Genomic DNA, 55825 nt, shown 5'->3' with positions numbered 1-55825 from the left:
CCAACCTGACGGCCGACCCGGACCGGCCGATCGCCGAGGCGCTGCTGGACCAGCGGGTGCTGGCCGGGGTCGGCAACGTCTACAGCAACGAATTGTGTTTCCTTTCCGGGCATTTGCCCACCGCGCCCGTGCGCGACATCGCCGACCCTCATCGGCTGGTCTCGCGCGCGCGGGACATGTTGTGGCTCAATCGCTTCCGTTGGAATCGGTGCACCACCGGCGACACCCGGACCGGTCGGCAGCTGTGGGTCTACGGGAGATCCGGGCAGGCCTGTCGCCGGTGCGGCACCCGGATCGCCTTCGACGACTCCGGGGAACGGGTGACCTACTGGTGCCCGTCCTGCCAGCGCTGAGGCTAGTCGCGGGCGTGCGCCAGGAAGAACTGGGCGATGGCCTCGGACCCGTCGAGCGCGCGGGTGGTGGGGCCGATGACGGCCGCGGGCAGATATTGCTTGCCGCCCGGCCAGGTGTGGCCGCCGCTGTCGATCTTGTAGAACACCACCTCGGTGTTCGCCGCACATCCGGTGGACTCATAGCGGTGCACGACGGTGCCGTCGCGGACGTCGGGCAGCGCCTCCATGGCGGGCTCGCCGGGGCACCCATCGGCCGAGCGCCACTTGGCGACCATGCTGTCGGCCGAGATGGAGTGGCTGACCCCGCCGCGCCCGCGCACCACCCCACCCTTGAAGGGCACGAGCGGGTCCGCGGTCCCGTGGGCTTCCCAGACCGACACCGGTTGCGACGGATTGCAGGCCACCCCCACGCCCAGGGTGCCGGCCACCGGGGCGACCGCGGCGAACAGGTCGGCGCGGTCGCATGCCAGCCGGTTGGTCATGAAGCCGCCGTTGGACATGCCGGTGACGAACACGTGCCCGGGCGCGACGCCGTAGTCGTTCTGCAGCTTGTGCACCAGCCCGACCAGAAAGGTCACATCGTCGATGTGGCGGCGATCGGCGGGCGAGGCGCCGCGCCCGTCTGCCCAGCTCTTGTCGTAGCCGTCGGGGTAGGCCACCAACAGGTTGTGGGCGTCAGCAACGGTGTCGAAGCCCGTCAGGCTCCGCTGCGAGATCCCGGTGCCGCCGCCGCCATGCAAACTGAGCACCAGCCCGACGGGGTCGCCCGCCGGCACGTGCAACATGTAGGTTCGGTCCATGCCGCCGGATCGAAAAGTGCCCGAAATGTCTCGAGCGCTGGCCGCCGACACGTGCCGCACACCGCAGCCGACCACGCATATCGCCACCACAGCGAGCCACAGCCACCGCGCGTATGCCATCTCGTCAGATCACCGACGGCGCGTCGGCGAGGGCTCGCCGGTAACGCGTGTCCGACGGCGGAGCAAACCCTTGTGTGGCACACCCCGCATTATCGGCGATCCGGCGCCGGGCGCCGCCCCGGCATGCAAACATTCGAACTAGCCCCGCCTCCAGCAAGCAACGGCACTTCTGTTCCACGGGAGTATCAGAAATGACGACCACCCAGATACGCAAGCCCATCCGGCCGCTGTCGCTGCTGGCGATCGGCGTGGCGCCGGTGGCCGGGCTGCTCGGCTTGCTGGCCCTATCCGCCACCGCGCACGCCACCTCTCCCGATGACGCCTTCCTGGCCGCGCTGAAAGCCAAGGGCATCAATTACGAGTCACCTGACGCCGCGGTCAACTCCGGGCACACTGTGTGTCACGAGCTCGATATGGGCCAGACACCGGAACAGGTCGCCAACAACGTGCTGTCCAGCAGCACCCTGGACAGCTATCACGCCGGCTATTTCGTCGGGGTCAGCATCAAGGCGTACTGCCCGAAGTACGCGGATGCGGCGGCATCGTCCGGGTCCTGAAATTTACAGCCGCTTGACAGGCTCGTGATGTAAACGCAGATAAAATTTGAGGTATCCGAACCGAAGAATTTCAGGGCCGCAAATGATTCCGAAACTTTTGGTCGGCGTTGTGGGTATGGCGCTCGCACTGGGCGTTTCCAGCGTGGCCACGGCGTCGGCCAGCACCGACCCCAATCCCTTCAGTCATCTCAGCTGCGCCTGTAAGGATTCCGATCCACCAGGCAGCCCCGCCCTGCCGGACAAGATCAATCAGGGCATCCAGCAAGGCGTTTCGGCCTCGCCCGCCGCGCGGTAACCCGCCGCGGCCTACAGCCAGTCACGACGCCTGAACAACACGTAGAGCACCACCATCAACACGAGTATCACGCCGGTACTGGCCGCGAATCCGGCGTGCGTGCCGAAGCCCGGGTAGGGCACGTTCTGCCCGTAGAAGCCCGTGATCGCCGTCGGCACGGCGATGATGGCGGCCCATCCCGTCAGCTTCTTCATGACAATGTTCAACCGGGCGTCCTGAAGCGACAGGTTGGTCTCGAAAATGGTTGTGATCATGTCGCGCAACGATTCCGTCCATTCGGACACCCGCAGCACGTGGTCGTACAGGTCGGCGTACAGGGGGTCCAACCGCCGATCCGAGACGTCCGAAACACGATGATGCGCAATCGCATTGACGACCTCGCGCATGGGCAGGGCGACCCGGCGCAGGTTCACCAGATCCCTGCGCAGCCGGAAGGTACGGCGCTGAAAGATTCCCTTGCGGGGCCTGCCGTCGAACAGTTCGTCCTCGATGGCTTCGATGCAGTCATCGAGGGCCTCCACGGCGGTGAAATGGCTGTCGACCACCACGTCGAGCAGGCCGTGCACCAGCGCGCCGACGCCGTAGCTCTGACCGCCGATCTCCTGCCACCGCCGGGTCACCTGCGTCGTGTCGAAGTCGGGCGTCAGGCGCACGGTGATCAGCCCCTGCGGCAGCACGAATCCCGAAATGCGTTGCATCGACAGCATCCGCTCGCCGGTGTCGGCGGTACCCGTTGCGACGTCGACGGCATAGACGGTGAAGAAGGTGTGGCTCTCGTATGCGGTGGCCTTGACCCGCTCGGCGGCCGCCACGGCGTCTTCGACCGCCCAGCGGTTCAGGCCGAGTTCGTCGGCCAGGCCGCACAGCGTGTCGTGGTCCGGTTCGCACAGGTCGGCCCACACCAGGGTGTCGGGTTCGGTGAGGTAGTCCGAGATCTTGTCGAACTCGAAGTCGTCCTGCGCCTTGCCGCCGCGCCACACCCGGCCCTGGATACTCGAAGCGATCTGCATCACGACATCTTCTCAATCGTTGTTCACGATCGGTAAACCCGCCAGCCACCCGCTGGCGCCGCGGCCGCCGACTACCCGTGATGATCTTGATGTCGCGGGGGGCCGGCAGGCCGATCCGGGAGATTCGGTGAGCAGGTGGGTGACATGGAGCAATCAAACCGGTTGCAGCTCAAGACATATCGGGCTGTGTCCGAGCACATCGACGGCGCCTGGTGGCCGCAGTCGACGAACCTGGCCGACGAGCTGCCCGGCCTGGTGGCGTCGCTGTCCGACCGGCTGGGGCAGATCGTCATGGTGGGCTATCGCCGCAACGCCTGGCACGAGACACCGCCGCTGGTTGAAATCGACGGGCACCCAATCGAATTGCTGGGCTTTATCAACGACGAGGAGGCCAGCGTCATCGTGATGGGCGAGAACGGCCGCCACATCACCCTGCACGTCATCCGGCCCGACACCGACGAGGACGTCGCCCGCCGGGCACTCGACGCGGTGCGGGCACCCGCCGACGCTGTGGTGTCCCCGGCCGTCCGGGTCACCGTGGGCCGATCGGTGGCGGACGTGGCCGACAAGCTGGCCCGCCACGAGGGGCTCGGCGACGAACGGCGGACCGCTCAGATCAGGCGCTGGTGCGAAGAGACGGCGCAACGATTCATCGACGCGCCGGTGCAGACCTTCGTCCCCATCCTCGTCGAACACATCGTCCGCAACCGCATGATGGAGTCGCCCAACCAGCGCTATCCCGCCGACGGAGGCCTGTTCATCACGGTGCCCGGCAGCTCCGCACCGTATTCAATATCGTCGTAGTCGCGTCCGCCCTTGCGCCGGCGACCGTTCGCCGAGCCGCTTCCCGGGCGCATCGGGACCATCGGCAGCATGGGGGTCTGGCCGGTGCCGGGGGGCAGCGCGGAGACCGCTGACGCCAGCTGCACCGGCGCCGACGATCCCAGCATTCCCACCGTCGCGGGCGGCATCGTCAGGTTGCCGAGCGAGATACCGATGCCCAGCGTCGCGCGGGGCGCCAAGGAGCCGGCGGCGTTGACCGCGCCGATCAGCTGCGTCTCGGCCGACGACAGCGCGGCCGTGCCTTCGGCCAGGCCTCCGAAGATGTCGCCGGCCACGCCGCCCTGCAGGGCCTGCGCGGTATTGACCTGGGCGAGGTAGCTGAGCAGGTTGACCGGCATGCCGCCCGCGAGCTCCTGCCAGCCCCAGACGCTCCAATACCGGAACCAGCCCGAGTCGGGATCCAGGCCGAAGGCGCTGGAGGTGGCGAGATCCTGGCTCGCCCCCAGGTTGGCGGCCGTCATCATCCCCGAATTGACGGTGTTCGAGGCGGGCACCGTGGCGGCCTGTGTCGTCACCCCAGACGGATTGGCGACCTGCGGCGGCGGCGCGAACGAGGGCGGTCGGACCGTGCTCGCCGAGGTCGCGGCGTAGCGGACCAACGCCGCCGAGTTGTTCACCCACATGGTGGTGTACTCGGCTTCGGTCTCGGCGATCGCCGGGTAGTTGATCCCGAAGAAGTTGGTGGCCAACAACAACGCCAGGCGCGCGCGGTTGGCCGCCACCAGCGAAGGATGCACCACCGTCCAGTGCGTCAACTCGAATGCCGCGGTCATCACCTGCACCGAGGTCGCGACCTCCTGGCACTGCTGCGCGGTGACGCGCAGCCAGTCCAGATAGGGTTCCAGCGCTTGGGCCATCGCCGAGGCGGACGGGCCGTGCCACGTCGTCATCAGCCACGACAGCTCCGCGCTGTAGCCGGCGGCGGATTGCTCGAGCTCCATACTGAGCTCCTGCCAGGCGGCGGCGGCCGCGATCCATGACCAAGCGCCGGGCCCACCGTGGATCAGCGCCGAAGTGACCTCCGGCGGCAGCATCCCGAAATCCATGAACCTTTACCTTGGGGAAGAACGTGGCTGGGGCGAACGCCGTGCGTTGGCCCGTCCGGCAATTCGCGACCCGGTGGCGAGCAGACATCGCCGTGTCCCGCTGCCGGTCGCCGTTGAACGCGGGGGTCGGTGTCCGCAGTCATGGGGCACCATCGACGTCATCCCGCGGATGGATTACGAGGCATCACTTTGCCCTTGACCTCCCGGCCCACGGCGACGTCCTCGTACTTCTGCTGTTTGCGCTTGCGCCAGCCGGTGCCCGCCGAGCCCGTCGTCGGCGGCACCATCATCGGCATCAGGGGCAGCCCCGATTCCCCCGCCGGCAGCGGCGAGGCCGCCGACGCCAGCTGCACCCCGGTCTGCGTGCCCGGCAGCAGCCCCACCACGGCGGGGGGCGCGGTCAGCTTGCCCAGCGACACCCCGACGCCCATCGCGCCCGACGGGGCCATGCCCGCGCCGACGTCTTTGACCGCGTTGGACAGGCTCGCCGAGGCTGCCCCGAGACCCTCCGACAGGCCACTGCCGATGTCGCCGCCCACGCTCTGCAGCGCGCTGGCCGACGAGTTCTGCGCCAGGTAGCTGAGCATGTTGATCGGGAACCCGGACGAGATGAACTGGTTGCCCCAGGTGCTCCAGTAGCCGAACCAGCCGCTGTTGGGATCGCCGTCGGCGCCGAAAATGCCGGCCGAAGAGAGCAACGAGGAAAGTGAATCGCCGGCGTTGCCGGAGCCCAAAGCATCGGCCTGCATCACGGCCGCCTGCTGCCTGGTCGTTCCGCTCGGGTCGGTGGTGGACAGCGGCGAATTGAACTGCGACAGCTGCGTGGTCGCCTGCGACGAGGTCGCCTGGTAGCGGGTCATCGCCGCCGAGTTGTTCGCCCACATGGTCTGGTATTCCTCTTCGGCCTGGGCGATGGCCGCCGTGTTGGTGCCGAACCGGTTGGTGGCCAGCAACTGCGCCAGGCGCGTCCGGTTGGCGGTGACCACCGCCGGCGGGACGATCGACGAGCGGGCGGCCGTGAATGCCGACGCGGCGGCCTCGGCCGACGTGGCCATCTGGGCGGACTGCTGCGCGGTCTCACGCAGCCACAGCAGGTAGGGCTGGACCGACTGCAGCATCGCCATCGCCGACGGACCGTCCCACGACTCGATGAGCGACGACAACGTCGAGGCATAGGTGGAGACCGAATTCTCCAGCTCGACGGCAAGTCGTTGCCACGCGCCGGCGGCCTCGATCAGCGAGCCCGCTCCCGGTCCGGTGTGGATGAGCGTCGAGGTGACCTCGGGGGGTGCAAAAAGATCCATCACATCTCACAATGCCCACGCTGAGAACAACCTCAGCAAATTTGCGTTGACCAGGCCGCGAAGAACCTCGAAACTCTGCACGTCGAAGCCTGTCACCTGCCGTCGGTACCTCCCAGTTCGACCGCCAGGCGTTAGGACACCCTATACCCAAAGCTGAGACCGATTTGACATTTGCTGGCCGGGGGCACTACTCGAAAAAGGCCGCCTTCTTACACGGTCACCGACGCGCCGCGGTTTACCATAATGATTCGGTCCTCGATGCCGCGCCGCCGCATCTCCCGGGTGAAGTCGGACAGGGGCGACGCGAAGGCCGCGTAGTCGTCGAAGTGCACGGGGATGGCCTTCGGCAGAGCCAGCATCGCGACCAGTTCTGCGCCCTGGCGGCCGTCCATCGTCACCGTCAGTCCGAACGGAAGCCGGTTTCCGGCCGGCAGCCGGGTGCCGCCGAGGTGCAGCATGCCCGCGTCGATCGGGTCGAACCGCGCCGGAATCTCCTTGAGCTCCTCGATCAGCAGGGTGTCACCGGAGATGTAGAGCCGGCGCCTGGGCGAGCCGTCGTCGGCGGCGACCTCCAGCATGGTGCCCATCACCGGCGGGAGCAGGCGCTGACTCCACCCGGGCGCGTGGCGCCCCGGCAGCGACGTGAGGGTGAGCGTCGTGCCGCCCTTGGTGATCGCGTGCTGCTGCCACGTCTGCAGGCCCCGCGCCCGCGCGAAGCCGCGCCGGTGCAGCCGTTTGGCGGCGTGCGGGGTGGTGACGACGGGCAGTTCGTGGTCGAGGCCCCGCTGCGCCACCCTGTCCCAGTGATCGCCGTGCATGTGCGACAGCACGATCGCGTCGAGCGGCGGCAGTTCGCTGAGTTGCAACGCCGGCTCCTCGAGCCGCTTGGAGACCAGCCCGTGGCCGAGGTAGGCGCGTTGCCCGCGGTGCAGAAAGTTGGGGTCGGTCAGCAGCGTCAGCCCGGCCGCCGAAATCAGCGTGGTGGCGTTGCCGACGAACGTGACGGTGATATCCATAGCCGCGGGCTACCCGGTCCGGCGTCGTCCACGCGGGGATCGGTGTTGCGACCGGCAGGGTTATGGTGTCGAGCTCGCTTTCGTCTCGGCCGCCGGTTCGATGATCTTCGCAGTGGCGGCGTAAGCGGCAGGCCACCATTTCGCCAGCATCGTCAGTTCGGCCGCTTCCTGTCGAAGCGTCGCCGCTCGGGACGCGACGATCGATGTTGAGTCGACGTCGGCGGCTTCCGGCGCGACGCCGGCAGTTTTGGCTCTGGCGGCGTAAGCCAGGCGCAGGGCTGAGATGGCCGCGTTGCGGTCGCACGCCGGCACCTTATGAGGCTCGGCGAGAAAGTGCATCAGATCATCACCAGATATTGCACGGAAATATGGGCGCAGTCCCAAGATGGCGTCGCGGATTTCGACCACCGTCTGGTGCAGTTGCAACTCCGTCTTCGGGCGCCCCGGCTCGTCATCGTCGGGTTCGAAGACACATTCTGGGACAACAACTCTCATCGCCTGTCGCAGCGGCTGCAATTCGCGCCAGCTGCGGCTGATGTGATCGAGTCCGAGGGAATGGCGCAGCTTCATCGCAAGAGGGACAGGGGCGATCACGAACAGGCTGAATATCATGTAGAAAAAGGTGGACGCGTGGAATTGGTGCCTGAAGGCGTCGGTCTGAGTCCAGCCGAGTTGGTCGGATATCTGCAGGGCGGCTTCGTGGAGCGCTGTCACAACGGCCGTCAGACCCATCGCCAGGGTGCTGATCGCGATCAGGTGCTCCCGCCGCCTGTCGGCAATCCGCAGCTCGCGCAACGAATTCCAGATTATGCGCGTAACCAGGGCCATCGGCATGGCAATGAAGCACGTCAGGGTCGTCACGGAGTCCCAGCCAGCTGCGAACTCCAGGGACTGCCCCGCCATGCGGGCACGAGTACCGAAGACGAGCAACCCGACAGCGAGCAGCACACCCGCCAGGCGATAATACTTGTGCCTACGGCGGGTTTCGGCTTCTGACAGCCCCGACCACAACAGGGTGAATCCGATGAATTCGCTGTAGCTGTAGCTCAACACCGCGGTGCCCAATTGCCACGTGCCGGGCAGTGTCATGAAAGCCGTTCGGACGAGCGAGTTTTGCACAAGGTGCTCACGCAACAACTGAGCAAGCAACATGAGCGCCAATGTGCTGTTGAAGTATTTCTCATAGAGGTTGCTGTTGCACCATCGGTAGCGTCCGAGCAGCACCAGCATCATGAAGGCGATCAAAGGCCAGGCGATGATGCCCGGCACAGTGGAGGCGCTCACCGGCGGAAGAACACGCTGTTCATCATCGACTGTCGCGTACCGGCTTCGGCGGCGGCGAGCATCAACAACGACGCGAACATCTCGGCATCGCGTTCGCGGTTGTCATCGAAGCTGCTGCGGCCCAATATCACCCCGATGCCGGGGTCGAAACCGGCCAGTGCGCTCGCGAAGATCATCTTGGGCAAGTACTCCGCGCTCGCGTCCCCTCGCGACCCGCCATCGTGTTCCAGCACCATGTGCCCGATTTCGTGGCACACGATCTGGTCGATGTGATATTCCGAGGTACCCGCCTCGTGGACGATGATGTCGTCTTCGTCGCGCTTCAACCACACCCCGCAGGGGCCCAGGGCGAGCTCGTCTACCGTCGGCACCAAGCGGATCGGCCGGCCCCGCAAGCGGGCGACACCGTCGATGAACGCGGCCCGATCCCAGGGCACGGGAACGGGCAGGGTGCGAACCAACGCGAGCATGTCAACTTTGGATGCCATCTACGCCTCACCGCCTTCGCGAGGTATTACCGGCAGGTCTTGGAGCTTACGAACCTCGTCGACCATGGCCGCCAAACTCGTTATGGCCTGCGGGGTCAGTCCGGACGTGCGCACCGCCAGATCCCGTACCCCGACGTCGCGCAGCGCTTGCATCAAGCTCAGCTGCGCATCGATCTTCTGATCTGGGTCGCGATCGATGAGGTACGACGCCGGCACCCCGAAAAAGTCTGCGATCGCCCGTAAATGCGCGACCGTGGGGTTTCTTTTGACGCCGCTTCTCAGCTGCCACAGATAGGCCGGACTGATCGATACGCCGGTTTTCTTGGTGATGGCGGCCGCGGCGGCGGCGTTGGACAACGGGGCCGTGCCGGCCTTCCGCATGACCTCGAAAAGTTTGGTCAACCTGAGCGCGAGATCAGAGTCGTTGTCAGCGCCGCCACCGGCTGGCACTTCGTCTGGCCCGCTGCCGCGATCCAATGCACTCTCATTTCATTCCAACGCAATCATCGTGTACTCACGTTACCAGCCGCCTAGCGTTGAATCCACCGAATACCCGGCCTGACCTTGGTCGTTGCGACCACGAAGGGGCGGCGCCCAGGATCGCCCGGCCCGCCACGCACATCATGTGTAAGTACTTCCTTCTGCGCGAAAGGGTTTCGGCTCGGACACGCAAATGCGGACGGATGCGGATATCGGCTCCCAGGTAGCGCGTCCTCGCGCTGCGCTAACCGTCCGGGCGACGATTCGGGAGGCCGTCCGGAAACGGCCAGGTTGTAACATGGGCAAACACTGGTTGGCGTGCGCACGAAACGGAAGTCCATTGGGAGTCGACGATGTCCAGGCCGAAGGGCCGGATAACGGCGAGTTGGCATCGCGTTTGTCGAAGCTTTTCGAGGTGATGCGCAAGGCTGGTACGGCCCCGTTGTCCAACGCCGCCGCCGCGGCCGCAATCACCGAGAAAACCGGCGTATCGATCAGCCCGGCCTACCTGTGGCAGCTGAGAAGCGGCGTCAAAAGAAACCCCACCGTCGCGCATTTACGTGCGATCGCAGACTTTTTCGGCGTACCGGCGTCCTATCTGATCGATCGAGACACGGACCCGGCGATCGAGGCGCAACTCAACCTCCTGCAGGCATTACGCGACAACGGCGTGCGCGACCTGGCGGCGCGTGCCTCTGGGCTGACCCCACAGGCCCTCAAGAGCCTGGCGGCGATCATCGATCACCTCCGCGAACTCGAGCGGCTGCCCCCTATCGCCTCTCCCAGAGCGGACCAATCCGACTAGCGGCATCGAACGTGCTTGCGCCGCGACGGATTTAGGGGCCAACCCGGCGGCTGACGAATTCACGCCGATCGCCGGTCAGCGGATCGGTGAACTCGATGCGCTGCGCCAACAGCCGCAGCGGGACGCTGAAGTCGTCGGGCGCGACGTCAATGACATTGGGATACAACGGATCACCCTCGATCGGTACCCCCAGCGAGGCCATGTGCAGGCGCAGCTGATGGGTGCGCCCGGTGCGGGGAGTGAGCCGGTATAGCCCGTCCGCCGATACCAGCTCCACGCGGGTCTCGGCATTGGGAGCGCCGGGCTCGCACACCGCCTGTAAATGTCCCCGGCGCTTGACGATTCGGCTCTTCACCACGCGGGGCAGCTCCAGCTCCGGGTCGACGCCGGCCCGGGCCAGATACGTCTTGGCGACCAATCCGCGGGAGAACAGCGTCTGGTAGGCGCCGCGCACGTCGCGCCGCGCGGTGAACAGCAGCACCCCGGCGGTCAGCCGGTCGAGCCGGTGCGCCGGGCTCAGCTCGGGCAACTCCAGCTCCCGCCGCAGCCGCACCAGTGCGGTCTGCGCGACGTGGCGTCCGCGCGGCATGGTCGCCAGGAAGTGCGGTTTGTCGACGACCACGATGTCGTCGTCACGATGCAGCACCGGGATGCCGAACGGGACGGGCACCTCGTCCGGCAGCTCGCGATACAGGTAGACACTTGCGCCGGCGGGAAGCACTGTGGTGGCGTCGATTACCGCGCCGTCGGCGCCCACGACCTCACCCGCCAACACCTTGGCGCGGGCCTGCGCGCCGAACCGGGCGGTGAGTTCGGCCAGCACCGCCCCGCCGCGCAGCCGCACCCGCGCCGGGCCGAGTCCGTCCCGCACGGGCAGCGGCGCCGGCCTCGCGGCCATCTCAGGGCCTGCTCAACTGAGCGGGACCGGCTCGAGGATCTCGGCGCGCGCCTCGGGCGCGCTGGCCCGCAACTCGTCGGCGGACACGTCGTCGGGCTGGGCCTGGGACAGGATCTCGGCCTCTACCCGGGCGGTGTAGTTCGCGACCTCACGCTCGACGTCCTCGGCCGTCCAGCCCAGCACCGGCGCGACCACGTCGGCGACCTCGCGCGCGCAGTCGACGCCGCGATGCGAGTATTCGATGGAGATGCGCATCCGGCGGGCCAGGATGTCCTCCAAATGCAAAGCGCCCTCGGCGGTTACTGCGTACAGCGCCTCCACCCGCAGGTAGCCCGGCGCTTCCTTGATCGGGTTGAGCAGGTCGGGGCTTTGCGCCGCAAGCGCCAGCACGTCACCGATCAGCGAGCCGTAGCGGTCCAGCAGATGACGCACCCGGTAGGGATGCAGCCCCTGCAGCTCGGCGACATGCTCGGCCTGGTTGATCAGCGCGAAATAGCCGTCGGCCCCCAGCAGGCTGACCTTCTCGGTGATCGACGGCGCCACCCGGGCCGGAATGAATTGGGCCGCAGCATCAATCGCGTCGGCGGCCATCACCCTATAGGTGGTGTACTTGCCGCCGGCGATGGCCACCAGGCCCGGAGCGGGCACCGCCACCGCGTGCTCCCGGGACAGCTTGGAGGTCTCCTCGCTCTCGCCGGCCAGCAGCGGCCGCAGGCCCGCGTACACGCCGTCGATGTCGGCGTGGGTCAGCGGGATTGCCAGCACCGTGTTGACGGTTTCCAGGATGTAGTCGATGTCGGCCTTGGTGGCCGCGGGGTGGGCCAGGTCGAGATTCCAGTCGGTGTCGGTGGTGCCGATGATCCAGTGGCTCCCCCACGGGATGACGAACATCACCGACTTCTCGGTCCGCAGGATGATCGCGACGTCGCTGACGATGCGGTCGCGCGGCACCACCACGTGCACGCCCTTGGACGCACGGACCTGGAATCGCCCGCGCTGCTTGGACAATGCCTGGATCTCGTCGGTCCACACCCCGGTCGCGTTCACCACCACGTGCCCGCGGACTTCGGTGATCGCGCCGTCCTCGGAGTCGCGGACGCGCACGCCGGTGACCCGATCGCCTTCGCGGAGCATGGCGACCACCTGCGTGGAGGTGCGCACCACCACGCCGTAATGCGCGGCGGTGCGCGCGACGGTCATGGTGTGCCGGGCGTCGTCGACAACCGTGTCGTAGTACCGGATTCCACCGATCAGCGAGCTGCGCTTGAGGCCCGGACTCAGCCGCAAGGCGCCGGCGCGCGTCAAATGCTTCTGCGCCGGAACCGATTTCGCACCGCCCAGCCGGTCGTAGAGAAAGATGCCGGCGGCGGTGTAGGGACGCTCCCATATGCGATTGGTCAACGGGAACAGAAACGGCATCGGCTTGACCAGATGCGGCGCCAGCGTGGTCAGCGACAACTCACGCTCGTAAAGCGCCTCGCGCACCAGCCCGAACTCCAGCTGTTCGAGGTAGCGCAGGCCGCCGTGGAACATCTTCGACGAGCGGCTTGAGGTGCCGGAGGCGAAATCGCGCGCCTCCACCAGCGCCACCTTGAGCCCGCGGGTCGCGGCATCCAGCGCGCAGCCCGAGCCCACCACGCCGCCGCCGATCACCACCACGTCGAACTGCTCGCTGCCCAGTCGTTCCCAGGCCAACGCGCGTTGCTTAGGTCCCAGAGAGGAAGCCGTCCAGGTTTGTGTGCTACCGGGTGCCTGAATCGGGTTACTCACGGCAGAGGACTCCGCACTGGGGAAACTCCTGTCGGTTACTCGTCAGTAGGACGTGCTTTACCAAGGCTAACCGCTAGTCCAGATCGTCGTGCGCCATCAGCCGCCGGGCCGCCTCGGTGATCGAGCCGGACAGCGACGGGTAAACCGCCAGCGTCTGCGCCAGCTCGTTGACGGTGATCCGGTTCGTCACCGCCACGGCGATCGGCAGGATCAGCTCGGAGGCGATCGGGGCCACCACCACGCCGCCGATCACCACCCCGGTGGCCTGCCGACAGAACAGCTTCACGAAGCCCTGGCGCAGCCCCGACATCTTGGCCCGCGCGTTGGTCCGCAGCGGCAGCATGACGGTGCGCGCCGGCACCGAACCGTCGTCGATCATCGTCTGCGGGACCCCGACGGCGGCGATCTCGGGCCTGGTGAACACCGTCGCCGCCACCGTGCGCAGCCGGATCGGGCTGACACCCTCGCCCAGCGCGTGATACATCGCGATCCGGCCCTGCATGGCCGCGACCGAGGCCAGCGGCAGCAGCCCGGTGCAGTCGCCGGCGGCGTAGATGCCGGCGACCGAGGTCCGCGACACCCGGTCCACGGTCAGGTAGCCGCCGCGGCCCAGCTCGATGCCGACCCGGTCCAGGCCCAGGCCGCTGGTATTGGGAACCGACCCGATGGTCATCAGCGCGTGGCTGCCCTCGACCGTGCTCCCGTCGCCCAGGGTCACCAGCACGCCCTTCTCGGTGCGGGTCACCGATCGCGCGCGGGCGTTCTTGACCAGCTCGACGCCGCGCTCGGAGAACGCCTCCTCCAGCACCAGGGCGGCGTCGGCATCCTCGTAGGGCAGCACCCGGTCCCGGCTGGCGACCACGGTCACCGGCACGCCCAATTCTGTGTAGGCGTGCACGAATTCGGCGCCGGTGACCCCAGACCCGACCACGATCAGGTGCTCGGGCAGCGCCTCCAGGTTGTAGAGCTGGCGCCAGGTCAGGATCCGCTCGCCGTCAGGCGGCGCCGACGGCAGTACCCGCGGGCTGGCGCCGGTCGCGATCAGTACGACGTCGGCCTCGTACTCGCTGGTGGTGCCGTCGGGACGGGTCGCCTTGATGCGGTGACAGGCCAGGCCCGGCGCCGGGTCGATCAACTCGCCGTGGCCGGCCACCACGTGCACGCCCACGCTGAGCAGCTGATCGGTGATGTCGGCCGACTGCTCGGTGGCGAGCTGCTTGACCCGGGCATGGATCTGCGGCAGCGAGATCTTGGCGTCGTCGATGTCGATCTCGAAGCCTAGCCGCGGCGCCCGGCGCAATTCGGTGCGCAGCCAGGTCGAGGCGATGAACGTTTTGGACGGCACGCAATCGTCCAGGACGGCCGCCCCGCCGATCCCTTCGGAGTCGATCACCGTGACGCGGGTCGTGTCGGGGTGCGAGGTCGCGGCCACCAGCGCGGCTTCGTAACCGGCCGGGCCTCCGCCGAGGATCACGATGCGGGTCACCACAGCCCCTAACCTAACGAAGCGGCGGGGCCCCGGCGAATGCTCGGGGGAAGACCCACCAGCATCGGACGTCTAAGATTTCCCCGTGCCGCTCTACGCCGCGTACGGATCGAACATGGATCCCGAGCAGATGCAGAAACGCGCGCCCCATTCGCCGATGGCCGGAACCGGCTGGCTGCACGGCTGGCGATTGACCTTCGGCGGCGAGGACATCGGCTGGGAGGGCGCGCTGGCCAGCGTCGTCGAGGACCCGGATTCGAAGGTGTTCGTCGTCCTCTACGACATGACACCCGCGGATGAGCGCAACCTGGACCGCTGGGAGGGCTCGGAATTCGGCGTCCACAAGAAGATCCGGTGCCGAGTCGAGCGCATCTCCTCGGACACCGACACCGACCCGGTGCTGGCGTGGCTGTACGTCCTGGACGCCTGGGAGGGCGGGATGCCGTCGGCGCGGTACCTGGGCGTGATGGCCGACGCCGCCGAAATCGCCGGGGCGCCAAGCGAATACGTGCACTGGCTGCGGACCCGCCCGGCAAGCAACATCGGTCCGGGAACCGGCGCCTGACCGGGCTCCCCACGACGCCGGTGAAAAATCGTTCGCCCCGCGGCGATCGGCAGGGTAGACAGACAGACCGATGATGCGCCCCGAACCAGGGGTGCAGCCCAGGGAAGGAAAATCGGCTGTCCATTCTGTCCATACCGCTGGTCGCCGACGCGGCGGCGCGCGCCTTCGCCGCCACCGTCAACCCCGCCCCCAAACCCGCCGTGCGCTTCCCGGAATTCGCCGGCCGCACCTCTGAGGCCACCATCGATACCCGGCACGGCCCGGTATCCGCGACCGTCTACCACCCACCGGCGGTGACGAACCCGCCCGTCTACGTCAACGTGCACGGCGGCGGGTTCGTGGTCGGACACCCCGAACAGGACGATCCGTGGTGCCGATACCTGGCCGCCAACGCGGGCGTAATGGTGATCAATCCCGACTATGTCCAGGCGCCCCGGCACCGGTTTCCGGCCGCGGTGCATCAGATCTACGACGTCGTCTGCTGGGCGGCCGGCCCCGGCCGCGACTGGGACGGCACCCGGCTGTGCGTCGGCGGTCAAAGCGCGGGCGGCAACCTCAGCGCCGCGGCGGCGCGGCTCGCGCTGGAAAACGGCGGCCCCGACATAGCGCTGCAGGTGCTGCACTACGCGCCGCTGGATTTGGTCACGCCCAGCCGAGACAAGCCATCCACCCTGGGCCGCCGCGCCATCATGAAGCCGTGGATGAGCGAGGTCTTCGACACCGCCTACATCCCCGAGCGGGCGCGGCGGCGCGACCGGTTGGCCTCGCCCGCCTGGGGTGACAACGCCGACGACATCGCAGGTATCGCGCCCGCGCTGGTCGTGACGGCCGAGCACGATCGGCTGCGCGACGAATCCCGCAGGTACGCAGGGAAACTCGGCGCCATCGGAGCGCTAGTGGAGTACCACGAAGTGGCCGGCGTAGACCACGGCTACAACATCATGAGCGACGCCGGCGACATCACGCGGCGCACCTACGCCCGCATCGCCGAACACGTCGTCCGCGCCACCGGCGGCTAGGAGCGCTCGAACGCCGCCGACTGCTCGACGATGTTCGTCATCACGCGCACCCCGATCGGCAGGGCCCGCTCGTCGAGATTGAACGTCGGCTGGTGCAGGTCCAGCTGCGGTCCCACCCCGGGCCACACCCCTAAGCGGGCCATCGCACCGGGAACCTCCTCCAGGTACCAGGAGAAGTCCTCGCCACCGCCGGACTGGCGGGTGTCGGCCAGCGCGTCGGGGCCGATCGACTCGATCGCGTGGGTGAGGATGCGGGTCGAGATGTCCTCGTTGACCACCGGCGGCACGCCGCGCCGGTATTGCAGCGTGTGCTCGATGGCCAGCGGCGCCAGCAGCCCGGACACCGTCTCGCGAATGATCTCCTCCAAGCCCACCCAGGTCTGCCGGCTCGCGGTGCGCACGGTGCCGGCCAGCACGCCCGTCTGCGGGATGGCGTTGGCGGCCACGCCGGCGTTGACCGCGCCCCAGACCAGCACGGTGCCGTTGCGCGGGTCGATGCGCCGCGACAACACCCCGGGCAGCCCGGTGATCAGCGTGCCCAGCCCGTACACCAGGTCGGCGGTCAGGTGCGGCCGCGACGTGTGCCCGCCGGGTGAATACAGCGTGATCTCGATCTGGTCGGCCGCCGAGGTGATGGGGCCGTGCCGGACCGCGACCTTGCCGACCTCCAGCCGGGGGTCGCAGTGCAGGGCGAAAATCCGCGACACCCCGGTGATGGCGCCGGCCGCGATGGCGTCGATCGCCCCGCCCGGCATCAGCTCCTCGGCCGCCTGAAAGATCAGCCGCACCCCGACCGGCAGCTCGGGCACCGACGCCAGCACCAGCGCGGTGGCCAGCAGGATCGCGGTGTGCGCGTCGTGACCGCACGCATGCGCCACATTCGGCATGTTGGAGGCGTACGGGGCGCCGGTGAGCTCGGCCATCGGCAGGGCGTCCATGTCGGCGCGCAGCGCGATCCTGGGCTCGTGCTCGGGGCCCATGTCGCAGACCAGCCCCGTTCCGCCGGGCAACACCTTCGGGTTGAGCCCGGCTTCGGCCAGCCGCTCGGCGACGAACTGGGTGGTGGCGTACTCCTGGCGGCCCAGCTCGGGATAGCGGTGAATGTGCCGGCGCCATTCGACCAGGTCGTCGTGGTGGGTGGCCAGCCAGGCATCGGCGGCGTCGACCAGGCTCATGATTGCGCCCCGCCGCGCCTGCGTTCCCGCGCGTCCAGCACCCGATCGCGTTGGGCGGGCGTCTGGGCCAGCTGAACCACCGTGCGCGCCAACATGATTGCGCCCTCGACCACGGCGCGGTCGGCGCTGGGGCCGGCGGCGGCCTCGGCGAAGGCGCGCTGGTGAACCATCGCACCGCCGGCGTCGACCCCGACCACCGGGTGGATCCCCGGCAGCAACTGCGTCACGTTGCCCATGTCGGTGCTGCCCATCGGCAGCGCCGCCTCGTACTCGCGGGCCACCGGCTCGCGGCCGAGCCGGCACATCTCGTCGCGGAAGGTGTCGGCCAGCCATTGGTCGGGCTTCAGCTCGTCATACGGCGGTGCGGGGTTGTCGATCTCGTATTCGCAGCCGGTGGCCAGCGCGCCCGCGGCGAAGCAGGCGTACATCCGGCCCTCCAGCTCGCGCAGCGAATCCGCCTCGACCGCGCGCATCGCGTACTCGAGCGTCGCGTGCCCGGGGATGACGTTGACCGCCTGGCCGCCATTGGTGACGATCCCGTGCACCAGCTGCCCGGGCGCCAGCTGCTGGCGCAGCAACCCGATGGCCACCTGGGCGACGGTGACCGCGTCGACGGCGTTGATGCCCTGGTGGGGCGCGACGGCCGCGTGGGATTCCTTGCCGCGGTAGTTCACCGTCGCCTCGGACAGGGCCAGCGAGCGGGCCGCGGCGATGTCGGCCGGCCCGGGGTGGAGCATGACCGCCGCGGCGATGTCGTCGAACACCCCGGCCTTCAGCAGCAGCGCCTTGCCGCCGCCGGCCTCCTCGGCCGGCGTGCCCAGCAGCGACACCCGCAGCCCCAGGTCGTCGGCCACCTCGGCCAGCGCCAGCGCGGTGCCCACCGCCGACGCCGCGATGATGTTGTGGCCGCAGGCGTGGCCGATCTCGGGCAGGGCGTCGTACTCGGCGCAGATCCCGATGGTCAGCGGCCCGCTGCCGAAGTCGGCGCGAAAGGCGGTGTCCAGCCCGCCGGCGGCCGCGGTGATCTCGAAGCCGCGCTCGGCGACCAGTGCCTGCGCCTTGGCGCAGCTGCGATGCTCGGCGAAGGCCAGCTCAGGCTCGCCATGGATGTCATGAGACAACTCGACAAGGTCGGCACCACGCCGCCGCACGACATCTTCAACGCTGTCTAACGGGGTTAGGGGCACTCTCGCAGTATGTCGCAGTGTGTGATCAGGGCCCAACCCCGCCGGGCTACACCAGCCCGGCGATGAATCCCGCCGCCTGGCCGGGGTACGGCGGTACGGAGTAGTCGTGGTGCGCATCGCGGTCGCGGCCACCGACGACGCAGACGGGATCGCCCTCGCTGCACAGGTCGATGGCGCGGCCGGCGAACGCACCCGTCGACGACAGCGGCGTGTTGAAGCGGTTGCCGGGGTTGCCGAACACCGCGACCGCCCGGATCTTGCTGGCCAGTCCGGGATCCAGCGCCGGAGCCGAGCCGAAGTTGCCGATGCGCTGGCCCACCGGCGGCACCCCCGCGAGCATCGAGACCGCGGCGGCGCCCTGCGAAAAGCCGCCCAGCACCAGCCGCGTCGACGGGCACTGGTCGACCATCTGCGCGATGTGGTCGCGCGCGTCGTTCGCGCCGTCGGCGGTGGTCAGGAAGTTGTAGCTGGCCGGGTAGTTCACCGCGTAGGAGTCGACGTTGCGCGATCCCAGCGCGGGCTGCAGCGCGCCGAACAGCGCGTCGCCCACGACGCCCAGGCCGGGCGGCTCGGCGGTACCGCGGACGAAGATGAGTTGCACGTCCGGGCAGTCCGCCTTCGCCGACGGCGCCGGGCCGAATGTGATCGAAACCACCGACAGCACAACGGCGACGGCTACTCCCATGACCGGGCCAACCACCGGCCACCTACGAAGATTCATACGGCAGATCCTGACATATACCGGGGACACCTCCCCACCGATAGGCTCCCGCTGTGACCCAAACCCCATCCGACCCAGGCGACCTCGCGCGCCGGGCGGCCGAGGTCATCGCCGAACGCACCGGAATCGCCGAGCACGACGTCGCCATCGTGCTCGGATCGGGCTGGCCCCCGGCCGTCGCCGCGCTCGGCACCCCCACCGCCGTGCTGCCGCAGGCCGAGATCCCCGGGTTCAGGCCGCCCACCGCTGTCGGGCACACCGGCGAGCTGTTGTCGATGCGCATCGGTGCGCACCGGGTGCTGGTGCTGGTCGGGCGCATCCACGCCTACGAGGGCCACGACCTGTCTCACGTCGTGCACTCGGTGCGGGCGGCCTGCGCGGCTGGCGTGCGCGCGGTTGTGCTCACCAACGCGGCGGGCGGCCTGCGCCCGGACATGGCCGTCGGCGAACCCGTGCTGATCAGCGACCACCTGAACCTGACCGCCCGTTCCCCGTTGGTCGGCCCCCAGTTCGTGGACCTCACCGACGCCTACTCCCCGCGGCTGCGCGCACAAGCCCGTCAGGCCGACCCGACGCTGACCGAGGGCGTCTACGCCGGGCTGCCCGGCCCGCACTACGAGACGCCCGCGGAGATCCGGATGCTGCGCACGCTGGGCGCCGACCTGGTCGGCATGTCCACGGTGCACGAGACCATCGCGGCCCGCGCCGCGGGCGCCGAGGTGCTTGGGGTGTCGCTGGTGACCAACCTGGCCGCCGGGATCAGCGGCGAGCCGCTGAGCCACACAGAGGTGCTGGCCGCCGGCGCCGCGGCGGCCACCCGGATGGGGGCGCTGCTGGTCATGATTCTCGAGCAGCTCCCCCGATTCTGAGCCCATGACGCCCGAGGAGTGGATCGCCCACGATCCCGACCCGGCGACGGCAGCCGAGCTCGCCGCGTGCGATCCGGACGAACTCGCCGCGCGGTTCGCCCGCCCCCTGCGGTTCGGCACGGCGGGCCTGCGCGGCCCGGTGCGCGGCGGACCCGACGCCATGAACGTCGCGGTGGTGTCGCGGGCCAGCTGGGCCGTGGCGCAGGTGCTGATCGGCCGCGGCCTGCACGGCTCGTCGGTGATCGTGGGACGCGATGCCCGGCACGGCTCGGCGGTGTTCGCCACGGTGACGGCCGAAGTTCTTGCTGCCCACGGGTTTTCCGTGCTACTCCTGCCCGGTCCGGTGCCCACCCCGGTGGTGGCGTTCGGGGTGCGACACACCGGCGCAGCCGCCGGGATCCAGATCACCGCCTCGCATAACCCGCCCGCCGACAACGGCTACAAGGTGTACCTGGACGGCGGCATCCAGATCGTCTCCCCCACCGACCGCGAGATCGAAGCCGCGATGGCCGCCGCCCCGCTTGCCGACCAGATCGGCAGGGCCCCGGTCGAACCCGCCCGCACCGATCTCGTCGAGCGCTACATCGAGCGGGCGGCCGGGTTGCGGCGCGGTACCGGTTCGGTGCGGGTGGCGTTGACCGCGCTGCACGGGGTGGGCGGCGCGGTCGCCGTCGAGACGTTGCACCGCGCGAAGATCACCGAAGTGCACTCCGTCGCAAGCCAATTCGCGCCGGACCCAAACTTCCCGACGGTCGCGTTCCCCAACCCCGAGGAACCCGGCGCCGCCGACGCGCTGCTGGCCATGGCCGACGACGTCGGCGCCGACGTGGCGATCGCGCTGGACCCCGACGCCGACCGGTGCGCCGTAGGCATTTCGGACGCAGGCCGGTGGCGGATGCTGTCGGGCGACGAAACCGGTTGGCTGCTAGGCGATTACCTGCTGTCCACGACCCGGCCGGACACTCCGGTGGTGGCCAGCACGCTGGTGTCGTCGCGGATGCTGTCGGCCATCGCCGCGCGCCACGGCGCCGTCCACGTCGAAACCCTCACCGGCTTCAAATGGCTGGCCCGCGCCGACGCGAAAGTGCCGGGCGGCACGCTGATCTACGCCTACGAGGAGGCGATCGGGCACTGCGTCGACCCGGCGGCCGTCCGCGACAAGGACGGCATCAGCGCCGCGGTGCTGGTGTGCGACCTGGTGGCCGCGTTGAAGGCGCGCAACCACACCGTGCCCGATGCCCTCGACGAGCTGGCCCGGCGATACGGGGTGCACGACGTCGCCGCGGTGTCGCGCCGGGTCGCCGATGCGGGCGAGGCCGTCGAACTCATGCGGCGGTGGCGGGCAGACCCGCCGAACGCTCTGGCGGGCTACACCGCGAGCCTCACCGATATCACCGACGCGCTGATCTTCACCGGCGGCGACGACGACACGTCGATCAGGCTGGTGGTGCGGACTTCCGGGACCGAGCCGAAGTTGAAGTGCTACTTGGAGATTCGCTGCGCCGTGTACGACGACCTGGACTCTTCGCGGCGGCGCGCCCACGCCCTGCGCGACGAGCTGGTCGCTGCGGTGCAGAGCTGGTGAACAGGTTGGGCCCGAATTGGCGGTCACCGGCGTCGCCGAGGCCCGGCACGATAAAGGCCGCCTTGTTCAGACCCTTGTCGACCGCGGCGGTGAACACCCGCGCGCCCGGCGCCGCTTTGCTCACCGCCGCAATGCCTTCCGGGGCCGCCACCACACAGAGCACGGTGATATCCGTTGCGCCGCGGCGCGCCAACAGGTCGATCGCGTGCACCATCGACCCGCCGGTGGCCAGCATGGGATCCAGGACGATCACCGGCCTGCGCGCGAGCTTGTCGGGCAGCGCCTCCAGATACGGCACCGGCAAATGGGTTTCCTCGTTGCGGGCGACACCGACGAAGCCCACCTCCGCGTCCGGTATCGCCGCTTGCGCCGCCTCGACCATGCCCAGCCCCGCCCGCAGCACCGGCACCAGCAGCGGGGGCCTGACCAGGCGCGTCCCGACGGCCGGGGCCACCGGGGTGCGGATCTTCACCGACTTTCGCGGCGCATCCCGGCTGGCTTCGTAGACCAGCATCAGCGTCAGCTCGTGCAGCGCGGCGCGAAATCCGGCGGTATCGGTGCGTTCGTCGCGCAGCACCGTCAGCCGGGCGGCGACCAACGGGTGGTCGACGACGACGCACATTTCCATGGGGTCGAGGGTATATAACGATCGAGCAAAGCCCTTCTGACACGCTCGCGTCCGTCCCGAAAGGCACCCACGCCCGTTCCTATACTCCGGGCGTGTTGCGCGAAATTCGAAGTCCGAGAAGGCTGATCGGCGGGACGTACCGGAGCCTGCGGATACTGGGCGCCTTGGCGCTGGTGGCACTGGCGGCCAGCCCGTTGACCCCGCGCATAGGCCTTGCGGCAGCGGCCATTCCGCAACCGGCACACGTCGTGATCGTGGTCGAGGAGAACCGCTCCGAGAACAGCATCATCGGCAACAAGTCGTCGCCCTTCATCACCACGCTGGCCGCGAACGGCGCCAACATGACCCAGTCGTTCGCCGAAACCCATCCCAGCGAACCGAATTACCTGGCGCTGTTCGCCGGCAACACATTCGGCGTAACCAAGGACCTGTGCCCGGTCAACGGCGGCGCCGCGCCGAACCTCGGCTCCGAATTGCTCGCCGCGGGCTACACATTCGTCGGTTTCGCCGAGGGCCTGCCGGCGGCCGGATCACCGGTCTGCAGCGCGGGCAAGTACGCGCGCAAGCATGTGCCCTGGGCCAACTTCACCAATGTGCCGGCGGCGAACTCGCTGCCGTTCTCCGCGTTCCCGAGGGGCAACTACTCCAGCCTGCCGACCGTCTCCTTCGTCATCCCCGACAACGACGACAACATGCACGACGGCTCGATCGCGCAGGCCGACTCCTGGCTGAACCGCGAGCTGTCCGGGTATGCGAACTGGGCGGTGGCCAACAACAGCCTGCTGATCGTGACGTTCGACGAGGACGACAACGGCAGCCGCAACCAAATCCCCACCGTGTTCTACGGCGCCCACGTCCGTCCCGGCAACTACAGCGAACAGATCAACCACTACAACGTGCTCTCCACCGTGGAGCAGATGTACGGATTGCCCAAGACGGGCTACGCCGCCAACGCCGCACCCATCACCGATATCTGGGGCTAGTCCCGATGGTGGCGACCCGCTTCGCCCGGCTCCGCCGCGCTCGCGATCGCCACTAGTCCCGATGGTGGCGACCCGCTTCGCCCGGCTCCGCCGCGCTCGCGATCGCCACTAGTCCCGATAGCCCGACGACGGGCACGTTCGGAAGTCGTCGCTATTCTGTGCCGCATGGTTGCTGACCTCGTGCCCATCCGCCTGAGCCTGTCCGAAGGTGACCGCTACACCGTGTGGGCACCCCGCTGGCGCGACTCCGGCGACGAGTGGGAGGCGTTCCTGGGCAAGGACGAGGACCTGTTCGGGTTCTCCACCGTCGCCGACCTGGTCGCGTTCGTGCGTTCGGATGACGACAACGACCTGACCGACCACCCGGCGTGGAAGGAGCTGCGGGCGGCGCACGCGCACACGTTCGAGCCGGCCGCCGACAAGCAGTTCGACCTGGTCGCCGTCGAGGAGCTGGTGGCGGAGAAGCCCACCGCGGAGTCGGTGTCCGCGCTGGCCGGCACGCTGTCGATCGTGTCGTCCATCGGATCGGTGTGCGAGCTGGCGGCGGTGTCAAAGTTCTTCAACGGAAACCCCAGCCTGGGCACCGTGTCCGGCGGAATCGAGCACTTCACCGGCAAGGCCGGCGCCAAGCGCTGGAACGCGATCGCCGAGGTGATCGGGCGCAGCTGGGACGACGTGCTCGCCGCGATCGACGACATCGTCAGCACCCCCGACGTGGACTCCAAGCTTTCCGACAAGGCCGCCGACGAACTGGCCGAGGAGCGCGAGGAGGAAGAGCCGGAGGAGGACACCGGCACCGCCGAGGACGCCGTCGAGGAAGAGGCCCCCGAGGAAGCCGCGGAGGACGAGGACGAGGCGCAGGACGACGACACCGACGACGAGCCCGACCGCGCGACCGGCGACACCGTCGTGCTGGGCAGCGACAAGGACTTCTGGCTGCAGGTGGGCATCGATCCGATTCGGATCATGACGAGTTCTGGCACCTTCTACACGCTGCGCTGCTACCTGGACGACCAGCCGATCTTCCTGGGTCGCAACGGGCGCATCAGCGTCTTCACGTCCGAGCGTGCGCTGGCCCGCTACCTGGCCGACGAGCACGACCACGACCTGGCCGACCTGAGCACCTACGACGACATCCGCACCGCCGCGACCGACGGCTCGCTGGCGGTCGAGATCACCGACGACAACATCTACGTGCTCAGCGGGCTGGCCGACGACCTGGCCGACGGACCGGACGCCGTGGATCGCGAGCAGCTGGAACTGGCCGTCGAGGTGCTCCGCGACATCGGCGACTACTCCGAGGAGAGCACCGTCGATAAGGCCCTCGACACGAGCAAGCAGCTGGGCAAGCTGGTGGCCGCCGTGCTCGAGCCCGACTCGGTCACCAAGCCGTCGCCGCCGTACGCCGCGGCGGTGCGCGAGTGGGAGAAACTCGAGCAGTTCGTCGACGGACGGCTGCGCCGCGAGTAGCACCGTCGTTGACGCGATAGGTTGGGTGACGTGTCGCTTCCCGGTATCGGCCCGCTACCTCTGTACGGGTTCCAGCGTCCGGGCTTGTTGCTGTTCGGCTTGGTGCCCCTTGCCCTGCTGGCCGTCTACGTCCTGGTCCAGGCGCGGCGCCGCCAGCGGCTGCACCGCTACACCGACACCCCCGTGGCGCAATCGCCGTGGCGGCACCTTCCGATCGCCGTGTCGCTGCTGTGCCTGGCGCTGTTGACCATCGCCCTGGCCACCCCCACCCACGACATGCGCATCCCGCGCAACCGCGCCGTCATCATGCTGGTGATCGACATGTCGCAGTCCATGCGGGCGACCGACGTCCAACCCAACCGGCTCAAGGCCGCCGAACAGGCCGCCACCCAGTTCGCCGGCCAGCTCACGCCGGGCATCAACCTCGGGCTGGTCGGATTCGCCGGCACGCCGTATTTGCTGGTGCCGCCGACCCCGCAGCACCAGGCCACCATCGACGCGCTGAAGAAGCTGGATTTCGCCGACAGCACCGCCACCGGCGAAGCGATCTTCACCGCCCTGCACGCGATCAGCGCCACCGCGGTCGCCGGCGGTGACAAACCGCCGCCGGCCCGCATCGTGCTGCTCTCCGACGGCGGCGAGAACAAGCCCTCCAATCCCAGCGATCCGCACGACGGCGTCTACACCGCGGCGCGGCTGGCCAAGGACGAGGGCGTGCCCATCTCGACGATCTCCTTCGGGACCAAGGGCGGCGAAATCGAGATGGACGGGCGGCGCATCGCCGTCCCGGTCTCGACCGACCAGATGAAGACGGTCGCCAAGCTGTCCGGCGGACAGTCCTACACCGCCACCACCCTCGGCGAGCTGGAAAAGAGCTACAACGCCATCGAGAACGAGATCGGCTACCGGACCGTGCCGGGGCCGGGCAGCGCCGGCTGGCTGCGGCTCGCCGTGCTGACCGCCCTGATCGCGACGGCGCTGGCGCTGCTGATCAACCGGCGCCTGCCCAGCTGACCACTCAGGCGGGCAGCCTGCGGTTCAGCAGCAGACCGGCCAACATCGCGCCGGCCATGACGAAGGCGCCGAGCAGCATCCAGGCCATGCTCGCGTCGCCCTTCACGGTTTCGTAGCCGATCTGGCGCTGCAGCGTCGAGTACACGTTCTTCAGCGAGTCCAGGCTGTCGGCGTGGAAGGACTGGCCATCGGTGATCTCGCAGATCTTCTGCAGGGTCTGGTCGTCCACCGGAACCGGGATGGTGGCGCCCTCGTAGTCGACGGTGCCGTACGGGGTGCCGAACGAGATCGTCGAGATCTGCACGCCCCCGGTCTTGGCGGCCCGGGCCGCGGTGAACGCCCCCTGCGGGGCGTTGGGGTCCAGCGGCACGTTCTCGGCGCCGTCGGACTCCAGCACGATCCGCGCCGGCGGCGGGCCGTCGCCGCCGCCCATCACCGAACCCACCGTCGCGATCGCCTGCAAAGCGGTGAAAATGCCTTCGCCCGTAGCGGTTTTGGGCATCGGCTTGAGGCTGTCGATGCCCGCCTTCACCGCGCCGCGGTTGGTCGTCGGCGGCACCAGCAGCGTGGAGTTGGCCGCGAACTCCACCAGCCCCAGGTTGATCGCCGGGGTCAGCTGATCGGCGAATTGCTTGCCGGCCTCCTTGGCCGCGTCCAATCGGTTGGGCGGCACATCGGTGGAGGCCATCGACTCCGACACGTCGATCACCAGCATCACGACCGCCCGGTTGAGCGGGATCCGGACATCCGACGTCGGCCCGGCCATCGCGGTGGTGAGCAACACCAGCGAGACGGCCAGCAGGATGGTCGGCACGTGCCGCCACTTGCTGGGCCGCGGCGGCGCCACCCGCTCCAGCACCTCCATGTTCGCGAAGCGCAGCACCCGGCGACGACGGGCGAACTGCTGCACGACGTAGAGGCCGATCACCAGCAGCACGATCAGCAGGACCAGGAAGAACCAGGCGTTCTGGAAGCCCGTGAGCGACACCGGTCCCAGCAAGGGCACCTTCATGTCCAGCCACACTATGCGTCGATCGTGAGCGGTGCATGGACCGCCGCCGGGGACTACCCGGCGACGAGATCGCGGCGCTGGGTGAACTTGATGTCCAGGCTGCGCAGGTGGGTCTGCAGCCCGGCGTCCTGGACCGGAATCAGGTGGGCCGCCTCATCGGTCTCGTTGTAGTGGGCGTGCCACATGCCGGGCGGGGTGGTGAAGGCGCACCCGGCCCGCCAGTCGACCCGGGTGGGGTTGACGATGTCGCCGTGCTCGTCGAGGCGGGTGCCCAGCAGCGTGTAGCAGCCGGACTCCGGGGCATCGAGGATGAGGTCCAGCGCGACCGACTGGTGCCGGTGCGGGCGCTGCACCTGGTTGGGGGGCAGCACGCCGAACATGGCCCACAGCACGTGGGTGATGGTCAGCGTCTGCTCCTGGTTGGCGTTGGCCAGCAGCACGCTGACCCGGCTCTTGTCGTTGGCGCCCGGGCGCGAGGCGATCTCCTCCAGCTTGGCCACCGCGTCGGCGCGGCGGAACTTGGTCGCCGCAAACCGCGGCCGGGTGGCCTCGGCGCCCAGGTAGCGCATCAGCGGCTCGTCGTGCACCCAGTACATGGCGGTGTCGGTGGCGGCGTAGAACACCGAGTGGCTGCCGGCGGGCAGCGTCACGAAGTCGCCCTTCTCCCACTCGATCAGCCGGCCGTTGACCGCCGCGAAGCCCCGGCCGTAGAGCACGTAGTACAGCTGCGAGGTGGCGTTGGGACTGGTGTCGACCTGCTCCTGGGCGCGGATGCTGATGAAGTTGGCCAGCAGCGCCGGGCTGGTCGCCGCGCCGGTGTCGATACCCAGTTCGTCGGACAGATCCAGCGGGATCACGCCGGTCGGCGCGTCGAGGTAGATCTCGGGATCGAACCGCCGCAGCGGAACCGGCGGGACGTGCCCGGATCCGATCGGGTTGGCCGCCTTGGAGTACTCGAAGTATTCGGCCTGCTGCGCCCACTCCTCGAAACGGCCCTCGAACCCGAACTCGGCCACGTTGATCATCGGTGCCGGGATCGTCGGGTCCAGGTTCGGCGTCACCAACTGCTGGGGCATTTGCGCCTCCTCAACTCAGGGACTTTTTCGTATCTGAATAGTATTTATCTTGTATCTCAGTGTCAATCGCCGCAGGTAGCGGCCGGTGGTGTACGGTCGTGACCACCCTTGAGATACGACTTAGCTACCAGAAGAGGGCTCGCGTGGCAGCAAAGGACCCCCGGCCGGGCACGGCCAAGGACCGCGCGCTGGACTACGTCAAGGCGCGGGTCCTCACCGGCGAGTTTCCCGGCGGCGAGCTGATCAGCGAGGGCGACGTCGCCACCGCGCTCGGGATGTCGCGCACCCCGGTGCGCGAGGCGTTCCTGCGGCTGGAGGCCGAGGGGCTGTTGCGGCTCTATCCGCAGCGCGGCGCGCTGGTGGTCCCGGTCTCGCCCGACGAGGTGCGGGCGGTCATGGAGGCCCGGCTGGTACTGGAGCAGTTCGCGGCCGGCAAGGTGATCGGACGCGGCCCGGCCGTCTGCGCCGTGGTCTTCGAACGGCAATCGGGCGAGCTGCGCCGGCAGCGCGGCGCCGTGGCGGCGGCCGACTGGCGGGAGTTCCTGGAGTCCGACCGCGCCTTCCACGCCATCACCCTGGAAGAGTCGGGCAACGCCATCCTGTCGGCTTTCTACTCGACCCTGCGCGACCGCCAGATGCGGATGATCGGGGAATCGGCCCTGCGCGAACCCGATCGGGTGGCCACGATCATGGCCGAGCATCAAGGCATCGCGGAAGCGTTGCGCGACGGCGACTTACCGCGCGCACTGCGGGCGGTGCAGACCCACTTGGCCAGCACGGTGCGGGCCATGGGACTCTCGGTCCAGCCGGACCCGTTATGGACTACCGGATTTGGCGCGCGTGCCGCAGACTGATCGATAGCCCGGGGAAGCCGTGCCGGGCCCAAACGTGAGGGGGCACGATGACTTGGGCGATCTGCGCAGGAGTCCGCGATGCGATGACGAAAGCGGCCGTGGCCGCGGCGCTGTTCGGCATCGCCGCGACGGGTGTGGCCGTCCCGGCGAACGCGGCACCCACGCGCACACCCGTTGCGCCGCAAGATGATCCGGATCCCGGCCTTCCGACCAATCCGTCCGACCCCCGGTGTGCGGGGTTGCCGGGGCTGGCCCAGTGCCAGGGCGGCCCGTATGCGGGTCCGCCCACCGGCCCCGCGGACCTGAGCTGCATCAGCCAGCCCGCCGACCCGGTGTGCGCCGGCGGCCCGTACTCCCTGCCGCCGGCACAACCGCCGATGGCCCCGCCACCCCCTCCGCCGCCCATGCCGCTCGCTCCGCCGCCCATGCCGGTCGCACCCGAACCGCCGTCGGACCCCTCCATCGGGATGCCCGGGCACATCTAGCGAGGGACCGCCCCCGGCCTAACCGATCAACACGGCATAGCGCGGCTTGATCACCTCGTCGATGATCGCCAGGCGCTCGTCGAACGGGATGAACGCGGATTTCATCGCGTTGATGGTGAACCGCTCGAGGTCGCTCCAGCCGTAGCCGAAAGCCTCCACCAGCCGGTGCATTTCGCGGCTCATGAAGGTGTCGCTCATCAGCCGGTTGTCGGTGTTGACGGTCACCCGGAAGCGGGCGCGGGCCAGCAGGTCGAACGGATGCTCGGCGATGCTCTTGACGGCGCCGGTCTGCACGTTGGAGCTGGGGCACAGTTCCAGCGGAATTCGCTTGTCCCGCAGGATGGATGCCTGTTGACCCAGCCGGACTTGCCCGTCGTCGGACACCTCGATGTCGTCGACGATGCGCACCCCGTGGCCCAGCCGGTCCGCACCGCAGAAGGCGATCGCCTCGTGGATGGACGGCAGCCCGAACGCCTCACCGGCATGAATGGTGAAGCGGGCGTTGTGGTCTCGCAGGTAATCGAAGGCGTCCAGGTGCCGGGTGGGCGGGTTGCCGGCCTCGGCGCCGGCGATGTCGAATCCGACGACTCCCTTTTCCCGGAACCGGATCGCCAGCTCGGCGATCTCCCGGGACACCGCCGCGTGCCGCATCGCGGTCACCAACAGCCGCACCACGATCGGGCGATTCGAAGCCGCACTTGCCTTCTCGCCGTCGGCGAAGCCGGCCAGCACGGCGTCGACGATCGCATCGAAGGACAGCCCGCGGTCGATGTGCAGCTCGGGGGCGAACCTGACCTCGGCGTACACCACCGAATCCGCGGCCAGATCCTCCACGCACTCGTAGGCGACCCGATGCAGCGCCTCCGGTGTCTGCATCACGGCCACGGTGTGCGAGAACGGCTCCAGGTAGCGCTCCAGCGAGCCGCTGTGCGAACGGGTGCGAAACCACGTCGCCAGCTCGTCGACGTCGGTGGCGGGCAGCCCGTCGTAGCCGACCTGCCCGGCGATCTCCAGCACGGTCGACGGGCGTAGCCCGCCGTCCAGGTGATCGTGCAGCAAGGCCTTGGGGGCCTTTCTGATCTGCTCCAGCCCTAGCGGTGCGGTCATGTGACGATCCGATCGATGATCAGCGGTCGGGAGGCCGGTGGTGTGCGGTCGACGCTCCATCCGCCGTCCAGCTCGGCGAGCGCGGCACCGAAGCGCTCCGGCGTGTCGGTGTAAAGGGTGAACAGCGGCTCACCGGCGGTGACCGGCTCGCCGGGGCGGCGGTGGATCCGGATACCCGCGCCCAACTGCACGCGTTCGCCCGGACGGGACCTGCCCGCGCCGAGCCGCCATGCCGCCAGCCCCACTGCCATCGCGTCGATATCGCCCATTGTGCCGCCCCGTGGGGCGATCACGGCCTCGGCATGCCCGGCTACGGGCAACGGCGCCGACAAATCGCCGCCCTGGGCCGCGATGAGCCGGCGGAACCGGTCCATCGCGGTGCCGTCGCGCAGCGTGTCGGCCGGATCGCGTTCGTCGATCCCGGCCAGTTCGAGCATCTCCGAGGCCAGCCGCAGCGTCAGCTCCACGACGTCGGGCGGGCCGCCGCCGGCCAGCACCTCGAGCGACTCGGCGACCTCCAGGGCATTGCCGACGGTCGCGCCCAGCGGGCGGTTCATGTCGGTCAGCAGCGCGCGGGTGGGCACGCCGTGCGCCGCGCCCAGCTCGACCATCGTGTGCGCGAGCTCGCGGCACTGCCGCTCGGAGTCCAGCAACGCCCCGGAGCCGACCTTCACGTCGAGCACCAGCGCGCCGGCCCCCTCGGCCAGCTTCTTGCTCATCACCGAGCTGGCGATCAGCGGCAGCGATTCGACCGTGGCGGTGATGTCGCGCAGCGCGTACAGCTTGGCGTCGGCCGGGGCCAGGTCACCGGCGGCGAAGATGGCCGCGCCGACCTCGCGCAGCTGATCGCGCACGCGCCGGTTGGACAGCTCGGCGCTGAACCCGGCGATGGATTCCAGTTTGTCCAGGGTGCCGCCGGTGTGGCCGAGCCCCCGACCGGACGCCTGCGGGACGGCGGCCCCACAGGCGGCGACGACGGGCACCAGCGGCAGGGTGATCTTGTCCCCCACCCCGCCGGTGGAATGCTTGTCGACCGTGGCCAGGCCCAGGTCGCCGAAGTCGAGCGTGTCGCCCGAGGCCAGCATCGCCGCCGTCCACCGGGCGGTCTCGGCGGGATCCATGCCGCGCAGCAGGATCGCCATCAGCAGCGCCGCCATCTGCTCCTCGGCCACCCGGCCGTCGGTGTAGGCGCCGATGACCCAGTCGATGGCGGCGTCGGACAACCGGCCGCCGTCGCGCTTGGTCCTGATCACCGTGGGCGCGTCGAACGCGGGGTGCATCAGCCGCGCCCCGCCGCCAGGTCGTCGGGGCCGAAGGCTTCGACCGGCAGGTCGCCGAGCCGACGCGGGCCGCCCGGGTGGTCGATCAGCAGCTCCGGGCCGCCGTGTTCGAGCAGCACCTGACGGCACCGCCCGCACGGCATCAGCACCGATCCGCGCCCGTCCACGCACGCCAGCGCCACCAGGCGGCCGCCGCCGGTGGAATGCAGGGCGCACACCACCGCGCATTCGGCACAGAGACCAAGGCCATATGAGATGTTCTCCACATTGCAACCGGTGACCACCCGGCCGTCGTCGACCAGCGCGGCCGCCCCGACCCGGAACCGCGAATAGGGTGCGTAGGCCCCCGCAGAGACATCGATTGCCTTGTCCCGCAACGTTTTCCAGTCGATCTCAGGCATAACGAAACCCCGCTCACCCATTGTCGATTCCGACGATCACCCTAGCCGCAAAACGGCATTTCGCTTGGCGGACATTGGCGCAAGTCACACCGTGTCCGAGCTAAGCTCAAGTGCCCGGAGTGGCTGACGTTGAAGTCGGAAGAAGGCGGTGAGGACTGGGGTGACTACGCAACCGACGACCGCGGATCCGGCGGCACCGGTATCGGCTCCCTCGCGCAAACGCAGGCCACCACGGACGCTGTACCGCGGCGACCCCGGCATGTGGTCGTGGGTGCTGCACCGGATCAGCGGCGCGACGATCTTCTTTTTCCTGTTCGTCCACGTGCTGGACGCCGCGATGCTGCGGGTGAGCCCGCAGACGTACAACGCGGTGATCCACGACTATCAGATGCCCATCGTCGGCCTGATGGAATACGGCCTGGTCGCCGCGGTGCTCTTCCACGGCCTGAACGGAATCCGGGTGATCCTGATCGACTTCTGGTCCGAGGGCCCGCGCCACCAGAAGCTGATGTTCTGGATCGTCGGCATCGTGTTCCTGCTGCTGATGGTGCCGGCCGGCGTGGTGACGGTGATCCACATGATGGAGCACTTCCGATGAGCAGTCCGGACGTGCAGCTGGGCCTCCCGAACCAAAGAGGCGAGGTTGCCCCGGTCAAACAGCGGCTCTACGACCGTCCCGCCAGCCTGGACAATCCCCGTTCGCCGCGGCGGCGGGCCGGTATCCCCAACTTCGAGAAGTTCGCCTGGCTGTTCATGCGGTTCTCCGGGATCGCGCTGTTCGTGCTGGCGATCGGCCACCTGTTCATCATGCTGATGTGGGATGACGGCGTTTACCGCATCGACTTCAACTACGTGGCGCAGCGCTGGGCGTCGCCGTTCTGGCAGTTCTGGGACCTGGCGCTGCTGTGGCTGGCGCAACTGCACGGCGGCAACGGGCTGCGCACCATCATCGACGACTACAGCCGCAAGGACAGCACCCGGTTCTGGCTCAACAGCCTGCTGCTGTTGTCCATGGGCTTCACGTTGGTGCTGGGCACCTATGTGCTGATGACATTCGACCCCAACATTTCCTGATCGAGGGAGGCGACCCCGTTGATCCAGCAACACCGGTACGACGTCGTGATCGTCGGCGCAGGTGGTGCCGGCATGCGCGCCGCGGTGGAGGCGGGCCCGCGGGTGCGCACCGCGGTGCTGACCAAGCTCTACCCCACCCGCAGCCACACCGGCGCCGCCCAGGGCGGCATGTGCGCGGCGCTGGCCAACGTCGAAGAGGACAACTGGGAATGGCACACCTTCGACACCGTCAAGGGCGGCGACTACCTCGCCGACCAGGACGCCGTGGAGATCATGTGCAAGGAAGCCATCGACGCGGTGCTCGACCTGGAGAAGATGGGGATGCCGTTCAACCGCACCCCCGAGGGCCGCATCGACCAGCGCCGGTTCGGCGGGCACACCCGCGACCACGGCAAGGCCCCGGTGCGCCGGGCCTGTTACGCCGCCGACCGCACCGGCCACATGATCCTGCAGACGCTGTACCAGAACTGCGTGCGGCACGACGTGCAGTTCTTCAACGAGTTCTACGCGCTCGACCTGGTGCTCACCCAGACCCCGAGCGGTCCGGTGGCCACCGGGGTGGTCGCCTACGAGCTGGCCACCGGCGACATCCACGTGTTCCACGCCAAGGCGATCGTCCTCGCCACCGGCGGCTCCGGCCGGATGTACAAGACCACCTCCAACGCGCACACGCTGACCGGTGACGGCATCGGCATCGTCTTCCGCAAGGGACTTCCGTTGGAGGACATGGAGTTTCACCAATTCCATCCGACCGGCCTGGCGGGCCTGGGCATCCTCATCTCCGAGGCGGTGCGCGGCGAGGGCGGCCGGCTGCTCAACGGCGAGGGCGAGCGCTTCATGGAGCGCTACGCCCCGACGATCGTCGACCTGGCGCCGCGCGACATCGTGGCCCGCTCCATGGTTTTGGAGGTCCTGGAGGGCCGCGGCGCGGGCCCGCACAAGGACTACGTGTACATCGACGTCCGTCACCTCGGCGAGGACGTGCTCGAGGCCAAGCTGCCCGACATCACCGAGTTCGCGCGCACCTATCTGGGTGTCGACCCGGTGCACGAGTTGGTCCCCGTCTACCCGACCTGTCACTACGTGATGGGCGGCATCCCCACCACCGTCACCGGACAGGTGTTGCGGGACAACACTTCCACGGTGCCGGGGCTGTACGCGGCCGGGGAGTGCGCGTGCGTGTCGGTGCATGGGGCGAACCGGCTGGGCACCAATTCACTGCTGGACATCAACGTGTTCGGCCGCCGGGCGGGCATCGCCGCGGCCAATTACGCGCGGGGCCATGACTTCGTGGACATGCCGCCGGCGCCCGAGGCGATGGTCGTCGGGTGGGTCGGCGACATATTGAGCGAGCACGGCAACGAGCGCGTCGCCGACATCCGCATCGCGCTGCAGCAGTCGATGGACAACAACGCCGCGGTGTTCCGCACCGAGGAGACGCTCAAGCAGGCGCTCACCGACATCCACGCGCTGAAGGAGCGGTACGCCCGAATCAGCGTGCACGACAAGGGGAAACGATTCAACAGCGACCTGCTGGAGGCGATCGAGCTGGGCTTCCTGCTGGAGCTCGCCGAGGTCACCGTGGTCGGTGCGCTGAATCGCAAGGAGTCGCGCGGCGGTCACGCCCGCGAGGACTACCCCAACCGCGACGACGTCAACTTCATGCGCCACACCATGGCCTACAAGCAGGGCAGCGACCTGCTGAGCGACATCGCGCTGGACTTCAAGCCCGTGGTACAGACGCGCTACGAACCCAAAGAACGGAAGTACTGATGGCCGAGAGCGCCGGAACCGAAGAGGCAGCCGAGGTCGAGACCAGCCTGGAGCCACCGCTGCCGGCGATTCCCGACGGCGCGGTGATGGTGACCGTCAAGATCGCCCGGTTCAACCCCGACCAGCCCGACGCCTTCGCGGAAACCGGTGGCTGGCAAAGCTTTCGGGTTCCGTGCCTGCCCAGCGACCGGATGCTCAACCTGCTGATCTACATCAAGAGCTACCTGGACGGGACGCTGACCTTCCGGCGCTCCTGCGCGCACGGGGTGTGCGGGTCGGACGCCATGCGCATCAACGGCGTCAACCGGCTGGCGTGCAAGGTGCTGATGCGCGACCTGCTGCCCAAGAAGCCAGGCAAGGCGCTGACCATCACGGTCGAGCCGATCCGCGGACTGCCGGTGGAGAAGGACCTGGTGGTCGACATGGAGCCGTTCTTCGACGCCTACCGGGCGGTGAAGCCGTACCTGATCACCACCGGCAACCCGCCCACCCGCGAACGCATTCAGAGCCCGACCGACCGCGCCCGCTACGACGACACCACCAAGTGCATCCTGTGCGCGGCGTGCACCACCAGTTGCCCGATCTTCTGGCACGAGGGCAGTTACTACGGCCCGGCGGCGATCGTCAACGCGCACCGGTTCATCTTCGACAGCCGCGACGAGGCCGCCGCCGAGCGCCTCGACATCCTCAACGAGGTCGACGGCGTGTGGCGCTGCCGCACCACGTTCAACTGCACCGAGGCCTGTCCCCGCGGCATCGAGATCACCAAGGCGATCCAAGAGGTCAAGCGCGCGATCATGTTCTCGCGCTAGGCGCTTCAGCGGTGGCGTGTCGGATCAGGGCGCTGACTCGCCGGTACGAGTACCTGCGACGTGTGCCGGCCCGACGCGGTCGTCGTCGAGGTCGGTTTCCGGCATTTGTGAAGCGGGTTGCTCGTCCGCCGGGGACTGCGTCGCACCACCGGGGGTATCCGACGGGCTGGCTGACTTGAACTCGGCATCCTCCGCCGGGCGCGTCGCGCCGCCCTCGCCTTCGGTGACCGCGCTCTCTTGCCGTCCCTCGTATGGCGGGATTGCACTCCCCGTGTCTTGCGGGGGCGATTCGCCGGTGCCGCCGTAGGTGTCCGTCGCGGTCGGGTCGCTCACCGGCGGATTCGCGTCTTCGTCCACGGTTCCGACCGGACGGTCCGCCCGGCCATGTTCGGGGGTGTCCGAGCCGGTGTCGCGCGCGCCGCTACCCAACTCGGGGTCGTCGAAGTGCTCGAGCCTCGCATCCTCGGGCTGTTGATCATTTTGAGAGGTCATAATCTGTCTCCTCACCCTCTCGTTGCCCTGCCGCACCGGTTGGCGTGGCGAGGGTGAGGGACGGGTACCCGGACCTTTTGCCGGGAAACGCCTGCTCGCGACGAGCGCCTTTCTGAGACCATTGGGCCTTTCCCGAAAGCGCTATCGCATGCGCTAGCGAGTTTGAAACTCGCCTCATGGTTCCCAGGACCGTGCTGTCACACATCGCGGGCCCGCCTCGTCTGATCGGTATGACACAGAAAACCCGCATCGAGCCCCTGCCCCCCAAGCGCGCCGGAGTGCTGACCCGGGCGATGTACCGCATCGCCAAGCGGCGGTACGGCCAAGTTCCCGAGCCGTTCGCCGTGGCCGCGCATCATCGCAAGCTGATGATCGCCAGCGCCATGCACGAGACGATGGTCGACCGGGCGTCGAAGACGCTGCCGACCAGCGTGCGTGAGCTGGCAGTGTTGTGGACCGCACGCCAGATCGGCTGCTCATGGTGCGTCGACTTCGGATCGATGCTGCAGCGCCTGGACGGCCTGGACATGCAGCGCCTCAAGGACATCGACAACTATGCCACCTCAACGGCATTCACCGATGACGAGCGCGCGGCCATCGCCTACGCCGCCGCGATGACCACCGACCCGCACACCGTCACCGACGAACAGGTCGACGATCTGCGGGCCCGCTTCGGTGACGCCGGTGTGTTCGAGCTGACCTACCAGATCGGGTTGGAGAACATGCGGGCGCGGGTGAATTCCGCGCTGGGCATCACCGAGCAGGGGTTCAATTCGGGCGACGCCTGCCGCGTTCCGTGGGCGACCGAGCTCAACGAGCCCGCAGCGGGGAGCCGGTGAATTTGTCGGGGTTGGCGACATCCCACAGGGCGCAGACCTTTCCGTCGCGCACCGTCGCGGCCATGATCCGCGGCATCATCTCGCGGTACCCGTCGCTGGCGGGGCACCCGGGCGTGTAGCCGCCCAGCTCGCCGTTGACCAGCCCCAGCTGATACGAGGTGAACATCGCCGGACCGTAGCGCTGGGCCAGGCCGAAGAAGAACCGGGCCACCTTGTCCGCGCCGTGGATGACGTTGATTGCGGTGGGCGCCTTGCCGTTCGCGTCGCCGGTCAGGATCACGTCGGGATGCAGCAGCGCCACCACGGCCTCCAGATCGCCGGATGCCATGGCGGCCAACAACTTTCCGACCACCTCGCTGTGCGCGGGATCGGGCTTGGGTGGTGCCTCGGCCGCGACGGCCTTGCGGGCCCGCGAGGCCAGCTGGCGGGCGGCGGCCTCGTTGGTCCCCAGCACCTGGGCCACCTCCGCGAACGGCACGGCGAACCCGTCGTGCAGCACGAAGGCAACACGCTGATCGGGTGACAGCCGCTCCAGCACCACCATCGCCGCGAACCGCGCGTCCTCGCCGGCCACCACCGCGGACAGCGGATCGGCCGCGTCGAACCCGGTGACCACCGGCTCGGGCAGCCAGTTGCCGGTGTAGGTCTCGCGACGATGCGCGGCCGAACGCAACCTGTCCAGGCCCAGCCTGCTCACCACCGTGGTCAGCCAGGCCCGCAGATCGGTGATCTCTGATCCCTTGTCGGGGTCCTGCCGGTGCCAGCGCAGCCAGGCGTCCTGCACGATGTCCTCGGCGTCGGCCACTGTGCCGGTCAGCCGGTAGGCGACCGACATGAGATGGGGCCGTAGCGACTCGAACTCGCTGACCTGCTGCGCTGAGGTCATGCCAACGAGCCTAGCGTTAGGCTCCACACGACATGACTGACAACCTCTGGCTGCACTTCGCCCGGCACGGCCCGGGCATCACGCCGCCGATCATCACCCGCGGCCAGGGTGTCACCATCTTCGACGACCGCGGCAAGAGCTACCTCGACGGCCTATCCGGGCTGTTCACCGTCCAGGTCGGCCACGGCCGCACCGAACTCGCCGAGGTCGCCGCCCGGCAGGCCGGCACGCTGGCGTTCTTCCCGCTGTGGGGGTACGCCACTCCGCCCGCGATCGAGCTCGCCGAACGTCTCGCCGGCTACGCCCCCGGCGACCTGAACCGGGTGTTCTTCACCACCGGCGGCACCGAGGCCGTCGAGACCGCGTGGAAACTGGCCAAGCAGTACTTCAAGCTCACCGGCAAACCCGGTAAGCACAAGGTGATTTCGCGCGCGATCGCCTACCACGGCACCACCCAGGGCGCGCTGGCGATTACCGGCCTGCCGAAATACAAGGCGCCGTTCGAGCCGGTGACGCCCGGCGGCTTCCGGGTGCCCAACACCAACTTCTACCGGGCGCCGGAAACGTTGCGCACCGACCCGAAGGCGTTCGGGCAGTGGGCCGCCGACCGCATCGCCGAGGCCATCGAGTTCGAGGGTCCCGACACGGTGGCCGCGGTGTTCTTAGAGCCGGTGCAGAACGCGGGCGGCAGCATCCCGCCTCCCCCGGGGTATTTCGAACGGGTGCGCCAAATCTGCGACGCCTACGACGTGCTGCTGGTCTCCGACGAGGTGATCTGCGCGTTCGGCCGCATCGGGTCGATGTTCGCCTGTGACGATTTCGGCTATGTGCCCGACATGATCACCTGCGCCAAGGGGATGACTTCGGGCTACTCGCCGATCGGCGCGATGATCGCCAGCGAGAGGCTGTTCGAACCGTTCAACGACGGCGCCACCATGTTTCCGCACGGCTATACCTTTGGCGGACACCCGGTTTCGGCCGCCGTCGGGCTGGCCAACCTGGACATCTTCGAGCGTGAGGGCCTCAACGACCACGTCAGAACCCAGGCGCCCGCGTTGCGCGCCACCCTGGACAAGCTCTACGACCTGCCCATCGTCGGCGACGTGCGCGGCGAGGGCTTCTTCTACGGCGTGGAACTGGTCAAGGACAAGGCCACCAAGCAGACCTTCACCGACGACGAACGCCGCCCGCTGCTGGCCTGGGTCGGTGCGGCGCTGTTCGAGGCCGGGCTGTACTGCCGCACCGACGACCGCGGCGATTCCGTCATCCAGCTGGCGCCTCCGCTGATCAGCGGCCAGCCCGAATTCGACACCATCGAAGCCATCCTGCGTGAGGTGCTGACGCAGGCCCAGGCGCGGCTCTAAAGTCCTGGGCATGGCGCGCAAACCCCGTATCCACCCGGTGCGGTGGCAGCCGCCGCCGGTCGAGAAGCTGCCCGACGTGCCGGCGCCGGGCGTCACCGTCGTCCCGCTGCCCGGCAACGGGCCCGAGGATGTCGTCGTCGATGCGGCCGGCCAGTTGTGGACGGGCCTCGAGGACGGCCGCATCGTGCGGATCTCCCCCGCGGACGGCCGGGCCACCGTTGTCGCCGACACCGGGGGGCGGCCGCTCGGCCTGCACGTCGCCCGTGACGGCCGGCTGCTGATCTGCGACAGCCATCGTGGCCTTCTCGCGCTGCACCCGGAGGGCGGCACGCTGGACGTGCTCGTCGAATCGGTCGGCGGCAGGCGGCTCAAGTTCTGCTCCAACGTCACCGAAACAGCCGACGGCACAATCTATTTCACCGAGTCGACGAGCGACTTTCATTTCGAGCACTTTGGCGCCCCGATCCTGGAGGCACGCGCGACCGGCGGCCTCTACCGCCTCGGCGCGGACGGCGCCGTCACCACGCTGGCGGACGGGCTGTACTTCGCCAACGGGGTGACGGCCACGGCCGACGGGTCGGCGCTGGTGTTCGCCGAGACCCAGGGGCGCCGGCTGTCGAAGTACTGGCTGAGCGGGCCGCGGGCCGGAACGGTGACGCCGCTGGCGGTGCACCTGCCAGGCATGCCCGACAACATATCCACCGGCGGCGACGGCCGGATCTGGGTCGCAATGGTCACCGAGGCGAACTCGGCGCTGGAATCGCTGTTCCCGCGCGCCCCGATCATCCGCAAGGTGGTGTGGCGGCTGCCCGAGCGGGTGCAACCGAAGATCAAGCCGGAGATCTGGGCGGTCGCGTTCGATCCGGACAGCGGCGCGGCCGTGGCCGGCCTGCGCACCGCGCATGCGGACTTCGGCGCCGTCACCGGCCTGGTCGAGGCGGCCGGCAAGCTCTGGATGAGCACGATCAGCTTCCCGGCCCTGGCCCACGCGGACCTGGCGGCCACCGCGCTGTAAGCCTCGCTAGCCGGCGGGGGCACGCCGGACCGCGTCGGCAGCCATCATCACCTCGCGGACGCGCGTGCCGGTCGGGTTGTGACCGAAGCGCGTCACGGCGTTGCACAGCCAGGCCAGCGCCGAGCGCAGCTCGGCGTCGGTGGCGGCGTCACGGTGCAGCTTCAGCTCCGCCAGCACCTGGTCGAGCCCGGAACGTCGCACCTGCGTTGCCTTCTCGACCTGCTTGAGCAGATCGTTCAGCGCTCGCGGGCCGGCACCGGGCGAGGCATCCGCCCCGCCGCGATTGCGCCGCCAGCCGGACCAAAACCGATCGCGTGAAATGACAAAACCCCTGAATTCGGTGCGGTGGGTGGCTTTCGGGCTGACCGCGGCCCCCAGCGTATCGCGGCCCCGTCCGCACCGCTCAGTAACTTCCGTCCCACCAGTCACAGCGCGGCTCCCCGGATTCGGCCCGCCGATCGCTTACTGTGCACAGACGATGACCCTGTTACGTTCCGCATCATGCCTGGCAGCGGCGCTTTTCCTGGTGGCCGCCCCGGTCACGTTGGCGACACCGGCGACTTTGCCGCTGGGGACGCCGCTCGCGCAGGCCGAGCCCGGCGCCGAACCCAACGCCGCGCCCCCGGACTGCCCGTACAAGGTGAACACCCCGAAGGCCGTGGATTCGTCGGAGGCGCCCACCGCCGGTGACCCGCCGATGCCGCTGGCGGTGCCCGCCAAGCCGGTCGGCGGTGACGCGCTGGGCAGCTGCGGCATCGTCGCCGCGCCGAATACGCCGGCGCTGCCCAACGACGTCTCCGCCGAGGCCTGGCTGGTGGCGGACCTCGACAGCGGCGCCGTCATCGCGGCGAAGGACCCGCACGGGCGGCACCGCCCGGCCAGCATCATCAAGGTGCTGGTCGCGATGGCCTCCCTCAACGCGCTCAACCTGAACAAGTCGGTCCCCGGAACCGCCGACGACGCCGCCGCCGAGGGCACCAAGGTCGGCGTCGAGGAGGGCGGCGTCTTCACCGTCAATCAGCTGCTGCACGGGCTGCTGATGCACTCCGGCAACGACGCCGCCCACGCGCTGTCCATGCAGCTGGGCGGCATGCAGCAGGCGCTGGAGAAGATCAACGTGCTGGCGGCCAAGCTGGGCGGCCAGGACACCCGGGTGGCGTCGCCGTCCGGGCTGGACGCGCCCGGCATGAGCACCTCGGCCTACGACATCGGGCTGTTCTACCGCTACGCGTGGCAGAACCCGACGTTCGCCGACATCGTCGCGACGCGGACCTTCGACTTCCCCGGCCACGGCGACCACCCGGGCTACGAGCTGGAGAACGACAACCAGCTGCTCTACAAGTATCCCGGCGCCCTGGGCGGCAAGACCGGCTACACCGACGACGCGGGCCAGACGTTCGTCGGTGCGGCCAACCACGACGGGCGACGGCTGGTGGCGGTGCTGCTGCACGGCACGCGGGTGCCGATCGCGCCGTGGGAACAGGCCGCGCACCTGCTGGACTACGGCTTCTCCACGCCGCAGGGCACCCAGGTCGGCACGCTGATCGCGCCCGACCCGTCCCTGGCGCCGGCCAAGCACGACGCCGCCGAGGATTCGCTGGCCAATAACGCTGCGGCCGGCGGGATCATCGCGTCGGCGGACGCCATGCCGATCCGGGTGGGCGTGGCGGTGATCGGCACCATCGTCGTGTTCGCGCTGATCATGATGGCCCGCTCGATGAACCGCCGACCACTTCACCGCTGAGCACCGTGGCACGCGGATCGCGGCGCGGACTGCTGGTCGGGCTGACCGCCGCCAGCGTGGGCGTCATCTACGGCTACGACCTGTCCATCATCGCCGGGGCGCAGTTGTTCGTCACCGAGGACTTCGGATTGTCCACGCGCCAGCAGGAATTGCTGACGACGATGGTAGTGATCGGCCAGATCGTCGGGGCGCTGGGCGCCGGCGTGCTGGCCAACGTGATCGGGCGGAAACGCTCGGTGGTGCTGATCCTGTTCGCCTACGCGGTTTTCGCGCTGCTGGCCGCGTTCTCGGTCTCGTTGCCGATGTTGCTGACGGCGCGGCTGCTGCTGGGCCTGACCATCGGCGTGACGGTGGTGGTGGTTCCGGTCTATGTCGCGGAGTCGGCGCCGACGGCGGTGCGTGGTTCGCTGCTGACGGCCTATCAGCTGGCGATCGTCAGCGGCCTGATCGTCGGCTACCTGACCGGCTACGTGCTGGCCGACACCCATAGCTGGCGGTGGATGCTCGGGCTGGCCTGCGTGCCCGCAGTGTTGTTGCTGCCGTTGATGATTCGGATGCCCGACACGGCCCGCTGGTACGTGCTGAAGGGCCGAATGGACGACGCCCGGCGTGCGCTGCTGCGGGTGGAGCCCACCGCGCAGGTCGACGACGAGCTGGCCGAGATCGGCCGCGCGCTGAGCGAAGCCGCACCCGGTGCCAGGGGCGGATTCACCGAGATGCTGCGGCCCCCGTACCTGCGGGCCACCGCCTTCGTGGTCGTGCTCGGCTTCCTGATCCAGATCACCGGCATCAACGCGATCATCTACTACAGCCCCCGGATCTTTCAGGCCATGGGCTTCACCGGCAATTTCGCGCTGCTCGGGCTGCCGGCCCTGCTGCAGATCGCCGGGCTGGCGGCCGTCGGCGCGGCGCTGCTGCTGGTCGACCGGGTGGGCCGGCGGCCAATCCTGTTGTGCGGCACCGCCATGATGATCGTCGCCGACCTCGTGCTGATGGCCGTGTTCGGTCAGGGCTTCGGCGGCGCGATCGCCGGGTTCGCCGGCATCCTGCTGTTCATCGTCGGCTACACGATGGGCTTCGGCTCGCTGGGCTGGGTGTACGCCAGCGAAAGCTTCCCGTCCCGGCTACGCTCGATCGGGTCGAGCACCATGTTGACCTCCAACCTGGTGGCTAACGCCATCATCGCCGCCGTCTTCCTGAGCCTGCTCCATTCACTGGGTGGCGCAGGGACTTTCGCGCTGTTCGCGGGTCTCGCGGCGGTGGCGTTCGTCTTCGTGTACCGGTACGCGCCGGAAACCAAGGGCCGCCAGCTCGAGGACATCCGCCACTTCTGGGAAAACGGCGGCCGATGGTCGTGATCGCCGCGGGCACCATGGTGCTCGACGGTCAGGTCTGCCGCCCCGGCTGGCTGCAGACCTCCGGCGGACAGATCGCGGCCTGCGCGCCCGGCCCGCCGCCCCACCCGGCCGACCGGGACTTCCCCGATTGCACTGTGGTGCCGGGCTTTATCGACATGCACGTGCACGGCGGCGGCGGCGCGTCCTACATCGACGCCGACGGCATCGCCGGCGCCGCCGCGTTCCACCTGCGGCACGGCACCACCACCACGCTGGCCAGCCTGGTGACCGCCTCGCGGTCCGAGCTGCTCGCCGGGGTGCGCGCGCTCGCCGAGGCCACCCACCGGGGCACGGTCGAGGGCATCCACCTGGAGGGGCCGTGGCTGAGCCGCGCACACTGCGGCGCCCACGATCGCACGAAGATGCGCGAGCCCGACCCGGGCGAGATCGACACGGTGCTGGCCGCCGGCGGCGGCACCATCAGGATGGTGACGCTGGCACCCGAGCTGCCCGGGGCCGACGCGGCCATCCGCCGTTTCGTGGACGCGGGAGTCGTTGTGGCGGTGGGACATACCGGCGCCACCTACGAGCAGACCCGGCACGCCATCGCGCTGGGCGCCACGGTCGGCACGCATCTGTTCAACGCGATGCCGCCGCTGCACCATCGCGAGCCCGGCCCCGCGCTGGCGCTGCTGCGCGACCCGAGGGTGACCGTCGAGCTGATCGCCGACGGCGTGCACCTGCACCCCGACGTGGTGGCGGCGGTGATCGCGACCGCCGGAGCCGACCGGGTCGCGATGATCACCGATGCGATCGCCGCGGCCGGCCGGCCCGACGGCGCGTTTCGGCTCGGGTCGGTGCACGTCGATGTCGTCGCCGGTATCGCCCGGGTGCACGGGACCGCGACGATCGCGGGCAGCACCGCCACCATGGATCGGCTCTTCCGCACGGTGCATGCCGACGCCGGACTGCTCGCCGCGGTGCAGACGACCGCCACGACGCCGGCGCGTGCACTCGGCCTGGGCGGGGCGGGCGCGCTGAGGGCGGGCTACGACGCCAATCTTGTTGTGCTGGACGGCGATTTGGGCGTATCCGAGGTCATGGTGCGCGGCGCCTGGCGGGACCATCCGCGGGATGTTTGTTAGCATCGATCCCGTCAGCATTTGACACCGGACGAGGGGCCCCGTACCCGGCCAGCGACAAGACGGCGCCGTGGAGGTGCGTGATGGCCTGGCTCGTTTTGATCGTGTCGGGGATCCTGGAGGCGGTGTGGGCGACCGCCCTGAACAAATCCGACGGCTTCTCCCGGCCCGGGCCGTCGCTGGTCTTCCTTGTCGCCGTGGGGCTTTCGATGACCGGGCTGGGGTTCGCCATGCGCACCCTGCCGGTCGGAACCAGCTACGCGGTCTGGGTCGGCGTCGGCGCGGCGCTCACGGCGGGTTACGCGATGCTGCTCGGCGACGAACCAGCGTCGTTGATCAAGCTGGTGCTGATCGGCGGGATCGTGGCCTGCGTCGTGGGACTGAAGCTGGCCGGCTAGCGATCGCGGCGGGTGAGGCGGGCGATCCGGGAAAGCGTCAGCGCCCCAACGGCTCCCAATGCCATCGCGCTCAGGGTCTGGCGGGTGTTGAGGCCCTCGTCCATTTGAATCCGCGGCGCGATGATCGCCGGGGCCGGAGGGGCAACGGGTTGACTGCGCGGATCATTGGAGGCGGTCGCCGCCCAGGCGGTGCAGAACAGCACGAGATACGCGGTGATGTAAGCGAACACCATCAACCCCAGCACCGGGCCGAACGCCGCGCCCGCCGGGCTGCGCAGCACCGTCCGCAGATAGACGGAGCCGACCTGTTTGAACACCTCGAAGCCGATCGCCGCGATCAACCCGGCCCGCATCGAATCGACCAGGCTGACCTTTTCGCGCGGCAGGCGGGCGATCATCCAGGTGAACAGCAGCCAGGACACCAGCGTCGCGATCAGGATCGAGATCAGCCAGAAGAGCCAGTCGAACACCACAAACTGCGGTATGCCAAGCCATTTCAGCAGCGCGCGCATGGGCGCGGCATGGCCGACGGTGGTCAGCGCGACGGTGGCCACGATCACCGCGAACGTTCCCGCCATCGCCAGCAGGTCGGAGAACTTGTTGCGCACGAAGCCCGGTGACTCGATGTGGGTGTCCCACCACATCTCCGTCAGCGCCTGGCGCAGGTGCGATATCCAGCCCAGGCCCGCCCACACCGCGGTGACCAGACCGATCACACCGACCGACGTGCGGGCGTCGATGGCCGAGTTCATCAACTCCTGCAATTGATTACCCAACGTCCCGGTCACCTGGGCGCGGATGTGGTCGTCGATGGTGCTCAACAACGACGGCCGGCGGGCCAGCACGAACCCGAAGACCGCGAAACCGACCATGAGCAAAGGAAACAACGCGAAGATCGTGTAGTAGGTGAGGCCGGCAGCGAAGAACCCGCCGTTGCGCTCGTCGAAACGCTGGTAGGCGCGGATGACGTGATCGAGCCACCCGTAGCGGGCGCGCAGCCGATCGAAAAAGCCCGGCTTGGCCGGCTCACTCATCGCACGACTCCAAATGAGTAGCGGTACTAGCTCCTTCGGATCTAGTTCCCTTGTGGAAGAAACCCAAGCCGATCGTAAACCCGCTGGACCGTTTTCCCCGCCACATCGTTGGCCTTTTCCGCGCCGGCCGCGAGCACGGCCTCCAATTCGGCGAAATCGGCGGTCAGTTCGTCCACCCGGGCCTTGATCGGGGCGACGAATTCGACGACCGCCTCGGCAGTGTCCTTCTTCAAATCGCCGTAACCCCTTCCGGCATAGCCTCCCACGAGCTCCTCGATCCCGACCCCGGTGACCGCGGACTGGATGCTCAGCAGGTTGGACACGCCCGGCTTGGCCTCGGTGTCGAAGCGGATCTCGCGCTCGCTGTCGGTGACCGCGGAGCGAATCTTCTTGGCCGACACCGCCGGTTCGTCGAGCAGGTTGATCAACCCCGCATCGGTGGCCGCCGACTTGCTCATCTTCGACGTCGGGTCCTGCAGGTCGTAGATCTTCGCGGTGGCCTTCGGGATGAGCATGTCGGGCACCACGAACGTCTCCGGGAAGCGGCTGTTGAACCGCTCGGCGACGTCGCGGGCCAACTCGAGATGCTGACGCTGGTCCTCACCCACCGGCACCAGATCGGTGTCGTAGGCCAGCACGTCGGCCGCCTGCAGCACCGGGTAGGTGAACAGCCCCACGGTGGTGGAGTCGGCGCCCTGGCGCAGCGACTTGTCCTTGAACTGCGTCATCCGCGAGGCCTGCCCGAAGCCGGTGAAGCAGCCCAGCACCCAGGCCAGCTGGGTGTGGGCCGGCACGTGGCTCTGCACGAACACGGTGCTGCGGGCCGGGTCGATGCCCAGCGCCAGGTACTGGGCGGCCGTGATCAGGGTGCGGCGGCGCAGCGCCTCGGGATCCTGGGCGACGGTGATGGCGTGCAGGTCGACCACGCAGAAGAACGCGTCGTGATCGTCCTGCAGCGCGACCCAATGCGTGACCGCGCCCAGCGCGTTACCCAGGTGAAGCGAATCGGAGGTGGGCTGCACGCCGGAGAAAATCCGGCTGGATCCGGTAGCGGTGCTCATGATGCACCGATCTTTTCACGCGCGGCCGCCGCGGCCGCACCGACCGGTGCCCGCGCAACCCCGCCGGTTGCGGTACCGGCGGTACCGCATTTAATGTCGGGTTATGCGCAAGCTCGTCTGCTCGGCTCCCTCCTCGTGAGCCCCGCTCACTCGGCGTCGCCTTCGGCCCGTTCCCCGATCCACCTTGGTTCCGGAGAGCCGGTCCTGATGCTGCACGGATTCCTGATGTCGCAGACGGTATGGGAGCCGGTCGCCCCGCGACTGGCCGACACCGGCCGTTTCGAGGTCTTCGCCCCCACCATGGCCGGGCACCACGGCGGGCCCTACGCGGGCACCTGGCTGCTGAGCTCGTCGGTGCTGGCCGACCACGTCGAGCGCCAGCTCGACCAGCTCGGCTGGGAAACCGCCCACATGGTGGGTAACTCGCTGGGCGGCTGGGTCGCCTTCGAGCTGGAGCGGCGCGGGCGCGCGCGCAGCGTGACCGGCATCGGCGCCGCGGGCGGATGGACGCGGTGGAGCCCGGTGAAATTCGAGGTCATCAGCAAGTTCATCGCGGGCATGCCCGTCCTGGCGCTGGCCCGGCTGCTCGGCCACCGCGCCCTGCGGCTGCCGCTGAGCAGGCGGCTGGCAACCCTGCCGCTGACCGCCACGCCCGACGGGATCAGCGACGAGCAGCTGCGCGTTGTCGTCGACGACGCCGCACACTGCCCGGCGTACTTCCAGCTGCTGGTCAAGTCGCTGCTGGATCCGGGCCTGCTGCAGCTGGCCGACACCGCGGTGCCCGTCCAGCTGGTGCTGTGCGAGAAGGACCGGGTGGTGCCCGCGAGCAGGTTCAGCCGGCACTTCACCGACTACCTGCCGCCGGGAACGAAGATCACCAAGCTCGACGGCGTCGGGCACGTGCCGATGTTCGAGGCGCCCGACCGGGTCACCGCGGCCATCGCCGACTTCATCGACGAGTGCGCCGGCGGGGCCCGCCGGCAACAGCCACCGGCTAGCTAGCCAGCTGTTTTTCCAGGTTCTCGGCGATCGAGTTGAGGAATTCCTCGCTCTGCTGCCACTCCTGGTCCGGGCCGATCAGGATGGCCAGGTCCTTGGTCATCTTGCCGCTCTCGACGGTGGAGACCACCACGTTCTCTAGGGTCTGCGCGAACTCGATCACCTCGGGGGTGTCGTCCAGCTTGCCGCGGTGCGCCAGCCCGCGCGTCCAGGCGAAGATCGAGGCGATCGGGTTGGTCGAGGTCGGCTTGCCGGCCTGATACTGGCGGAAGTGCCGGGTGACGGTGCCGTGCGCGGCCTCGGCCTCGACCGTCTTGCCGTCGGCGGTCATCAGCACCGACGTCATCAGCCCCAGTGAGCCGTAGCCCTGCGCGACGAGGTCCGACTGGACGTCGCCGTCGTAGTTCTTGCAGGCCCACACGTAGCCGCCCTCCCACTTCAGGCAGGCCGCGACCATGTCGTCGATCAACCGGTGCTCGTAGGTCAGTCCCTCGGCCTCGAACTGGTCTTTGAACTCCTCGTCGTAGACGCGCTGGAACTCGTCTTTGAACATGCCGTCGTAGGCCTTGAGGATGGTGTTCTTGGTGGACAGGTACACCGGCCACTTGGCGTTCAGCCCGTACTTCAGCGAGGCGCGCGCGAAGTCCCGGATGGAGTCCTTGAAGTTGTACATCCCCATCACGACGCCGCCGTCCTTGGGGATCGACACCACCTCGTGCACCATCGGCTCGCTGCCGTCGGTGGGGGTGAAAGTGATTGCGACGGTTCCGGGTTTGTCGACCTTGAAGTTGGTCGACCGGTACTGATCGCCGAAGGCGTGGCGGCCGATGACGATTGGCTTGGTCCAGCCCGGTACCAGCCGCGGCACGTTCGAGATCACGATGGGCTCGCGGAATATGGTGCCGCCCAGGATGTTCCGGATGGTGCCGTTCGGCGAGGGCCACATCTTCTTGAGGTCGAACTCTTCGACCCGGGCCTCGTCGGGGGTGATGGTCGCGCACTTGACGCCCACGCCGTGCCTCTTGATGGCGTAGGCGGCGTCGATGGTCACCTGGTCGCCGGTGCGGTCGCGGTGCTCGATGCCCAGGTCGTAGTAGTCCAGGTCGATGTCGAGGTGCGGCAGGATCAGCATGTCCTTGATGAACTTCCAGATGACGCGGGTCATTTCGTCACCGTCGAGCTCTACAACGCGGCCCTTGACCTTGATCTTGGCGTCGCCTGCCATGTCGAGTCCGGCTTCCTGCTTGCGGCCCTAGCCTGTCGAGGCCGCTAGCGCCTCGTTGAATGTCTTGCTGGGCCGCATGATCGCCGTGGTCTTCTCGGTGTCCGGCTGGTAGTAACCGCCGATGTCGACCGTCTCGCCCTGTGCGGCGGCCAGTTCGGACACGATGGCTTCCTCGTGTTCGGCCAGCGAGTCGGCCAGCGCGGCGAAGTGCTTGCGCAGCTCGTCGTCGTCGGATTTGGCGAGCTCCTGCGCCCAGTACAGCGCCAGGTAGAACTGGCTGCCCCGGTTGTCGAGTTCACCGGTCTTGCGCGACGGGCTCTTGTTGTTCTCCAGCAGCTTGCCGATCGCGGCGTCCAGCGTCTTGCCCAGGACCTTGGCGCGCTCGTTGTCGGTCTTGACGCCGATGTCCTCGAAACACGCTCCGAGAGCAAGGAATTCACCCAGGGAATCCCAGCGCAGGTGGTTCTCCTCGAGCAGTTGGTGGACGTGCTTGGGCGCCGAACCGCCCGCCCCGGTTTCGTACATGCCGCCGCCGGCCATCAGCGGCACGATGGACAGCATCTTGGCGCTGGTGCCCAGCTCCAGGATCGGGAACAGGTCGGTGAGGTAGTCGCGCAGGATGTTTCCGGTCGCGGCGATGGTGTCCTGCCCGCGCATGGCGCGCTCGATCGTGTGCCGCATGGCCCGTTCCTGCGACATGGTCTGGATGTCGAGGCCCTCGAGGTCGTGCTCGGCCAGGTAGGTGTTGACCTTCTTGCGTAGCTCGTTCTCGTGCGGGCGCTCCTGGTCCAGCCAAAACACCACCGGCATACCCGAATTCCGAGCCCGGGTGACGGCCAGCTTGACCCAGTCGCGGATCGGTTCGTCGCGCACGATCGGCATCCGCCAGATGTCGCCCTCTTCGACGTTCTGGGTCAGCAGCACTTCCCCGGTGTCGAGGTCGACGATGTTGGCGACGCCGTCCTCGGGGATCTCGAACGTCTTGTCGTGCGAGCCGTATTCCTCGGCCTGCTGCGCCATCAGCCCGACGTTGGGCACCGTGCCCATCGTGGTCGGATCGAACTGCCCGTGGGTCTTGCAGAAGTTGATGATCTCCTGGTAGATCCGGGAGAAGGTGGACTCGGGGTTGACGGCCTTGGTGTCCTTCTGCCGCCCGTCGGCGCCCCACATCTTGCCGCCCGCGCGGATCATCGCCGGCATGGACGCGTCCACGATCACGTCGCTGGGCGAGTGAAAGTTGGTGATGCCCTTGGCCGAATCGACCATGGCCAGCTCGGGCCGGTGCTCGTGGCACGCGTGCAGGTCACGGATGATCTCGTCGTGCAGCGAGGCGGGCAGCGACTCGATCTTGTCGTACAGATCGGACAATCCGTTGTTGACGTCGACGCCGAGTTCGTCGAACAGCGCGCCGTGCTTGGCGAACGCGTCCTTGTAGAAGATCTTCACGGCGTGGCCGAAGACGATGGGGTGCGACACCTTCATCATGGTCGCCTTGACGTGTAGCGAGAACATCACGCCGGTCTCGTAGGCATCCTGCATCTGTTCCTCGTAGAACTCGATGAGGGCCTTCTTACTCATGAACATGGAATCGATCACGTCGCCCTTGCGCAGCGACACCATGGGCTTGAGCACAATCGTCTTGCCGCTCTTGGTCTCCAGCTCCATCTTCACGTTGCACGCGCGGTCCAGCGTCATCGACTTCTCGCCGTGGTAGAAGTCGCCGTGCCGCATGGTCGCGACGTGGGTACGCGACGCCTGCGACCACTTGCCCATGCTGTGCGGGTGCTTGCGCGCATACTCCTTGACCGCCTTGGGCGCGCGCCGGTCCGAGTTGCCTTGCCGCAGCACCGGATTGACCGCGCTGCCCAGGCACTTGGCATAGCGGTCGCGGATCTCGCGGTCCTCGTCGGTCTTCGGGCTGTGCGGGAAGTCCGGGACCTTGAATCCCTTGCCCTGCAGTTCCTTGATCGCGGCGATCAGCTGGGGCACCGAGGCGCTGATGTTCGGCAGCTTGATGATGTTGGTGTCGGCCAGCTTCGTCAGCCGCCCCAGCTCCGCCAGGTTGTCGGGCACCCGCTGCTCCTCGGTCAGGTGCTCGGGGAACTCGGCCAGGATGCGGGCCGCCACGGAGATGTCGCTGGTCTTGATCTCGATGCCCGCCGGTTCGGCGAAGGCGCGCACGATCGGCAGGAACGCGTAAGTCGCCAGCAGCGGCGCTTCGTCGGTCAGTGTGTAGATGACGGTCGGCTGTTCGGCGCTCACGATCCCTCTCCCGGCGGCGATGATGGGTTGAAATTTTGGGGGCTCAGCGTTCTGACTGCCACGTTATCAAGGGTGTTTGGACAGGTGTCGACCTGCACATGCACCGCGAGGGTTGGCACCGACTCGGCACAGTAAGATAGTCTTCGTATTGGTCATGAGCGCCAGCATCAAGCCCCGGCTTGCTGGCCGGCAACCCTCCAACCGCGGTGGGGTGCCCCGGGTGATGACCAGGTTGAGTAGCCAGACAACCGGCTATCCGGCAAGCGCGGGTCCGCCATGACGGGCCCCTGAGTAGACAGGGAAACGTGATGTGCGCTCGCTTCGCTCATTCGCTCCTCATCGTGTGTCGCTGCTAATCCGCGGCGCCGGTTGACGCCGCCTTAAGGCGTCCCGCCCGTCCGCTAGCAGATCCCCTACCAGCAGAAAGCGACCCCGTGACCTCCGACAACGCCGATCACGACACCGATCCGACCGCGAATTGGTCGTTCGAGACCAAGCAGGTACACGCCGGCCAGCATCCGGATCCGGCCACCAACGCCCGCGCCCTGCCGATCTACCAGACCACGTCGTACACCTTCGACGACACCACGCACGCCGCCGCCCTGTTCGGGCTGGAAGTTCCGGGCAACATCTACACCCGGATCGGCAACCCGACCACCGACGTCGTCGAGCAGCGCGTCGCCGCGCTCGAGGGCGGCGTGGCGGCGCTGTTTCTGAGCTCAGGACAGGCCGCTGAGACCTTCGCCATATTGAACCTGGCCTGTGCGGGAGATCACATCGTCTCCAGCCCGCGGCTCTATGGCGGGACGTACAACCTGTTCCACTACTCGCTGGCCAAGCTCGGCATCGAGGTCACCTTCGTGGAAGACCCCGACGACCTGGACTCCTGGCAGTCGGCGGTGCGGCCGAACACCAAGGCCTTCTTCGCCGAGACCATCTCCAACCCGCAAATCGATGTGCTGGACATCCCCGGGGTCGCCGGGGTGGCCCACGCCAACGGCATCCCGCTGATCGTCGACAACACCATCGCCACGCCGTACTTGATTCAGCCGTTCTCCCACGGCGCCGACATCGTCGTGCACTCGGCCACCAAGTACCTCGGCGGCCACGGTTCGGCGATCGCCGGGGTCATCGTCGACGGCGGCACGTTCGACTGGACGCAGGGCCGCTTCCCGGGCTTCACCACCCCCGACCCCAGCTACCACGGCGTCGTCTTCGCCGAGCTCGGTCCGCCGGCCTACGCGCTCAAGGCGCGCGTGCAGTTGCTGCGCGACCTCGGGTCCGCCGCTTCCCCGTTCAACGCGTTCCTGGTCGCCCAGGGCATCGAGACGCTGAGCCTGCGCATGGAGCGCCACGTCGCAAACGCGCAGCGGGTGGCCGAGTACCTGGCCGGCCACGACGGCGTGCTGTCGGTCAACTACGCGGGCCTGCCCGGCTCGCCCTGGCATGAGCGGGCAAAGAAGCTGGCGCCCAAGGGAACCGGCGCGGTGCTGGCCTTCGAGCTGGCCGGCGGCGTCGAGGCCGGCAAGGCGTTCGTGAACGCGCTGAAGCTGCACAGCCACGTCGCCAACATCGGCGACGTGCGCTCCCTGGTGATCCACCCGGCGTCCACGACGCACGCGCAGCTGTCCGCGCAGGAGCAGCTGAGCACCGGGGTCAGCCCCGGGCTGGTGCGCCTGGCCGTCGGCATCGAGGGCGTCGACGACATCCTGGCCGACCTGGAGCTCGGCTTCGCGGCGGCAAGCAAATTCGGTGCGACCGCGGGGGCGTCCGGCACCGATCCGCAAGCCGTGGCAGCGTTCTAAGGGGCCCGGCGATGACGATCTCCGACGTCCCGACCCAGACGCTGCCCGACGAAGGCGAAATCGGCTTCGTTCACATCGGCTCGCTGACCACCGAGAACGGCGCGGTCATCGACGACGCGCACATCGCCATCCAGCGCTGGGGCGAGTTGTCGCCGACGCGCGACAACGTGGTGGTGGTGCTGCACGCGCTGACCGGCGACTCGCACATCACCGGGCCGGCCGGTCCCGGACACCCCACCGGCGGCTGGTGGGACGGGATGGTCGGCCCAGGCGCGCCGATCGACACCAACCGCTGGTGCGCGCTGGCCACCAACGTGCTGGGCGGTTGCCGCGGCTCCACCGGACCCAGCTCGTTGACCCGGGACGGAAAACCTTGGGGCTCAAGGTTCCCCCGCATCACGATCCGCGACCAGGTCGAGGCCGACGTCGCCGCGCTGGGCGCGTTGGGAATCGAACGGGTCGCCGCGGTGGTCGGTGGATCCATGGGTGGCGCAAGGGCTTTGGAGTGGATCGTCGGTCACCCGGACCAGGTCCGGGCCGGGCTGCTGCTGGCGGTCGGCGCGCGCGCCACCGCCGATCAGATCGGCACCCAGTCCACACAGATCGCGGCGATCAAGGCCGACCCGAACTGGCAGGGCGGCGACTACCACGACACCGGGAAGGCGCCCGATGCCGGTCTGGCGATCGCCCGCCGTTTCGCGCACCTGACCTATCGCGGTGAGGCCGAGCTGGACACCCGGTTCGGCAACGACGGCCAGAATGACGAGGATCCGAACAACGGCGGGCGCTACGCGGTGCAGAGCTATCTCGAGTACCAGGGCAACAAGCTGCTGGAGCGCTTCGACGCCGGCAGCTACGTGGCCCTGACCGAGGCGCTGAACAGTCACGACGTCGGCCGGGGGCGCGGGGGGGTGCGTAAAGCGTTACGTAACTGCCCGGTTCCGGTGGTGGTCGGCGGCATCACCTCCGACCGCCTCTACCCCCTGCGCCTGCAGGAGGAGCTGGCCGAACAGCTGCCTGGCTGCACCGACCTGCAGGTCGTGGACTCCCTGTGCGGGCACGACGGCTTCCTGGTGGAATCCGACGCGGTCGGCGAAATGATCCGCAAGACACTGGTGTTGGCCGAATCGGATGACAGGGAAGGCGCGTCGTAGCGCATGACCCGCTCGCGGCACGACCGCTCCCTCTCGTTCGGCTCGGCGGCCGCGGCTTACGAGCGTGGCCGCCCCTCCTACCCCCCGGAGGCGATCGACTGGCTGTTGCCGATCGGGGCGCGCCAGGTGCTCGACCTGGGCGCCGGCACCGGCAAGCTGACCACCCGGCTGGTGGAACGCGGCCTGGACGTGGTGGCCGTCGACCCGATTCAGGACATGCTGGAGGTTTTGCGCACCTCGCTGCCGGAGACCCGGGCGCTGCTGGGCACCGCGGAAGAGATTCCGTTGGAGGACAACAGCGTTGACGTGGTGCTGGTGGCACAGGCCTGGCACTGGGTCGATCCGGAGCGCGCGATCCCGGAGGTGGCCCGGGTGCTGCGGCCCGGCGGCCGACTTGGCCTGGTGTGGAACACCCGCGACGAGCGGCTCGGCTGGGTGCGCGAACTGGGCCAGATCATCGGCAGCGACGGCGACGGCCGCACCCGGGTGACGCTGCCCGAGCCGTTCACCGACCTGGCGCATCATCGGGTCGAGTGGACGAGTTACCTTACGCCGCAGGCGTTGATCGACCTGGTGGCGTCGCGCAGCTACTGCATCACCTCGCCGACCGAGGTCCGCACCCAGACGCTGGACCAGGTGCGCCAACTGCTGGCCACCCATCCGGCGCTGGCGAATTCGACGGGCCTGGCGCTGCCCTACGTCACCATGTGCACGCGGGCGACGCTGGCCGGCTGAGCATGGAGCAACGACTGAGTTTGATTACCCTGGGCGTTGCCGATCTGGATCGCGCCCAACACTTCTATGAGCGCCTCGGCTGGCGCGGTCAACGGGTGCAGGAAACGGTCTTCTTCCAGGCGGGCGGTCTCGCGGTGAGTCTGTGGGCGCGCGAGAAGCTTTCGGCCGATCTCGGCATCACCGACCAAGGCGATGACGGCTTCGGCGGCGTCGCGTTGGCCCACAACGTGCGCTCGCGCGCCGAAGTGGACGAGGTCCTCGCCACGGCAGAGGCTGCCGGAGCGAGGATTACCCGCGCTGCCGCCGAGACGTTCTACGGCGGGTATGCGGGCGCGTTCCGCGATCTCGATGGTCACGCCTGGGAGGTCGCCCACAACCCAGGGTTCCCGCTGGCCGAAGACGGCGCGATCACCGTGCCCGACTTCTCAGTGGCCTGAATCGCTGTCCAAGCGCGCTACGGTTCGCTTTCGCCCTCACGTAGCAACTTCTCCGGGTGATGGAAGGTGTTGGTGCGGGGCTGGTTGCGTTCGAGGTGCGGCGGTGTCCATTCGGTGTCGGCGCGCGCGTTTTTGCGGGTGGTCCAGCCGCCGGGTCGTAGCAGGCGGTGATGGGGGCCGCAGGCGAAGGTGAGTTGGTCGGCGTCGGTGGTGTGGCATGTGGACCAGTCGGTGACGTGGTGGACTTCGCA

The 55825-nt window shown here is 68.5% G+C and carries 56 protein-coding genes, 2 pseudogenes and 2 riboswitches (1 of these 60 cut by a window edge); of the genes and pseudogenes, 30 read left to right on the top strand and 28 right to left on the bottom strand.

Going from position 1 to position 55825, the window contains the following annotated elements:
* Positions 1–353 carry the 3' portion of an endonuclease VIII Nei2 gene (nei2, locus tag A5732_RS01035; RefSeq protein WP_076100065.1) on the top strand. It extends 403 nt beyond the left edge of the window, so only the last 353 of its 756 coding nucleotides appear in the window; the start codon falls outside the window, past its left edge; its stop codon occupies positions 351–353.
* A gap of 2 nt (positions 354–355) precedes the next feature.
* Here the strand turns inward: nei2 and A5732_RS01030 are convergent, their stop codons facing one another.
* The gene (locus tag A5732_RS01030; protein WP_076100063.1) at positions 356–1273 is read right to left on the bottom strand and encodes an extracellular catalytic domain type 1 short-chain-length polyhydroxyalkanoate depolymerase; all 918 of its coding nucleotides are present in this window, start codon (positions 1271–1273) and stop codon (positions 356–358) included.
* 191 nt (positions 1274–1464) lie between these two features.
* Here A5732_RS01030 and A5732_RS01025 point away from each other — a divergent pair, with 191 nt between their 5' ends.
* On the top strand, positions 1465–1830 hold the full coding sequence (locus A5732_RS01025; protein WP_076053680.1) for a DUF732 domain-containing protein: 366 nt from the start codon (positions 1465–1467) through the stop codon (positions 1828–1830).
* Positions 1831–1912: 82 nt separating this feature from the next.
* Positions 1913–2125 carry a hypothetical protein gene (locus A5732_RS01020; protein ID WP_076053677.1) on the top strand — a complete coding sequence of 71 codons (213 nt, stop codon included), beginning with the start codon at positions 1913–1915 and terminating at the stop codon, positions 2123–2125.
* 11 nt (positions 2126–2136) lie between these two features.
* On the opposite strand, the gene A5732_RS01015 is transcribed toward A5732_RS01020, so the two are convergent.
* Positions 2137–3135 carry a magnesium transporter CorA family protein gene (locus A5732_RS01015; protein WP_076100061.1) on the bottom strand — a complete coding sequence of 333 codons (999 nt, stop codon included), beginning with the start codon at positions 3133–3135 and terminating at the stop codon, positions 2137–2139.
* A 144-nt stretch (positions 3136–3279) separates the two neighbouring features.
* On the opposite strand from A5732_RS01015, the gene A5732_RS01010 reads away from it, so the two are divergent.
* Entirely contained in the window at positions 3280–3939 is a 660-nt protein-coding gene (locus tag A5732_RS01010) for a DUF5994 family protein (protein ID WP_081389553.1), read from the top strand.
* Here the strand turns inward: A5732_RS01010 and A5732_RS01005 are convergent.
* The 6 genes from A5732_RS01005 to A5732_RS00980 all read right to left on the bottom strand — a co-directional run bounded on the left by A5732_RS01005 (position 3870) and on the right by A5732_RS00980 (position 9497).
* On the bottom strand, positions 3870–5024 hold the full coding sequence (locus A5732_RS01005) for a PPE family protein (protein ID WP_076053673.1): 1155 nt from the start codon (positions 5022–5024) through the stop codon (positions 3870–3872). The two genes, A5732_RS01010 and A5732_RS01005, sit on opposite strands and share 70 nt — an antisense overlap.
* 158 nt (positions 5025–5182) lie before the next feature.
* Entirely contained in the window at positions 5183–6328 is a 1146-nt protein-coding gene (locus tag A5732_RS01000; RefSeq protein WP_076053670.1) for a PPE family protein, read from the bottom strand.
* Between the two features lie 209 nt (positions 6329–6537).
* Entirely contained in the window at positions 6538–7344 is an 807-nt protein-coding gene (locus A5732_RS00995) for an MBL fold metallo-hydrolase (RefSeq protein WP_076100059.1), read from the bottom strand.
* 60 nt (positions 7345–7404) lie between these two features.
* Positions 7405–8628: a DUF6545 domain-containing protein gene (locus tag A5732_RS00990; RefSeq protein WP_081388747.1), complete on the bottom strand. Its 1224-nt coding sequence runs from the start codon at positions 8626–8628 to the stop codon at positions 7405–7407.
* Complete coding sequence (locus A5732_RS00985; RefSeq protein ID WP_076100057.1) at positions 8625–9116, bottom strand: hypothetical protein; 492 nt, start codon at positions 9114–9116, stop codon at positions 8625–8627. Before A5732_RS00985 ends, A5732_RS00990 begins: the two co-directional genes overlap by 4 nt.
* Positions 9117–9497: a helix-turn-helix domain-containing protein gene (locus A5732_RS00980; RefSeq protein WP_253188973.1), complete on the bottom strand. Its 381-nt coding sequence runs from the start codon at positions 9495–9497 to the stop codon at positions 9117–9119.
* Between the two features lie 397 nt (positions 9498–9894).
* On the opposite strand from A5732_RS00980, the gene A5732_RS00975 reads away from it, so the two are divergent.
* Positions 9895–10401: a helix-turn-helix domain-containing protein gene (locus tag A5732_RS00975; protein WP_436971807.1), complete on the top strand. Its 507-nt coding sequence runs from the start codon at positions 9895–9897 to the stop codon at positions 10399–10401.
* A gap of 31 nt (positions 10402–10432) precedes the next feature.
* Here the strand turns inward: A5732_RS00975 and A5732_RS00970 are convergent, their stop codons facing one another.
* The 3 genes from A5732_RS00970 to A5732_RS00960 form a co-directional block, all read right to left on the bottom strand.
* Complete coding sequence (locus A5732_RS00970) at positions 10433–11299, bottom strand: pseudouridine synthase (protein ID WP_076100051.1); 867 nt, start codon at positions 11297–11299, stop codon at positions 10433–10435.
* A 12-nt stretch (positions 11300–11311) separates the two neighbouring features.
* On the bottom strand, positions 11312–13069 hold the full coding sequence (locus A5732_RS00965) for a glycerol-3-phosphate dehydrogenase/oxidase (protein ID WP_076054695.1): 1758 nt from the start codon (positions 13067–13069) through the stop codon (positions 11312–11314).
* Between the two features lie 73 nt (positions 13070–13142).
* Complete coding sequence (locus A5732_RS00960) at positions 13143–14558, bottom strand: NAD(P)H-quinone dehydrogenase (protein ID WP_076100049.1); 1416 nt, start codon at positions 14556–14558, stop codon at positions 13143–13145.
* Positions 14559–14640: 82 nt separating this feature from the next.
* Between A5732_RS00960 and A5732_RS00955 the strand changes: the two genes are divergently transcribed.
* Positions 14641–15120 carry a gamma-glutamylcyclotransferase gene (locus tag A5732_RS00955; RefSeq protein ID WP_065052788.1) on the top strand — a complete coding sequence of 160 codons (480 nt, stop codon included), beginning with the start codon at positions 14641–14643 and terminating at the stop codon, positions 15118–15120.
* 200 nt (positions 15121–15320) lie between these two features.
* Positions 15321–16139 carry an alpha/beta hydrolase gene (locus tag A5732_RS00950; protein ID WP_076054692.1) on the top strand — a complete coding sequence of 273 codons (819 nt, stop codon included), beginning with the start codon at positions 15321–15323 and terminating at the stop codon, positions 16137–16139.
* On the opposite strand, the gene A5732_RS00945 is transcribed toward A5732_RS00950, so the two are convergent.
* The 3 genes from A5732_RS00945 to A5732_RS00935 are packed head-to-tail and all read right to left on the bottom strand — an operon-like array spanning position 16136 to position 19162.
* Positions 16136–17314, bottom strand: a complete 1179-nt coding sequence (locus A5732_RS00945; RefSeq protein WP_064953058.1) for an amidohydrolase — start codon at positions 17312–17314, stop codon at positions 16136–16138. The genes A5732_RS00950 and A5732_RS00945 overlap by 4 nt on opposite strands.
* Positions 17311–18501: a M20 family metallopeptidase gene (locus A5732_RS00940; protein WP_076054690.1), complete on the bottom strand. Its 1191-nt coding sequence runs from the start codon at positions 18499–18501 to the stop codon at positions 17311–17313. The genes A5732_RS00945 and A5732_RS00940 overlap by 4 nt, the downstream gene beginning before the upstream one ends.
* Positions 18502–18547: 46 nt before the next feature.
* Entirely contained in the window at positions 18548–19162 is a 615-nt protein-coding gene (locus A5732_RS00935) for a cutinase family protein (protein ID WP_170880097.1), read from the bottom strand.
* A gap of 113 nt (positions 19163–19275) precedes the next feature.
* Here A5732_RS00935 and A5732_RS00930 point away from each other — a divergent pair, with 113 nt between their 5' ends.
* Entirely contained in the window at positions 19276–20091 is an 816-nt protein-coding gene (locus A5732_RS00930) for a purine-nucleoside phosphorylase (RefSeq protein WP_076100046.1), read from the top strand.
* Between the two features lie 4 nt (positions 20092–20095).
* Complete coding sequence (locus A5732_RS00925) at positions 20096–21676, top strand: phospho-sugar mutase (protein ID WP_142256520.1); 1581 nt, start codon at positions 20096–20098, stop codon at positions 21674–21676.
* A gap of 7 nt (positions 21677–21683) precedes the next feature.
* Here the strand turns inward: A5732_RS00925 and upp are convergent.
* Positions 21684–22298: pseudogene (gene upp, locus A5732_RS00920) on the bottom strand (uracil phosphoribosyltransferase); the annotation flags it as partial.
* Between the two features lie 101 nt (positions 22299–22399).
* Between upp and A5732_RS00915 the strand changes: the two are divergent.
* The 3 genes from A5732_RS00915 to A5732_RS00905 all read left to right on the top strand — a co-directional run bounded on the left by A5732_RS00915 (position 22400) and on the right by A5732_RS00905 (position 25771).
* Positions 22400–23287 (top strand): alkaline phosphatase family protein, encoded by an 888-nt coding sequence (locus tag A5732_RS00915; protein ID WP_436971808.1) that lies wholly within the window; start codon positions 22400–22402, stop codon positions 23285–23287.
* A 165-nt stretch (positions 23288–23452) separates the two neighbouring features.
* Positions 23453–24757 carry a protein export chaperone SatS gene (satS, locus tag A5732_RS00910; RefSeq protein WP_076100042.1) on the top strand — a complete coding sequence of 435 codons (1305 nt, stop codon included), beginning with the start codon at positions 23453–23455 and terminating at the stop codon, positions 24755–24757.
* Between the two features lie 30 nt (positions 24758–24787).
* Positions 24788–25771, top strand: coding sequence for a VWA domain-containing protein (locus A5732_RS00905; RefSeq protein WP_076100040.1), 984 nt, complete (start codon positions 24788–24790; stop codon positions 25769–25771).
* A gap of 4 nt (positions 25772–25775) precedes the next feature.
* Here A5732_RS00905 and A5732_RS00900 read toward each other — a convergent pair whose 3' ends face one another.
* A complete protein-coding gene (locus A5732_RS00900) occupies positions 25776–26783 on the bottom strand; it encodes a VWA domain-containing protein (protein ID WP_076100038.1) in 1008 nt (335 codons plus the stop codon).
* Positions 26784–26836: 53 nt separating this feature from the next.
* Positions 26837–27859 (bottom strand): cupin, encoded by a 1023-nt coding sequence (locus A5732_RS00895; RefSeq protein ID WP_076100036.1) that lies wholly within the window; start codon positions 27857–27859, stop codon positions 26837–26839.
* Between the two features lie 143 nt (positions 27860–28002).
* Here A5732_RS00895 and A5732_RS00890 point away from each other — a divergent pair, with 143 nt between their 5' ends.
* Both A5732_RS00890 and A5732_RS27205 read left to right on the top strand, forming a co-directional pair.
* Complete coding sequence (locus A5732_RS00890) at positions 28003–28713, top strand: GntR family transcriptional regulator (RefSeq protein WP_076100034.1); 711 nt, start codon at positions 28003–28005, stop codon at positions 28711–28713.
* Between the two features lie 83 nt (positions 28714–28796).
* The gene (locus A5732_RS27205; protein ID WP_170880063.1) at positions 28797–29198 is read left to right on the top strand and encodes a hypothetical protein; all 402 of its coding nucleotides are present in this window, start codon (positions 28797–28799) and stop codon (positions 29196–29198) included.
* A gap of 18 nt (positions 29199–29216) precedes the next feature.
* Here A5732_RS27205 and A5732_RS00880 read toward each other — a convergent pair whose 3' ends face one another.
* From A5732_RS00880 to A5732_RS00870, 3 genes are read right to left on the bottom strand one after another with little or no spacing between them, the layout of a single operon-like run.
* Entirely contained in the window at positions 29217–30305 is a 1089-nt protein-coding gene (locus tag A5732_RS00880; protein WP_076053815.1) for an adenosine deaminase, read from the bottom strand.
* Positions 30302–31585 carry a thymidine phosphorylase gene (locus A5732_RS00875; protein ID WP_076100032.1) on the bottom strand — a complete coding sequence of 428 codons (1284 nt, stop codon included), beginning with the start codon at positions 31583–31585 and terminating at the stop codon, positions 30302–30304. The genes A5732_RS00880 and A5732_RS00875 overlap by 4 nt, the downstream gene beginning before the upstream one ends.
* The gene (locus tag A5732_RS00870) at positions 31585–31986 is read right to left on the bottom strand and encodes a cytidine deaminase (protein WP_076100030.1); all 402 of its coding nucleotides are present in this window, start codon (positions 31984–31986) and stop codon (positions 31585–31587) included. Before A5732_RS00870 ends, A5732_RS00875 begins: the two co-directional genes overlap by 1 nt.
* Positions 31987–32245: 259 nt before the next feature.
* Here A5732_RS00870 and sdhC point away from each other — a divergent pair, with 259 nt between their 5' ends.
* From sdhC to A5732_RS00850, 4 genes are read left to right on the top strand one after another with little or no spacing between them, the layout of a single operon-like run.
* On the top strand, positions 32246–32584 hold the full coding sequence (gene sdhC / locus A5732_RS00865; protein WP_064878689.1) for a succinate dehydrogenase, cytochrome b556 subunit: 339 nt from the start codon (positions 32246–32248) through the stop codon (positions 32582–32584).
* The gene (locus A5732_RS00860) at positions 32581–33060 is read left to right on the top strand and encodes a succinate dehydrogenase hydrophobic membrane anchor subunit (protein WP_075233215.1); all 480 of its coding nucleotides are present in this window, start codon (positions 32581–32583) and stop codon (positions 33058–33060) included. Before sdhC ends, A5732_RS00860 begins: the two co-directional genes overlap by 4 nt.
* Positions 33061–33078: 18 nt before the next feature.
* The gene (sdhA, locus tag A5732_RS00855) at positions 33079–34833 is read left to right on the top strand and encodes a succinate dehydrogenase flavoprotein subunit (protein ID WP_065051284.1); all 1755 of its coding nucleotides are present in this window, start codon (positions 33079–33081) and stop codon (positions 34831–34833) included.
* Positions 34833–35645 carry a succinate dehydrogenase iron-sulfur subunit gene (locus tag A5732_RS00850; protein WP_065127946.1) on the top strand — a complete coding sequence of 271 codons (813 nt, stop codon included), beginning with the start codon at positions 34833–34835 and terminating at the stop codon, positions 35643–35645. Before sdhA ends, A5732_RS00850 begins: the two co-directional genes overlap by 1 nt.
* Before the next feature lie 24 nt (positions 35646–35669).
* On the opposite strand, the gene A5732_RS00845 is transcribed toward A5732_RS00850, so the two are convergent.
* Positions 35670–36137, bottom strand: a complete 468-nt coding sequence (locus A5732_RS00845) for a hypothetical protein (RefSeq protein WP_249266781.1) — start codon at positions 36135–36137, stop codon at positions 35670–35672.
* 197 nt (positions 36138–36334) lie between these two features.
* Here A5732_RS00845 and A5732_RS00840 point away from each other — a divergent pair.
* A pseudogene (locus A5732_RS00840) lies at positions 36335–36976 on the top strand (carboxymuconolactone decarboxylase family protein); the annotation flags it as partial.
* Here the strand turns inward: A5732_RS00840 and A5732_RS00835 are convergent.
* Positions 36948–37862 carry a sigma-70 family RNA polymerase sigma factor gene (locus A5732_RS00835; protein WP_064951665.1) on the bottom strand — a complete coding sequence of 305 codons (915 nt, stop codon included), beginning with the start codon at positions 37860–37862 and terminating at the stop codon, positions 36948–36950. The pseudogene A5732_RS00840 and the gene A5732_RS00835 sit on opposite strands and share 29 nt — an antisense overlap.
* A gap of 32 nt (positions 37863–37894) precedes the next feature.
* Between A5732_RS00835 and A5732_RS00830 the strand changes: the two genes are divergently transcribed.
* Together A5732_RS00830 and A5732_RS00825 are read left to right on the top strand one after the other, a co-directional pair.
* Entirely contained in the window at positions 37895–39226 is a 1332-nt protein-coding gene (locus A5732_RS00830) for an aspartate aminotransferase family protein (RefSeq protein ID WP_076100024.1), read from the top strand.
* Positions 39227–39236: 10 nt separating this feature from the next.
* Positions 39237–40241, top strand: a complete 1005-nt coding sequence (locus tag A5732_RS00825; protein ID WP_076100021.1) for an SMP-30/gluconolactonase/LRE family protein — start codon at positions 39237–39239, stop codon at positions 40239–40241.
* A 6-nt stretch (positions 40242–40247) separates the two neighbouring features.
* On the opposite strand, the gene A5732_RS27770 is transcribed toward A5732_RS00825, so the two are convergent.
* Complete coding sequence (locus A5732_RS27770; RefSeq protein WP_142256521.1) at positions 40248–40481, bottom strand: hypothetical protein; 234 nt, start codon at positions 40479–40481, stop codon at positions 40248–40250.
* A gap of 238 nt (positions 40482–40719) precedes the next feature.
* Between A5732_RS27770 and A5732_RS00815 the strand changes: the two genes are divergently transcribed.
* The 4 genes from A5732_RS00815 to A5732_RS00800 all read left to right on the top strand — a co-directional run bounded on the left by A5732_RS00815 (position 40720) and on the right by A5732_RS00800 (position 44862).
* Complete coding sequence (locus A5732_RS00815; RefSeq protein ID WP_076100018.1) at positions 40720–41985, top strand: D-alanyl-D-alanine carboxypeptidase family protein; 1266 nt, start codon at positions 40720–40722, stop codon at positions 41983–41985.
* Between the two features lie 5 nt (positions 41986–41990).
* Complete coding sequence (locus tag A5732_RS00810) at positions 41991–43343, top strand: sugar porter family MFS transporter (protein WP_076100016.1); 1353 nt, start codon at positions 41991–41993, stop codon at positions 43341–43343.
* Entirely contained in the window at positions 43334–44467 is a 1134-nt protein-coding gene (gene nagA, locus A5732_RS00805; RefSeq protein ID WP_076100013.1) for an N-acetylglucosamine-6-phosphate deacetylase, read from the top strand. The genes A5732_RS00810 and nagA overlap by 10 nt, the downstream gene beginning before the upstream one ends.
* A gap of 5 nt (positions 44468–44472) precedes the next feature.
* A riboswitch (guanidine-III (ykkC-III) riboswitch) is annotated at positions 44473–44536 on the top strand.
* 11 nt (positions 44537–44547) lie between these two features.
* Positions 44548–44862, top strand: coding sequence for a DMT family transporter (locus tag A5732_RS00800; RefSeq protein ID WP_076100010.1), 315 nt, complete (start codon positions 44548–44550; stop codon positions 44860–44862).
* Here the strand turns inward: A5732_RS00800 and yhjD are convergent.
* The gene (yhjD, locus tag A5732_RS00795) at positions 44859–45896 is read right to left on the bottom strand and encodes an inner membrane protein YhjD (RefSeq protein WP_076100007.1); all 1038 of its coding nucleotides are present in this window, start codon (positions 45894–45896) and stop codon (positions 44859–44861) included. The two genes, A5732_RS00800 and yhjD, sit on opposite strands and share 4 nt — an antisense overlap.
* A 41-nt stretch (positions 45897–45937) precedes the next feature.
* Positions 45938–46957 carry a tryptophan--tRNA ligase gene (trpS, locus tag A5732_RS00790; protein ID WP_076053835.1) on the bottom strand — a complete coding sequence of 340 codons (1020 nt, stop codon included), beginning with the start codon at positions 46955–46957 and terminating at the stop codon, positions 45938–45940.
* A gap of 204 nt (positions 46958–47161) precedes the next feature.
* Here trpS and A5732_RS00785 point away from each other — a divergent pair, with 204 nt between their 5' ends.
* Positions 47162–47959, top strand: coding sequence for an alpha/beta fold hydrolase (locus A5732_RS00785; protein ID WP_076100067.1), 798 nt, complete (start codon positions 47162–47164; stop codon positions 47957–47959).
* Here the strand turns inward: A5732_RS00785 and A5732_RS00780 are convergent.
* Together A5732_RS00780 and A5732_RS00775 are read right to left on the bottom strand one after the other, a co-directional pair.
* A complete protein-coding gene (locus tag A5732_RS00780) occupies positions 47952–49181 on the bottom strand; it encodes an NADP-dependent isocitrate dehydrogenase (RefSeq protein WP_076053836.1) in 1230 nt (409 codons plus the stop codon). The genes A5732_RS00785 and A5732_RS00780 overlap by 8 nt on opposite strands.
* A gap of 27 nt (positions 49182–49208) precedes the next feature.
* A complete protein-coding gene (locus A5732_RS00775) occupies positions 49209–51443 on the bottom strand; it encodes an NADP-dependent isocitrate dehydrogenase (RefSeq protein WP_076053838.1) in 2235 nt (744 codons plus the stop codon).
* Positions 51444–51593: 150 nt separating this feature from the next.
* Positions 51594–51715: riboswitch (SAM riboswitch) on the top strand.
* A 162-nt stretch (positions 51716–51877) separates the two neighbouring features.
* On the opposite strand from A5732_RS00775, the gene A5732_RS00770 reads away from it, so the two are divergent.
* Genes A5732_RS00770 through A5732_RS00755 form a run of 4 tightly spaced genes read left to right on the top strand, consistent with a single transcriptional unit; the run spans position 51878 to position 55574 of the window.
* The gene (locus A5732_RS00770; protein WP_076053840.1) at positions 51878–53248 is read left to right on the top strand and encodes a bifunctional o-acetylhomoserine/o-acetylserine sulfhydrylase; all 1371 of its coding nucleotides are present in this window, start codon (positions 51878–51880) and stop codon (positions 53246–53248) included.
* A gap of 11 nt (positions 53249–53259) precedes the next feature.
* Positions 53260–54402, top strand: a complete 1143-nt coding sequence (gene metX, locus A5732_RS00765) for a homoserine O-acetyltransferase MetX (RefSeq protein ID WP_076100005.1) — start codon at positions 53260–53262, stop codon at positions 54400–54402.
* Between the two features lie 3 nt (positions 54403–54405).
* A complete protein-coding gene (locus A5732_RS00760) occupies positions 54406–55137 on the top strand; it encodes a class I SAM-dependent methyltransferase (protein ID WP_065055554.1) in 732 nt (243 codons plus the stop codon).
* A 2-nt stretch (positions 55138–55139) separates the two neighbouring features.
* The gene (locus A5732_RS00755; RefSeq protein WP_076053851.1) at positions 55140–55574 is read left to right on the top strand and encodes a VOC family protein; all 435 of its coding nucleotides are present in this window, start codon (positions 55140–55142) and stop codon (positions 55572–55574) included.
* A 17-nt stretch (positions 55575–55591) separates the two neighbouring features.
* On the opposite strand, the gene A5732_RS00750 is transcribed toward A5732_RS00755, so the two are convergent.
* Positions 55592–55825 (bottom strand): HNH endonuclease signature motif containing protein (locus tag A5732_RS00750; protein WP_139334694.1); only part of this gene is annotated, 234 nt, incomplete at its 5' end.

The sequence above is a fragment of the Mycobacterium colombiense genome (assembly GCF_001953985.1).
Classification (GTDB): domain Bacteria; phylum Actinomycetota; class Actinomycetes; order Mycobacteriales; family Mycobacteriaceae; genus Mycobacterium; species Mycobacterium colombiense_B.
Note: the sequence above shows the minus strand (reverse complement) of the source record. Positions and strands in the feature narration are given on the sequence as shown.

Coding starts and splice junctions, on each gene's coding strand:
- A5732_RS01030 (WP_076100063.1), bottom strand. CDS start 1,273: ATGGCATACGCGCGGTGGCTGTGGCTCGCTGTGGTGGCGATATGCGTG.
- A5732_RS01025 (WP_076053680.1), top strand. CDS start 1,465: ATGACGACCACCCAGATACGCAAGCCCATCCGGCCGCTGTCGCTGCTG.
- A5732_RS01020 (WP_076053677.1), top strand. CDS start 1,913: ATGATTCCGAAACTTTTGGTCGGCGTTGTGGGTATGGCGCTCGCACTG.
- A5732_RS01015 (WP_076100061.1), bottom strand. CDS start 3,135: ATGCAGATCGCTTCGAGTATCCAGGGCCGGGTGTGGCGCGGCGGCAAG.
- A5732_RS01010 (WP_081389553.1), top strand. CDS start 3,280: ATGGAGCAATCAAACCGGTTGCAGCTCAAGACATATCGGGCTGTGTCC.
- A5732_RS01005 (WP_076053673.1), bottom strand. CDS start 5,024: ATGGATTTCGGGATGCTGCCGCCGGAGGTCACTTCGGCGCTGATCCAC.
- A5732_RS01000 (WP_076053670.1), bottom strand. CDS start 6,328: ATGGATCTTTTTGCACCCCCCGAGGTCACCTCGACGCTCATCCACACC.
- A5732_RS00995 (WP_076100059.1), bottom strand. CDS start 7,344: ATGGATATCACCGTCACGTTCGTCGGCAACGCCACCACGCTGATTTCG.
- A5732_RS00985 (WP_076100057.1), bottom strand. CDS start 9,116: ATGGCATCCAAAGTTGACATGCTCGCGTTGGTTCGCACCCTGCCCGTT.
- A5732_RS00980 (WP_253188973.1), bottom strand. CDS start 9,497: ATGCGGAAGGCCGGCACGGCCCCGTTGTCCAACGCCGCCGCCGCGGCC.
- A5732_RS00975 (WP_436971807.1), top strand. CDS start 9,895: ATGGGCAAACACTGGTTGGCGTGCGCACGAAACGGAAGTCCATTGGGA.
- A5732_RS00970 (WP_076100051.1), bottom strand. CDS start 11,299: ATGGCCGCGAGGCCGGCGCCGCTGCCCGTGCGGGACGGACTCGGCCCG.
- A5732_RS00945 (WP_064953058.1), bottom strand. CDS start 17,314: ATGAGCCTGGTCGACGCCGCCGATGCCTGGCTGGCCACCCACCACGAC.
- A5732_RS00925 (WP_142256520.1), top strand. CDS start 20,096: ATGACGCCCGAGGAGTGGATCGCCCACGATCCCGACCCGGCGACGGCA.
- satS (WP_076100042.1), top strand. CDS start 23,453: ATGGTTGCTGACCTCGTGCCCATCCGCCTGAGCCTGTCCGAAGGTGAC.
- A5732_RS00900 (WP_076100038.1), bottom strand. CDS start 26,783: ATGAAGGTGCCCTTGCTGGGACCGGTGTCGCTCACGGGCTTCCAGAAC.
- A5732_RS00895 (WP_076100036.1), bottom strand. CDS start 27,859: ATGCCCCAGCAGTTGGTGACGCCGAACCTGGACCCGACGATCCCGGCA.
- A5732_RS27205 (WP_170880063.1), top strand. CDS start 28,797: ATGACGAAAGCGGCCGTGGCCGCGGCGCTGTTCGGCATCGCCGCGACG.
- A5732_RS00880 (WP_076053815.1), bottom strand. CDS start 30,305: ATGACCGCACCGCTAGGGCTGGAGCAGATCAGAAAGGCCCCCAAGGCC.
- A5732_RS00875 (WP_076100032.1), bottom strand. CDS start 31,585: ATGCACCCCGCGTTCGACGCGCCCACGGTGATCAGGACCAAGCGCGAC.
- A5732_RS00870 (WP_076100030.1), bottom strand. CDS start 31,986: ATGCCTGAGATCGACTGGAAAACGTTGCGGGACAAGGCAATCGATGTC.
- sdhC (WP_064878689.1), top strand. CDS start 32,246: ATGTGGTCGTGGGTGCTGCACCGGATCAGCGGCGCGACGATCTTCTTT.
- A5732_RS00860 (WP_075233215.1), top strand. CDS start 32,581: ATGAGCAGTCCGGACGTGCAGCTGGGCCTCCCGAACCAAAGAGGCGAG.
- A5732_RS00850 (WP_065127946.1), top strand. CDS start 34,833: ATGGCCGAGAGCGCCGGAACCGAAGAGGCAGCCGAGGTCGAGACCAGC.
- A5732_RS00845 (WP_249266781.1), bottom strand. CDS start 36,137: ATGACCTCTCAAAATGATCAACAGCCCGAGGATGCGAGGCTCGAGCAC.
- A5732_RS00835 (WP_064951665.1), bottom strand. CDS start 37,862: ATGACCTCAGCGCAGCAGGTCAGCGAGTTCGAGTCGCTACGGCCCCAT.
- A5732_RS00830 (WP_076100024.1), top strand. CDS start 37,895: ATGACTGACAACCTCTGGCTGCACTTCGCCCGGCACGGCCCGGGCATC.
- A5732_RS00825 (WP_076100021.1), top strand. CDS start 39,237: ATGGCGCGCAAACCCCGTATCCACCCGGTGCGGTGGCAGCCGCCGCCG.
- A5732_RS00815 (WP_076100018.1), top strand. CDS start 40,720: ATGACCCTGTTACGTTCCGCATCATGCCTGGCAGCGGCGCTTTTCCTG.
- nagA (WP_076100013.1), top strand. CDS start 43,334: ATGGTCGTGATCGCCGCGGGCACCATGGTGCTCGACGGTCAGGTCTGC.
- A5732_RS00800 (WP_076100010.1), top strand. CDS start 44,548: ATGGCCTGGCTCGTTTTGATCGTGTCGGGGATCCTGGAGGCGGTGTGG.
- yhjD (WP_076100007.1), bottom strand. CDS start 45,896: ATGAGTGAGCCGGCCAAGCCGGGCTTTTTCGATCGGCTGCGCGCCCGC.
- trpS (WP_076053835.1), bottom strand. CDS start 46,957: ATGAGCACCGCTACCGGATCCAGCCGGATTTTCTCCGGCGTGCAGCCC.
- A5732_RS00780 (WP_076053836.1), bottom strand. CDS start 49,181: ATGGCAGGCGACGCCAAGATCAAGGTCAAGGGCCGCGTTGTAGAGCTC.
- metX (WP_076100005.1), top strand. CDS start 53,260: ATGACGATCTCCGACGTCCCGACCCAGACGCTGCCCGACGAAGGCGAA.
- A5732_RS00760 (WP_065055554.1), top strand. CDS start 54,406: ATGACCCGCTCGCGGCACGACCGCTCCCTCTCGTTCGGCTCGGCGGCC.
- A5732_RS00755 (WP_076053851.1), top strand. CDS start 55,140: ATGGAGCAACGACTGAGTTTGATTACCCTGGGCGTTGCCGATCTGGAT.